Below are 54,928 nucleotides of genomic sequence, written 5' to 3' on the forward strand. Positions count from 1 at the left end.
CAGGGAAACGTTGCACACACCCGTTTCCGGTAATGATAACTTGACCTGCTTCGCACGTGCCTCGTCTCCGACAAGAAAAGCAACGACTGATCGAACTTGTTCATAACCGGTCGCAAGCAGGAAGGTCGGAGCACGACCGTAACTCTTCGCACCGACCAGATAAAGTCCGTGATCTGGATGACGTAACTCTGCTTCCCCATGTGGACGGACAGTTCCACAGCTATGAAGGTTCGGATCAATCAGAGGAGCAAGTATTCGACTACTCTCGGTCGCAGGATCGATATCAAGCCGTACTTCTTCAAGGAACGAGAAGTCGGGTCGACTTCCTGCGTTGACGATCAGCTGATCGATATAATGGAGAGATCGACCATCTTGAGCAGTGATGTCAAACGACTTCCCTTTCGATTCAATGGATCGGGTCTTGAAGCTGGAGTGAACCCTAATCTGATCTCGTTCAACGAGCTGACGGATACGCGAACCGAGTGCCCCGCGACCTTCAAGTGCATCTTTATCTTCTCCTCCATAGGCTAGAACGGGGTCCGATTTGCGAAGAATCCAATGAATCTCCGTTTCAGGGTGTTGCTCTTTAATGGAAACGAGTTCAAGGAGCGAGTTCAAAGCCGAGTGCCCGCTACCGATGACAGCGACGGATTGATTAGCGAAAACAACAGTATCACGTTTCGCATCTACGATCGAATACCGGACAGGTAAGTTCTGCTCGATTTCGACTCGATGACCAGAACTGATTGCAGGGTTTGGTCGCCCGAGGACTCCAGACGCATCGATGACCGCGCGAGCGAGAATATGCTTACGACCATTCGGCGTATCTATGACTAATTCGAACGGCGTTACTTCACGTGAGGCATTTGTCATCTTGTCTAGACCTGCCCGTGAGATTGAGAGAATCTCATGTTGGAAATGTAGAGAGGGAGCAATTTCTGGTAATGCAGCAAGTGGGGCAAGGTATTGTTTGATCAATTCAGTTCCGGTCGGCACAGTATCGTTTGCTGGTGCAATCCAGTCCGTCAGCTCGAGCAAGTGACGTGCTGCGTCACTAATATTGTATTGCCACGTCGAAAACATCCGAACGTGTTCCCATTGTTTGATATGGTGGGCAATCGAAGGACCTTTCTCAAATAGTAAAAACGATTGACCTTCCACTACAAGTTGAGCTGCAGCTGCAAGACCGATCGGACCGGCACCGATGATGACGATGGGGTGGGAAGAAGCGTATGACATGAATAAAACCTCCTTTTTATTTGTAAGTTGCAAGTATTAGAGACATGGTTTACAGCAGACGTCACTCTCGCCCATCTTCGTGTTCAGCAAGTCGATTGCCTGGAGGACATGTGCTTTTTCGAACGAAGTCATTGATGAGAAGATGGAATCAAGATACGTGTTCATCTCTTCGTCAATGGCTTGAACAACACGCAATCCTTTCTCGGACAGGCGAAGTAGGTGAATTCGCCGATCGTTGATCGCGGGACGCTTTACGAGTAGATCCCGCTTAATCAATGTTTGCACTTGTCGGCTGAACGTAGTGATATCAAGAGCGAGTTGGTCCGCAATTTCTTGCATTGCGGAGTCAGGGTGTTTGGCAACCTGATACAGCAGATGGCTTTGAACGAGAGAAATTTCTTCTTCTAGGACGGCGCAACAATTCTTATTCAATAATCCGAAGCGCCGGGTGAACGTTTGAAATAGTTCACGAGTTTCATTCATGTATAGCTCTCCCTTCGTTATTTTGCTTATGAATCAGTTATACGATATAAACTTGCAAATTGCAAATAATAAATATATGATTTTCTCATATTCAGTCGTTAATAAGGAAAGGGGAATTCGATGCTTGTTCGTTCGATGGAAGAGAAAGATCGTAGTACTGTGTTAGCCATCTATCGTCAAGGAGTAGAAGAAGGGAACGCGACGTTCGAAACGATGATTCATGAGCAAGAGTGGTGGAAAACGCTGATGCAATCTGAACGATTCGTTCTAGCGCAAGGTGGAAAAGTGATTGGCTGGGCTAAACTGGGATGTGTTTCTGAACGTCATGTCTACCGTGGCGTACGAGAAGTCAGTATATATCTAGAGCGTTCCGCTCGAGGACTCGGCGGTGGACGATTCTTACTAGAGGCATTGATCACCTATGCGGACGTCAATGGGATTTGGACGCTTCAATCACACATGTTCCCAGAAAACATCGCAAGCAGACGGCTGCATGAGCGACTTGGATTCGAACTAGTCGGTCGACGACGTGCCATCGCACAGCATCATGGTGTCTGGCGAGACACGTTGTTATTGGAGCGACGAAATGACCTCAGGTAATGAAGTGATGTTTACACGCTTGATTGTTCATTTCAAATCTTCTAGCATGACCCACCTTCGCTGAAGCGAGGGTTTTTTAGTTTATCCGTCGATGGAAGAAGGAAAGTACTAAAGACGAATGATGTTACTTAAAATGACGGAGGAGGATGGATGGATGTTGCACGCCTTATTTTTAAACTGCACCTTAAAAGCATCACGTGAACCATCGAATACGGAGGCGCTGATCCGTGACGTGATTGCATATTGGAAACAAGAGGACGTCACTTCAGAAATTGTCCGCATCGTCGATCACCAAGTGGCGTTCGGCGTCACGGAAGACGAAGGCAACGGGGATGAATGGCCCGTGATTTTCGAAAAGGTGAAACGAGCCGACATCGTTGTCATCGGAACACCGCTCTGGCTGGGTGAAAAAAGTAGTGTTGCGACGCAAGTCATTGAACGATTGTACGGAGGGAGCGGCATGACGAACGATCTTGGACAAGCCATCTACTACAACAAGGTCGGTGGCGTCATTGTCACAGGGAATGAAGATGGAGCTAAACATGCGTCTGCCTCCATCTTGTACGGTCTGTCGCATATCGGCTTTACGATTCCGCCGAACGTCGATGCTTACTGGGTCGGTGAAGCGGGACCAGGACCGTCTTACATCGAAGCAGGACGGAACAACGACTTTACGAAACGACACGCACAGTTTTTAGCTGCTAACCTATATCATTTTGCGAAGATGTTAAAGGAACATCCGATTCCAGCAGAAGGGAATGTGATGGAATGAAAAAACAACGTTTAACAGGATACGGTGTCGCAACGTTGTTCGCGATGAGTTTAATGCTTGCGGGTTGCGGAAACGACCAAACGTCGACGGACAAGGTCGAAGAAGGATCAACGAATTCGAACACGACCGACGATACGATGCAAGACAAAGATACGGTAACAAAAAATGCCGACACGGATTATGGCTTCAACAGTCTGTCGATTGAAGCGGACGTTGAAGGGGATAACGATGCCATTGATATTAGTTATGACCGGGATAATGACGGAACGGAAGCGGAATATCGCTATAAAGGGGAGCAAAAGCAAGGAGACGACGCGATGGCGGAACTCGACGCGAAGTTCAAGAACTTAAAGATTGATGCGGATACATCTGAAAATGAGGTCATCAGTGAGGTTGAACGTGTGTTTGCGATCCAGGATGCTTCTCGCTTAGAGGTTGAAATCGAATTCTCAGACGGAACCGAAAAAGAATATAAAAAATAAACAACAGGTCTGCGCCCGTAAGGGGTGTAGACCTGTTGTCTTAGTGTAGCGTCACATGAGCGAGGACACCGTAATGATCGCTCGGTACAAGGTGATGCGGCAGTCGATGATTTCCGATCAGCTGGACGTGCTGTAAGGTCACCTGTGAAAGCGAACGCTGACAGAGTAACCAATCATATCGAACGGGGCTTGTGATGCCGTCATTCTTCCTTGCGTACGGATTCATCACAGAATCAAGCGTCGCGGCGGCAATCTGTCCTGTACGAGCGGCAAAACTACCGGCGAGATCGACCCATTCCTTAAGCGCAGCTTGATGCAGAGCAGAGTTTGGAGCATCATTAAAGTCACCGCCTAAGAACTCGATCGTCGTGTCATCCGTCTGTGAGGCAATCCATTCGTTGACGAATCGAAGTTGATCGAGTCGAATGTCTGAAGCACGCCAATTGAAATGAATGTTCGTCACGGCAAAACGCACACCGTCAATCGAAAACGGGATCCGAATCGCACAGTGGTGGTTGATGTTTGCTGTCGCAGCGGCACTCGAATCCGTTCGTTCAAACGGCAATTTCGTCAGGATAGCAAGTCCTTCATCTGGTGAATCCATGTAAGGATCCATCATCATATACGGATAACCGGTCGCCTCTGCGAGGTGCTCAGCAATCGAGACGAATGGTTCATCCGGATGAAACGTCGACATGACTTCTTGCAGGAGGAGAATGTCCGGTTGGTGTTGCTTGATCTCCGCGCATAACGCCTCGAACCGTTCTTGTCGTTTGTGCGGGTGATGCCAGATGTTATATGTCGCAATCGATAATGAAAGACTCATAGCTGTAAGCCCATCAACACTGTATCGTAAAAGCAACCGTCCGATAATAACCGGTCATGACGCAGTCGTCCTTCTTCTTGAAATCCATGTCGCTGATAGAGGCGAATGGCGCCGAGGTTCGTCTCGACGACTTCGAGCTGAATTTTTTGCAGGGATTGCGCTTTTGCCCAAGCAATCATTCGTTCCAGCAGTTGGGTACCGATTCCTTGCCCCCAGTCGGATTGAAGTACACCGAGTCCAAATGATGCCTTGTGCGCGAAACGTTTTAAATGAAAACCACGACATCGGGCGTAGGCGATGAGGCGTCCATCGCGCTCGACGACGAGGATGCGGTCCGGAACCGAGGAATCGTGTAACTGATCTGCGAAATCCGTCGCGGTCATCACGTCCTCACCAGGCATTCGGTCGAAGTATTCCGTTTCCGCATCGAGTGTTTGGCGGAGTTCAGCGAGGGCTTCAGCGTCACTGAGTCGAGCCGGTCGAATCTGGTACCGTTGTGTATCGAACGAGTGGTGCATCGTCTGCATATGTAATCCTCCGTTCTAGATGGAATATGCTATCATTATGGCAGGAATGGTATCATTTGTAAATTTAAGGAGAGAAGAAATGAAAATTCAAACTGGAACGAAGGAAGATAGGACATTCATCCGCGAGCAATTGATTGCCTACAATCGGCAACATGTTCCTGAAGCCTTATATGAACAATCGGAAGAACTTTGTTTTACAGCATCTAATGAGAAGGGCGAATGCATCGGAGGGATTACCGCTTCTTACGGTTGGCAACACATTCATGTCCAGTTTCTTTGGGTGAGCGATACAGCACGACAGGCAGGTGTCGGAACCCGCCTGCTGCAAGCAATCGAAGAATATGCGAAGGAAGCAACGTGTACGAAAATCCTTTTGGATACGTTTGATTTTCAAGCACCAGACTTTTACCGCAAACATGGTTATGAAGAGTATGGACGACTGACCGATCATCCATCGAATGGACAATCTCAATACTTCTTCGTCAAGCGACTTTAACGCCGGACGTGCACGATCCAAGCCGACATGTACGTAAGTGTTCCGATCGATAAGACAAGAGCAATCGCATAGAACGGAAACGCTGGATACAGTTGAAGTAACGGTTGCTCGAACAAAAAGGCAATCATTAGGACGGGAAGGCTGATCATAAAAGCAACATACGCTGCACGAGTTGCTTTACCGGTGATCAGTGCCTCACGTTCATCGGAGTCGGAAAATTCTGCTGTTGCAAACGAACTTGTACGGCCTTCTCGTAAGAAATAGCTGACGATCGAAAGGACAATCGCAATCACTAGCACTGGAAGGACACTCATTAGATTCAATTCCAGCGACAATCCCGTACCGGATACCGGATCATCTTGAAATAGTTGTAGGTTCGCATGAATGGCACTAATGAGATAAGCAGCTAAAAAGTAGAGACAACAATTAAGTAAAGAGTGAGTGACGACACGTTTCATCAGGATTCCTCCTCTAATTGAAATAGTTCCTCGATCGGGCAATCAAAGACGCGGGCAATCTGCATCGCGAGTAAGAGCGACGGCGTATAGCTTCCTTTTTCAAGTGAGATGACAGTTTGTCGTGTCACACCGATTCGTTCAGCGAACTGCTCTTGTGTCCACTTGTGCTGTTGACGATAGAGGCGGACATGGTTCGTCAGTTTCATCTGACGACCTCCTTTCCAGTTGTTTACATTGTAAAGTCAGGTTTACATTTTGTAAAGTAGACTTTACGTCATATATGTAAAAAATGGAGCTGACTCAAAAGTCAACTCCTCAGACTAAAGACAAAGCGTAATTTTTCTTTTAACGAAAAGGATTGCGCTTTTTTGTTCATCTCGAATCGTTTTCCTGGGACAAGCATCGCGCCGCTTCGCTTCGCTGCAGAGTCGCTCCTGCTTGTTTTTCCCTAGGAAGCGATGTCGAGTGAACAAAACGCTTCTCTGATCCTTCTTCCGGATATAAAAAAATGACGCATTACACGCCACTCCTACAGGAAAAAGCGCGATTTTGCGCTGTCAGAGACAAACAAGACCCGTTTTCCTGCTCGAACGGAGCGGGAAAACGGGCTTGTGTCTCGCCTGAGGAAAGGGCGTGAAAAGACGCGTCATTTTTTTGGATCAGTCATTTGAAGCCTACGTGAACATTAAAATACGTAAGGTGTCAAAATGACAGCCATGAGACAGACGAACGTCGTCAATCCCTGATGATGACGTAAGGATAAGAAAAGCGTGACCAGCCCAGTGATCGTCATATCGGATAAAATCCATCCTAGCCAAAACTCCGTGCTATTCGAAGCAATCGGGATGCTTAATATGTAAGCTGTCGCGTGTGGAAAGAAGCCGATGGCATCTAAAAGGATACCGCCAAAGACACCAATCAGCAGCAAGCCGATCGACAGACGAAATAGTGCTTGACGTTTAATCATTATGCATACTCCTATTCTGTTTGGTTGACGCAAGAAATCCTATTGTTGCGCCTATTCAATATGTTTCTACAAAAAGCGATGAATTCCTTTCTGTTATCTATCCCTGAACTTTATCAAAAATTCTCGCTTCTGCACATCAATCGGAATATTCAGATAGTTATCGGGTATTCTGTTGAAAACGCCATCGCCGATTCAGTGGAAAGGAGAAGAGAAGATGATGCCTGAACTGATACCGGATAACCGGGAGCTCGAACGAAGGATTCGGATCGTCCATCTGTTGCGAAAACTGGGGAAGACGGACGAAGCGATTGCCCGATCCTTGTATGTTCCGATCGAATGGGTTCAATCAATTGGTGAAGAAGACGACTGGCAGCAAATGCAATCATCCTAAGGCAAGGACGTCACGTCCTTGTTTTTTCGCGTGTTCCGGTATACTAAAACAAGCATCTCAAATCGAGAGGATGAAGTGAAATGAACGTTGCCATCATTGGAGCAGGAATCAGTGGTTTATATCTCGCGACGCGTATGCAGGAGCTTGGACACGACGTGACGATCTATGAAGCACGCGACCGAATCGGTGGGAGAATTGAGACGGTCGATTTCGACCTAGCCGGACAAGCATATGCGTTTGATCTTGGACCGACTTGGTTTTGGCCGGACAGTGAACCACTGATGGTTGATTTGATCCATCGATTCGATTTACCGACACTGGAACAATACACGACGGGTGCGCTTCGACTCGAACGGGCTGACGGAATCGAGTCGCATGTGGTTGCGAATCAACCGACGGCGCTTCGCCTTCGTGACGGAATCCGCTCCGTTGCTACGGCACTTGCTGCACGACTCACACCGGGAACGATTCGACTCAAGTCTCCCATCAGCCAGATTGATGTCATGAATCGGATTATCGTCAGTTCAGGAAGGAAGAGTCAACCGTTCGATGAGATCGTTCTCGCACTACCACCGCGTCTAGCGGCAACACTATCATTTGTACCATCTTTACCTGAAGCAGTTCTGGGTGAACTTGAAGCATTACCGACTTGGATGGCGCAGCAAGCGAAATGTCTGATTTTTTACGAGAAACCGTTTTGGCGTGATTCGGGCTGGTCCGGTCAGGCAATCAGCTGGACTGGGATGGTGCAAGAGATTCATGACGCTTCCCCACAAGATGGACCGGGAGCGTTGTTCGGTTTTTTCCGGACACCGGCACGTGAACGACTATTATTGACCGAGGCGGAAATCAAGGAAACGGTACTCGCGCAGCTGGTTCGTCTGTTTGGTGAACAAGCGCGTCAGCCGATTGGTTGGGCATATAAAGACTGGTCGACAGATAGTTGGACAGCAACACGAGCCGATGCAGCCCCACTCGTGGATTTCCCGGCATATCATGCTATCAATCTCGGAGTGGAGCATGCAGCGATTTCATTGATTGGGACAGAGACCTATCCGAGTCATGGTGGACACTTAGAAGGCGCATTACGATCCGTTGAACGTTATTTAGAAAAGAGAGGAAGAGAAAAATGATCGAGACGCTACATTATGATGTGTTCACAACGATGCCAGGAAGCGGTAATCCAGCTGGGGTCGTCTTAGACGCCGATCAATTAACTGAGCCGGAAATGCAACGAATCGCTCAGATGAACGGCTTTACCGAGACGACGTTCGTCTTGTCATCCGAGCAAGCGGACTACCGCATGCGCTACTTTGCACCGGAACGGGAAATGGACTTATGCGGACATGGTACGATTGCCGCATTGACGGCACTTGATTCAAAGATCCGTTTATCTACGGCATGTCAGATCGAGACAAAGTCAGGCATCTTGCCCGTGATGCGTTTAGCGAACGGAATGTTTCGCTTGCAACAGGGACAACCACAATTACATCAGTTTGACGGTGACATAAAGCACGTTCTAGCCGCGATTGGTCTCGAATTGACACATCTCGATGACCGATGGCCAATCGTATACGGCAGTACTGGGAACTGGACACTGCTCCTCCCGATTCGTCGACTTGAGGACTTTCACCGGATGGTGCCGGATAACCAACGCTTTACCACCGTGTTGACCGATCTCCCACAAGCCTCGATTCATCCGATTTGTCTCGATACATATGACCGACAAGCGACGATGCATGGACGTCACTTCTCAGCAACGGGGGCAGGTAGCGTCGAAGATCCGGTTACGGGAACGGCGAGTGGTGTGATGGGTGTCTATTATCGAAAATTCATCCAGCCACTTGAAACGGAAACAGCGATCATCGTCGAACAAGGACACGAGATGGGTCGTCCCGGGCAGGTCGGAATCCGTATTTCTGGCGAAGGTCTTGATCATAGCAAATGGAAAGTCGAGATGGACGGGCAAGCCGTCTTTGTCGGCGTCAAGAGAGTGGGAGAGGAAGAGGCAGATGTTGAAACATTTCATTTGGGATTTTGACGGCACCTTGTTTGATACGTATCCGGTGTTAGTCGACGTGTTCGTGGAATTACTCGAGCGTGAGGGGCGAACGGTCGAACGCGAGCAAGTAGCAGAGCTGATGGCGATTTCAGCAAAAACGACGTATGATACGTTTGATGTGTCTGAAGCGTTCATTGCGAACTACAAACAACAAAAGATGAACATCGAACAAAAACAGTCTGTACCGTTTCCCGGAATCCGTGAACTGTTAGAGGCGTTATCGACGAGAGGTGCGACGCATCATATCGTCACCCATCGCGGAACATCGATTCATGCGTTGCTTGCAAAACATGAGTTGACGCATCATTTTCAAGATGTGTTGACGGCACCGGATGGATTCGCCCGAAAACCGGATCCGGAAGCTGTCACGTATTTAGTCAATCGGCATCAGATGGCACGAGACGAGACGATCATGATTGGAGACCGGGAACTCGATGTCTTAGCCGGACATCGTGCCGGTATCAAGACGTGTTTGATAAGCAACCGACCAAATGAGACCGTTGCGACGTATACCGTAACGTCGCCCGGTCGATTAAAGGAATTGTTACTGACATAACGACAGCCCCGCTTCCAGTGATGGAAACGGGGCTTTTTTTTAAGAAGACAATCGATCTGCTTCGGTTGCTTCAGCGCGTGGTGCACGCCAGAAATACGTCAGTAAAATGCCGACTGCGAGCATGACTGTCGCGAAATAGAACGGATAGTTCAAATTGACGTCAAAGAGTAGTCCACCAACGATCGGTCCGAGAATGTTGCCGATGCTCGTAAACATCGAGTTCATTCCGCCGACGAATCCCTGTTCATTTCCGGCAATCTTCGAAAGATAGGTCGTGACAGCAGGTCGCATCAAGTCGAAACCGACGAAGACGACCATCGTCACGAGAATGATCGAGAGATAGTTCGTCACGAACGTCATCAAGACGACGAGCAGTGTCGAACCGATCAAGCTGTATCGGATCAAGCGAATCTCACCGAACCAGCGCGTCAAACGATCGAACAGTCCAACTTGGATGATGACGCCGACGATCGCACCGAGAGAAATCGCAAGCGCAATGTCCTTCGCCGTGAAGCCGAACTTCCGGTCGACGAACAAGGCGAACAACGACTCAAACGAGGCGAGACCGAACGATGAGATCAATAGGACAAGAAAAGCGATGAAATAGAGCGGACTGAAGATTTTCCGGAAACCGGTCTGTTGTTTGACAGTCGTTGTCTCGTAATGACGTTCCGGTTCCTTAAGCGTAAAGACGGATAACACCATCGCTGTTAAACCGAACGCAGCAGCAAAGAAGAACGGTGTCCGCGAGCCGAGGTCAGCGAGGAACCCACCAATCCCTGGTCCGATGATGAAACCGGTCGAGATGGCAGCAGACATATATCCGAGCGCTTTCGGACGAGTTTCGTTCGTCGTGATATCAGCGATGAATGCCGTGACGGCTGGCATGATGAAAGCAGCGCTGACACCACCGAGAATCCGTGACGCGAACAGGACTTCGACGCTTTGACCGAGACCGAATAAGAGCTCGGACATGCTGAAGATGAATAAACCGATGATGATCATCGGTTTACGTCCGTACTTGTCAACGGCACGTCCCGCGAGTGGTGAAAGAATTAGTTGCGCAAAGGCGAAGGCGGAAACCATGTAACCGACTGTCGCCCCGGAGATGTTCAACTCGTTCATGATTGTTGGTGTGACGGGAATGACGAGTCCGATACCTAAAAAGGCGATGAATAAGTTGAGCAGGAGTGTACTTAAAATCAATGTATTGTTTTGCATAGTTCACCTCAATAGAATTAAATCATTTTTGACATACCGCGCCAGACGATCGGCCAGACAGCTTGCTGTCGAGCGTGAAACGCGTCGACACCGTTGTAGACGAGTTCCGTCAGCGTACCTTCCGCAACCGTCAGATAGGCGAGAGCGGCACTTTTGTAATCCGTCGAATAGAGAATCTGTTCCGTTCGGTCTCGTTCGCGTAGTAATCGCGTTAATAGATCGTGCAGTGAATCGAAAAACGGATTGAAGCGGTCCGTCATTTCTTGTTCGAGCTTCTCCGGTGGAAAATAGGCAGCCCGAAGGATGAATCGCATCAGGATATCGTCTTGCTGTTCCGAAATGAACCAATCGAAGAAGCCGTGCAGCGATTGCTCGAGCGGCTGCTGCCGCGTACTCGTGAAATACGTCGCAAAGCGGCGCTTTTGTTCTTGCAAGGCGTACGTCGTCGCTTGCAGGAACAGGTCGTCCTTCCCTTTATAGTGCGCATAGATCGATGGCTTTTTTATGCCAACCTCTGTCGCGATCTCTTGCAACGATGCCCCTTCATAGCCGTGCGCAGCAAAATGATGGATGCTCGTCTGTAACAATTGTTGGGCTTTCAGATGAATCACCTTCCTAACGGTCGTTAGGTAACACTGTAACAGTAAATTTCAAATGCAGTCAATCAGATTGTCTTACCGCACAAAAAAACTGACTCCGCGAAGGCGGAATCAGTTAAGGAAGAATCATTATTTATTCATGACACGACCGCGTGTTGCGACGCGTGAGCCGACGATTCCTGCGAATGACGTAAAGATAAGAGTCAGAAGCAGTCCGACGAACGCCCAGATTGAAACTTTTGACGCCGTTTGTGTCGCTTGTTCTGTTTGCTCGCGGACATCTTGGACCGTTTTCTTGAGGTCAGCGGATGTTTCATCAAGCGTTTGTTTAGCAGTCTCAATTTGTTGCGTCGTTTCTTTTGTTGCCGTGTTAAGACCATCAACGATATTTTGCGTCGCTTCTTCCGCTTCAGCACCTGTTAAATCGGTGTTTTTCGCGACTGCATCAGCGATTTTGTCTTCATCGACTGATTTCTCGATTTTTTCAGCTCGTGCTGTCAACGAATCACCAAGATCCTGGACGATCGTATCGAAGTTTTCTGGTTTCGTGATCGCTTCCTTACCAGCAGCCGTGACGTCTTCTTGAACAGCGTCAAGTTCGTTCTGCAAGTAACCTGGTTGCAATTCTTTGATGTCCGTATCTTTTAAGATTTCGTCGACGTTCCCTTCAAGTTCTTTCGTATCAACTTGTGACACGTTTTTCGTAATCGAATCAAATCCTTTCGTCGCAGCGTCTTGCGCCGTCGAAGCAACAGATCCGATACCGTTGCCAGCCGCACCACCGACCGTACCGAGTAGTGAGCCGACCGATTGTAACGTATTGACCGTCGTGAACGTCAAGAGAGCGAACAGTAAGATGACGCTCGTCGACCATGTCAAGAAACCGTGGACGAGACCGGCACGTGCCGACGTCACACCGGAGACGAATCCGGCAACGAACAGCGAGATGAGCAATGAAAGGATTGCCCAGATGATTAAGCCCGTTCCAACACCATCGAATGGGTTATTTGACGTGACGTCTGTGACGCCGAGTCCGATCGCTGAACCGATTAAACTAAATAAGATCAATAAAGATAGAAATGATACCACACCTGCAAAAATCGAGCTCCATGAGATGTTACGACCTGCTCCGTCCGCTTCCGCTCGGAAATGCGACGAAAAGCCTTTGTTTGTCTTTTCCATAATAAGCACTACCTCTCCCCAAATTGGTCTTTCAAGTTCGAGATGTTCATGAATGTAAAAGCTTCATCTCAAGTTTCTTACGCGCATAGCTCTTATATAACCGGTAACTAAATAAGAGAAACCTAGTATTACAGGTACATGATTAATGGTCGTCTGAACTTCAACGAAGTGATATTGGTTGCGTTTGGAGAAAAAGCATCGTACACTCTTATCAAGTGTCACGTTATACTGTACAGTTTAATATCAAAAGGAGGTGATCCCCCGCTTTTAGGGGGATACAAGTTGGACATCGTCTTAACACTGAATTTGTTGTTGCTCGTCGTATTGATTGGTTTGACCGCGTTTTTCGTCGGTTCGGAATTTGCTGTCGTCAAAGTCCGGATGTCACGTCTCGACCAGATGGTGCAAGAAGGAAAAAAGGGAGCAGTACTTGCGAAGAAGGTCGCAGGAGATCTCGATTATTACTTGTCGGCCTGTCAGCTTGGTATTACGATCACTGCACTTGGTCTTGGTGCACTCGGAAAACCGACCGTCGAGAAATTGTTGACACCGGTCTTTGATGAACTCGGTGTCGCCGTTGCGCTCTCAACGCTTCTCTCATACAGTATCGCTTTCATCTTCGTCACGTTTCTCCACGTCGTCATCGGAGAACTCGCACCGAAGACGCTCGCGATCCAGTATGCGGAACGGATGACGTTATTACTTGCGCCGTCACTCTATGTATTCGGAAAAGTCATGTATCCATTCATCTGGATCATGAACGGTTCGGCCCGTGTCCTCTTGCGGATGTTCGGTGTGAAACCAGCCGGTCACGAACAAGCCCATTCCGAAGAAGAGTTGAAGATCATCATGGCTCAAAGTTTTCAAAGTGGTGAGATCAATCAATCGGAACTCGCCTTGATGCAAAACGTCTTTGCGTTTGATGAGCGTGTCACGCGCGACATCATGGTGCCACGGATGAACATGATGGTCATTTCGGACGAGATGAGTTGGGAAAATCTATTACAGACGATGTCTGACAATCCGTATACACGTTACCCGGTCAGTGAGGGAACGGATAAGGACCGGATCAGTGGTTATATCAACGTCAAGGAAGTGCTCGCCCATCACGCGGTACAAGACGAACGAGAACTTGCATCGTTCCTTAAACCGTTGCCGGTCGTCTCGGAATTGACACCGCTGCAAGAAACACTCTTGAAGATGAAGCAGACACGGTCACACATCGCTCTCGTCATCGATGAGTATGGTGGGACATCCGGTTTGATCACGATGGAGGACATTTTGGAGGAAATCGTCGGTGATATCCGCGATGAATTCGATGAAGCGGAGCAAGCCGAGATCGAACAGTTACCGGACGGCTCGTACCGCTTAGCGGGTACTGTCCTATTAGTTGAAATTGAAGAACGATTTGGTCTTCGGTTCACTGAAGCAGAGGCGGTCGACACGATCGGTGGATATATCCAATCACGGACGGCTGCTTTTGAAGAGGGAACGATCGTCACAGATGAGGCGTTTACGCTTGAAATCTTGCGTTCTGCCCAATATCAGATTCAGGATGTCAAGTTGACCTTGCCGTCAAGCTAACAGAAAGACCCGTTTTGCTTAGTAGTTCAATCTACTAAACAGGCGGGTCTTCTTTATTGAGCGGAGGGGAGATTGGATTCGGTTGACGGTAACTGTTCCTTCAAATACAGAGAAAAAGCTTCTTCCGATAAAGGACGCGCATAGTAATACCCCTGACCGATGTGACAGCCGACGGATTTAAGATACAAGTGCTGCGCCTCGTTTTCGACACCTTCTGCGATCATCGTCAGACCAATCGTTTGTCCCATTGCGATGATATGTGGGAGTAAAGCAGCTCCACCAGTTGTTTCCGGACAATCGTCGACGAATGATTTATCAATCTTCAGCGCATGAACTGGCAGTTGATGCAGGATGGATAAAGAAGAGAAACCGGTTCCGAAGTCATCGATGGCACAGTGAATTCCCTGATCGCGCAACGAATGTAACATCTTGCTGCTATCTGTGACGTCTTGTAAGACGCTCTCGGTAATTTCGAGTTCCAGATAAGCTGGAGATAAGTTCGTCTCAGACAAGGTCTCTTCAATCATGTTTAGGAAATGTTGATCCTTGAACTGGGGAACGGAGATGTTGACGGCGACGATTAGCGGATAGCCTTGCTCATGCCAGTCAAATGTCCTGCGGCATGCCGTCTTTAGAATCCAGCGTCCGAGAGCGATGATATGACCGCTCTCTTCAGCGATCGAGATGAATTCGACGGGAGAAATCAAACCAAAGACTGGATGATGCCAGCGAACGAGTGCTTCCATACCGATCGGACGGTTCGTCATCAGATCGACTTTTGGCTGATAGACCAGTTGGAATTGATCGTTCTCGATCGCTGCCGGCATATCCATTTCTAGCTGGATCTTCCGATTGAACCATTGGTGGAGTCGTTCATCATACCGGACGCAGTGCATCGGTCCTTGTTGTTTCGCTTGAAGAAGTGCCGTATCAAGACAAGGAAGAATGTCCTGGTGCAAGGAAGTGTCTTCGACGAGACAACTACCAGCATGGATGGTGACTTGAATCGAATATCCGCGAATTCGGAACGGGCGCTCGAATTGGTGTAATAAAGCCTGTTCAAGAGCGGTCAACGAATCATTTGTCGCGTATGGAAGGATGAGCGCGAACTCATCCCCACCGATTCGGTAGATTTCCAGGTCATCGTGACGCAACAGCCGAAGTCGATTCGCGGTCTCGACCAACACACGATCTCCCGTCGCATGCCCCATCGTATCATTGACGATCGTCAAACGATGTAAATCAAGCGAGACGGCCGCAAAAGAACGCGGTAAGTCGTTCGTAAGCCGTTCGATGAAGTGTTGCCGATTCGCGAGCTGTGTCAGCGAATCGTGGTAAGCGATGAATGAGACTTCGTTTAGCAATCGATTGTTGCTACGTAACGTAAAGATTTGCCGACCGAGAACAAGAAAGAATAAGAGCAGCCAACCGCTCGATAGAATATTGAGGTACCAGTCATAAGTCGATAAGACGAACCCTGTTAGTAAACCGATGCTGACATAAGGCAAGATGAAATCGCGTTCCGTTACCGTTCGCTGAGAACGAAAGAGTCGTTCTTGTTGCGGATGCTGTCTTCCTTCTAAATGACCACTCCATCCGATGGACAGAAGCGCGATGACCCAGAAAACATCGACGAGATGTTCAAGAAACGGACTGTTGTTAAACGTAAAGACGGTAAGCATGACATCACCGCACACTTGAAACAAAAAACCAACGACGAGAAAACGGTGATGCGGTTTTCCTTGGTTATAACGAACATGGTAATACAAAATCGCACTGAAAAAGAGGAGTAACACATCAGCAATGAGAAATCCGAAGGTGGAGATCGTTCGCTCGAGCGAGGGATTCAGGATCTCAAAATAGGGTTGCAATAAATAATAGTCGCTCATGACGAAAGCCGTCGTCATGAACACGACTAAATTGAAGATGTAGTTCTTATTCGTGAAGTTCAATCCGATGCTACGCATCTTCGTGATTAGCGCTAAGACATAGCTGAAATAAGACGAACACCAAAGAATGGTCGAGGCAATCGGTGCATCGACCCGTCCGTCTGTCAATTGAAGGAACAGCCATAGACCATTCCCGAGGACGTGTAATAGAAGACCCGCGAACAAGAAACTTAGAAAACGGAGGTGTGGATTGCGCTGTTCAATGCGTGCGCGAATCATCCAATAGGCGGCAATCAGACCCGCCATCATATGAAAGACGTTGATTCCAATCAAGTGTGCCCACTCTTCAGCAGGTCCAAAACGAATCCAACCATAGAAAACCAGGAATACAGGAAAGACGATGAAAGAGAAGTAACGCCACATGAGTTGAACGGACCTCCTTAAGTTAAAAAGCGAGAAGTGTTATATAGATATCGGTCAAATTTTCCATTTTTTGAAGGGTACTTACCTAGAATGCTTGAGGAAATGGGCGAGTGTCGCACATTAAAAGTACCAATCATGACGGGAAATTCCATATGAAAATTTTGGATTTTCGAATGATAGACATTCAAATGTCAATTATAGGTGACGATAAAGAAAATGAAGTCCATCTATGAATGAGGGAGAGAAGCATATGAAATGGTTCGCGAAATCAGCATCACCGTCCTTCGATGCGCGCATCGAAGGCGAACGCGCTCATGTCGTGTTGAACGTTCCGACATCCTTACATGAACAATTACGTTTAATCGGTCTAGAAGCAGTCGATTTACAAATTGTCCGGGTCATCCGCGAAGATGTATCCCGTTGGATGCCGAGCATGGTCGACGCGTTCTACGAGGAGCTGGTTCGTGTTCCGTCTCTCCGGCATTTGATTGAACAGCATTCGACGCTCGAACGATTGAAAGGTACTCTCGCCCGGCACATCCTACAAATGTTCGATGGTCAGGTGACGATGGACTACATCGAAGCTCGGCGCCGAATCGCTGAGCGGCATGTTCAAATCGGTTTGCATAATAAATGGTATATCGCCGCCTTCCAAAAAGTCTGGAACGTCCTCAGTGAGAAGATTGACGGCAGTGATTGGCCAGAAGTCGAACGTGTCCGGATCATGCGGGCAGCGGGGAAACTCTTCAACCTCGAGCAACAAATCGTCATGACGATGTATGAGGATCAAATCGATGAGGAACGCCAAGCGATCGCGACAGCTAAACGTCACGTCGGAGATGGCGTTCAAAAATCGACCGAAGAGCTTGCCGCGATGAGTGAGGAGTCGTCAGCGAACTTCCAGGAGATTGAACGTCACGCCAAACACGTCTCGACGACGACAGACGCGATTTCGATTCAGTTGACGGAAGCGGTCAGTGAAGCAGAAGCGGGTGTCGTCCTCGTCGAAGAGGAGACACGTCGCTTTGAGCATGTCGTCGCGGATTTATCACGGACGACTGAACAAGTCGCTGAACTGTCTCGTCTGTCGCAGGAAATCGAGCGGATCGCCGGGATGGTGACGACGATTTCCGATCAGACGAACCTACTCAGCTTGAACGCCTCGATCGAAGCGGCGCGTGCCGGGGAGATGGGGCGCGGATTTACCGTCGTGGCGCAAGAAATTCGGAAACTCGCTGAAGAGAGTAAACAGTCGGCAGCTGAGACGTCGCGGATCGCTCAAGAGATCACGCAAAAGATGCTCGTTGTCTCAGAACGGATGGGAACGACGGAGACAGCGGTCGTCCGGACGACGACGGAGATGCAACAAGTCGTCCGTGCCTTCTCACGGATTTCGGAACAGACGGATGCGGTCTCGCGGCAAATTCATGAACTATCGACCGATACGAAGGATGTCGCCGGAACGATCGAAGGCATGCGTAAGATTGCAGAAGCGATTGCTGAGACAGCGGATGACTTACAAGAAGTCGCAGCAACTCTATAAGTGATCCCTCCTTTCTACGTGAAAGGAGGATTTTTTGTCGCTTTATGGAAAAATGAAAGTGGAGGTGTGAATGGTTTATGGTTCAGAGTATACTACTGATTGTTTTATGCTTTTTCGCTTTGATTGGACATTATTTGATGACAGGGGAACTCGCTCCACGTGAGTTGTACGGATTACTCGGTTTAACGGGCGTCGCTCTCGTGATCGGTGGAGTCGAATGGTGGCAAATCCGTTGCGATTTACGTTATCGAGGAGTAGAAGAGGGAGTATCCGTTCGCTTAGCGGACCGGGCGAGCCGAAAGATGAATACGGTCTTTCTCGCGCATGAACGATGGCTAACGTTCTCACGACGTTACGCCACATGGTGGCAGGCAATCCTTGCGCGCTTCGAAAAGTTTGAATCATTTTTCCTCGACGTGACGTTCGAAGGAGACGGGGAACAATTACAAATTAAAGAGACGAAGACGGAGTGGCTTCGCAATACGACACATTTTGTGATTCGTAAAGACGGACGCGATGTCGGAACGATTCGCACGGATGCGGCACTTCGTCAGCAACTGCAGCTGAAAGAAGTCTTACTCGTCTCGTATGCCGGTCAGGAGTATCAGATTCGGTCCTCGACAGTCACGAGAAAAATCGGTGTTTATCAAAACGGCGATTGCATCGCAACAGGGTCACGGCACGGGGCGCAACTCGTCTTTGACTGTGACACGAAGGAACGTCTCTTAGCCGTCGCCAGTATGATCGTCTTTCGACTTGTTTATTCGAAGTGAATTTATTTCACTGACCGTATATATGATTTTAATGTTTACAGACCAAAAATCACTAAGACAGGTCATTTGCCTATTAGATTCTATGGCTACATACAAAAAGCGCGTTGATTCTCTTTTATAGAGATCCAGCGCGCTTTTTCGTTAACCGGTCTTTCGGATCGATTCGAATAATCGTCCCTTATAGACGTCGGCAATCGTATTGAGGAACGTCTCGCTCAACTTTTTCGGGAAGAACGGTTTTGCATACACATAATGATACGCCTTTTTCAAATCATCCCATTGTGTACACGGTTCCGTTTGACGGAACCGAGCGACGTCGATGATCCGTGTTCCGTTAGCGGTCAAAAGGATATTGCGTAAATGGATGTCTGATGGGTTCAAACCGACGGATCGTGCTTTTGCTAAAGCCGTATCGACTGTCGTTAAGACGGATTCTGGGATGAACGTCCCGCTGACGAGACATTCAAATAACGTTTGACCTTCAATGTATTCAAGCACGATATAATCGGCACCGTATTCGTAGACTTGCGCATACGTCGGAAAATCAGTCAACTGTGCATAGATGCTCCCTTCGAGATCAGCAAGCGTTCGAAACGACGGGTAAAATTTCTTGATGACGCGATCTGTTCCGCGGATGCGAAAGACGAACGCACTTCGTCCTGTCCCGATTAAGTCAAGTTCACTCGGAAGATGCTCGATCGTACAAACGAAGCCTGTTTCTTTCAATTGGATCAATTGCGCTAACTCAGCGTCAGTTTTCAATGGTGTCACTTCCTTTCCTCCTTCATTTCTTATACCCATTATACGCTCATCTGACAGGAAAAGTTTCAAAAATCACTTGTGTGTGAAAGTTTTGAACATTATGTGATATGCTAAAAATGTTACACTGTTACATACTTCAAGGGGGTTTTTAATCATGTCAACGACACAACAATGGCGCGACCATTTCGATGGTCTTCGCGCATACGAAGAAGCCGTCGCATTACTTTACTGGGACATGCGGACATACATGCCGGATCAAGGCGCAGCAAACCGTTCCGCGTCGATCGGATTCCTCTCGACAGAGAGCTTCCGTCGCCGGACAGGCGAAACATACCAACAATTACTAGCAGCAATGGAGCAAGAGACGCTGACGGGCATCGAAGCGATCTCGTTCGCAAAAGCAAAAGAGGCATTCGATCGCGACTCGAAGATTCCAGAAGCCGAGTACCAAACGTTCATCACGTTGATCTCTGAGGCAGAGAGCGTCTGGGAAAAGGCGAAGGACGCAAACGATTGGTCGATGTTCGAACCATACCTCGAGAAAATCGTCGCGATGGAGCGCCAGTTCGTCGAGTACTGGGGCTATGACGCGCACCCATATGACGCATTGCTCCATGATTATGAGCCGGGGATGACGGTCGCGACACTCGATCCGTTGTTCGCAGAACTTCGTCAAGCAATCATTGGTTTGCTCGGTCAGCTCGAAGGAAAAGACTTCCCGACGCTTGATTGGTCAGCGGACCGCGAGACACAGATCGCCTTGAACCAAGAGTGGCTCCGCGATATCGGCTATGATTTCACGTCTGGTCGCTTGGATGAGACGGTCCATCCGTTCCAGACGACGATCAACCGGAAGGACGCACGCATCACGACGAAATACGATGAGAACGACTACCGGAACTCTGTCTTCGGCACGATGCATGAAGCCGGACACGCGACGTATGAGCAAGGGATCGAACCGGAACTCGATTCACTCGGTCTTGGTGACGGGGCTTCGATGGGGATTCACGAATCACAATCACTTTTCTTTGAGAACTTCATCGGACGCAACCAAGGATTCCTCGACGCACGTTATCATGGCTTACAACAAGCGATTCCGTCACTGGCTGACGTTCCGTTCGAACGCTTCTATGCCGCGGTCAATGAAGTCAAACCGTCACTGATTCGGATCGAAGCCGATGAATTGACGTATGCGCTTCATATCATCATCCGCTATGAGCTGGAAAAACGCTTGATGACGAAAGAGCTCGAAGTCAAGGATCTTCCGCAAGAATGGAACCGCCTCTATAAAGAGTATCTCGGTGTGGATGTGCCGAGTGACGCAAAAGGCGTCTTACAGGACGTCCATTGGTCAGGTGGCTCGTTCGGTTACTTCCCAAGTTACGCGCTCGGTCTCGTTTATGCGGCACAGCTGAACGAAGCGCTTCGTCGTGACGTCGATAACGTCGATGGTCTAATCGCGGCGGGAACACTCGCTCCAATTAAAGGCTGGTTGAAAGAAAACATCCACCGTCACGGGAAATCGAAGACACCGGCTGAACTGATCGAAGCAGCAACGGGGCAATCGATCTCTGTCGCACCACTCGTCAACTACTTGACGAAGAAATACACGCGTGTCGTCGAGGCACTCTGATGTTGTGGTTTGCACACCGCGGCGTCAGTGACCGTTTTCCGGAGAACACGCTCGAAGCCATCGCTGCTGCGATTGAAGACGACGTCGATGGGGTCGAATTCGATGTCCATTTCTCAAAGGACGGTGTCGGTGTCATCATTCACGATGAGACCGTCAACCGGACGACGAATGGGACAGGACGTGTCATCGACATGACGGTTGCCGAACTGCAGGCGCTGGATGCTGGAGCACGATTCAAAGGGGAACCGATCAAGACGAAGATTCCAACGCTTGACGAAGTCCTCGCAATCCTTGCACCAGCAACTCTGCGGCTCAACATCGAGCTGAAGACGGATACGATCCGCTATGACGGGCTTGAAGCGTATGTCCTTGAACGCTGTGCCGCACACGGCATCGCGACCGAACGGCTGTTATTTAGTTCGTTCAACCATTATTCGGTTGCCTTGATCCAAAAGCTCGACCCACGCGTTGAGACAGCGATTCTCTATCCGTATCCGATCTATCATCCGGAAGAACAAGCCCTCCGGATTGGTGCGACCGGAATCCATCCCGATTACCGACGGGTGACGGAGGCGGATGTTGCGTTCGCTCACGCGCAAGATGTCACGGTCCGGGTATACACTCCGAAGACGGTCGACGATGTCCGGGAGATGCAGCGGATCGGCGTCGACGCCGTCATCGTTAATGATCCAAAAGGGATGCGCGATACACTCGAAGGATGAGGAGGAGGAAGGGATGCGCAAGGAATACGTATTCGTCATCAGTTTGTCGCTCGTCGCTTTATTCGTCGGACTTCAGCTTGGCTTTGCCCGCTTGCCAGAACCAAAACCGAAGCAAGTGACGACGACACCGATGCGCCCTGCCGATTATCAGGCAGGACTTGCGTCAGCGAAACGGGAACTGAAGCAGATTCAGCGCTTCACCTTGAAAAGCACCCTTCCTGCGGATGGAACGACGGTGACCTGGATTTATGAGACCCCATCCGATGAACGAATTGCGGTCGATTGGTATTACGTCGAGAGTTATCCGGAAGAACAAGTCCAGATGACACGAAACGAGACATCCCGAATCATCTCGTATGAACGCTATTTAATCGTCATTCGACCGATTTACGGAACGGTCGTCGATAGTGAACTCGAACAGTTCGCTCTTCGCTTTACAGGTTACTTCACGACACAACAACAGGGGGAAAACGATGTCAGGTAAAATCATTCTCTTGATTGGTGGATCGGGCAGCGGAAAGTCCTCCCTGATCAAACGTCTGCGAACGGAATACGCGCACGTCCGGTTCATCCCGTCGGTGACGACCCGACCGAAACGACCGACAGAGATTGATGGAGCAAGCTATCATTTCGTCGACGTCAAGACGTTCCAACAATTGATCCAAGACGACGGCTTCATCGAATACGCCCACGTCCACCGGGCGTGGTACGGGACACCGCGTCAAGCGTATGTCGATGTCCTCGAACAGGATCAAATCGTCATCAAGGACATTGATCCGAAAGGGGCGGCGAACTTCAAGCGTTTGTTTGGCGACCAAGTGATCACGATTTTCGTCTCGGTCCCACCCGACTTGATGAAGGAACGACTGTTGATGCGCGGGGATACACCGGAGTTTGAAGCGCGACTCGTCGATTACGAGGAAGCGTGGAAAGAACGCGATCATTATGATTATATGATTGAAAACATCGATTTTGAGACAGCGTATGCCGATCTGCTTGAGATCATTGCTGGCTACATTCCACAGGCATGACGATGAGGACGCAAGATGCGTCCTCTTTTTAATGTCAGAAAGGAGTCTTCATGTTACCTTTGCATCCCTTACTCACGCACGTTGTAAGCAAAAGACAGTTATCTGGTCGATCGCGCCAAGCCGTCTGGTCCGTCAAGACGGCAACAGCGCACTACATCGTCAAGGTCGTGACGGATCCGTCTAGTCGTCAATTTGAACGAGAAGCAGCTGTCGCGATCCCAAAACAAGAGGGAATCTCTCATGCCTTACCGCTAGCGACCGGACGGACCGCAACGACCGCTTACGGTATCTATCCGTACCTTCCCGGACAAACCGTTCGAAGCGTACTCAAGGAGACACCGGAATTAGCACCCCGACTCGGTCAGGAGACAGGGCAAGCGTTGAGACGCATTCATGACGTCACTGCACCGAGCGAAATGACGTCTTGGAGCGAACGTTGCCAGACGAAACATGACCGCTACCGCGCAGCGATTGACGGGTTGCTTGAGCCAACGTGGATCGAGCGTCTTGATCGATTCATTAGCGAGCGGATTCCGTTACTTCAGACACGTCCGAACCAGTTGCAACATGATGACGTTCATCTCGATAATCTCCTTGTCGAGGATGGGCATCTTTCCGCATTCCTTGATTACGGGAATCATGATTATGGCGATCCGTGGCATGATTTCGTCAAATGTGGTCTGTTTCAGGTCGAGACGAGTCCGGTATTTGCCCGTCACTTGATCGAGGGGTATTTCGAGACCGAAGTACCATCCGACTTTTGGCGAATGTATAGTCTTTACATGGCGATGGTCGTCTTTTCAGCACTCGTCTGGACGAAGCGGTTCGATGCAGACGGAATGCAAGCAATGCAAAAACGCGTTCAGCGAATCATTCAGGATCATGCTGGTTTTCAGCGAGACATCCCGCTTTGGTATGAGACTTGAACAGCAAGGACAATAAAAACATGATGCGTTCGTCTCTCTTGAATGAGAAACGAACGCATCATGTTTGGTCTGAATCATATATTCGAAGCGATACTTACCACTCGAAGCCTTCTTCACTATACTTGCCGTTCGAATTGAAGAATCGTTCTTCTGTTTTACCGTTTACCGTACTCGTATAAATGACGTAGACGTCGAGATGATCATTCTGATCCGCCATCTTTTTAGCAGCTTTCTTAGCATCGGCTTCATTCGTATATGTCTCTGACTTGCTTGCCTTGCCGTGTTTTTCTTGCCCTTGTTCTTCATAACCTTCTACTGTCCATACTTTTTTTGATGACATCCTTAACTTCCTTTCCTGCCAAAAGCGAGTCCGCTTGGCTGTTACATTATGCTGTGCAAAACGAGCACTCGTCAACCGTTGCCGTTCATTCTTTGACGATCTCGTCCAAATGATCGGCATAATAACGGATTGCTCGGTCAAATGTCTGGATCGAGGCGTCCGACGACGTCGTAGCAAGACTCTTCAGCAACCGACCGACTGCCTGATCGGCTTGACCGAGATTGTACTCCGTCATTGCGAGGAAGGCTTGCAGGGCATGGGCGTCCGGAAACTCACGGAGCGCACGATGGAACACGTCTGACGCAACTTCGAACTGACCGATGACACGATATGTACTGCCGAGCCCGATATATGCCTGCAGACGGTCCTCACCTGTAAGACCGAGCGCTAGTGCTTGTTCATAATAGGGAACTGCAGCCTGTTCCTCACCGAGACTATCATGACACCACGCCATCTGATAGAGGACGGTCGGGTCGTTAGGTGCCGTCTCGACATACTGACGGACGACTGCCTTCGCTTTTTCATATTGTCCCGTCTGTCGTAACTGTTGCACCGATTCGAAATCAAACATCGCGTTTCCTCCTCCTGAATTTACTAAAAAACGGATCCGGTCGTCCTGACCGGATCCGTTCGATTGAACAGCTTAGATTGTTTTTTCAAGCTTCGTCAAGAGCGTCCGGAACAGTTCGAGTTCCTGATCCGAGAAGTCCTCGAAGACGTCTGCGAGGTAATCCATCTTCATCGATTCGAGTTTTTCATAGAGCTCGATGCCTTTTGGAGTGGCGCGAAGTTCGACGACACGACGATCGAGTTCGCTTCGTTCACGCGAGATCAACTCTTTTTTCGTCAATTCGTCTGCTAATGCCGTGATCATGCTCGCTGAGAATTGGAACTCCTGCGAGAGGGCAGAGGCGATTTGCGGACTGTTCGCACAAAGGGACTTCAAGATGAAGAATTCATTGCGTGTCAAGTAAGTCGTGAACATGCTACGCACGTCCTTCTTGATCGCGCGGTAGTTCATCCGTAATCCTTTTTCTGTATCAACGATCAACTGATCGCGTTGTGCTACTTCTAGTGTAGTTGCCATGTATCGTTCACTCTTTCTATACCGTAGTTTCTTTCACTCGTGATTTAGTATAGTGAAAAATTTTAGTTTAATCAATATTTTTCTCTTGAATCATCTGTTTCGACGACGCGGGCGACTTGGGCGACGATCTCTTCGACGTTGCGCAGTTCTGGATAGAAGCGGCGGAAGAAGTAGTCGATCCGGTGTGTATCTTCGCCAGCAATCGTCAGCGCCATGCAGATATAGGCGATGCCGATTCCTTGACGAGGCAGGAACGGATTCGGCATGACCTTCGCACAGCGTAAGGCGAGCGGACTGTGCGTCGTCACGGCTTCAATCAACTCTCCGTACGTCCGGATATCGACATAATGGAACATCCGAATCAGTTCGTTGATCAGTTGTTGATCGGAATCGAGCATCATTTGCGATGTAACGAGTCGTTTATCGAGCTCGTTGATGACCGGGGAGTGATCGATGAAGTAGTTCAAGTTATCTGCCGTGATCCGGACTTGATGGGGGTCAGACAAGATTTGTTGAACGGTCTCGTCTTCAAATTGTTTCAACTGTTTCTTGATGTTGACGAACTCCTGATCGGCGATTTCGAGTAATCCTGCCACCCGACTGAAGCTGCGCCGGACTTCTGCTGGGACACTGTTCGGATTTTTATATCCGAGATCATGTTCGATCTCCGCCCACGCGTGTTGCAGGATCGAGCGAATCTGGATCTCAGCCGTGTAATCCTTGAAACGACCATACTCGCTCAGGGCAAGCCGCTGATCGCTCAGTGAAGCGACGAAGTGGACCGAAAGATAACCGAATTCCGTCGTATCGAGCAAGGTCGACTTATCGACCGATTGATCTCGGTCGATCGCGAACTCATTCTCGATGATGCGTGCCGCTTCCCGGACGTCGTCATGGAAATAAGTGACGATCCGAATCCCAGTCAAGTCATGGACGTCCTTGAGTGAACGGTATTTGTTCGGTTGCCGTAAGACTTTTTGATACAGACTCTCGGAGTCCTTCGTCCGGGCGACGATCGAGTGGTATTTGATGCCTGCCGCGTCGAGCAACTCGGACAAGAGCATCTTCAACTTGTCGGCGTAGGCATCGTATTCTTCCTTATCGTTGACATATTCGAGCATCATCGTATTTAAATCTTGTGATTGCACCGTTTCGCACCTTCCTCATCCTGTAGTCATCTAGCCATATTGTAGCACTCTGCTTCGTTAAACGCACAGCAAGACCCTGTTTGAAGCAGTACGATTCGTGGGAAAAAGACAAGTAGTACGTGTCCGGGAGGAGATTAATCATGGAAATAGTGGATGCCCGTGCTTTACCCGCCGATCATATGGATGTCTTGCATGTCACACCATCGTCGATCTATTTTCGACGTCGTCTTGATGACGCCCGTTACCACATCAGCCGATATGATCTTGAAGATCAGGAACAGGTCGATCTAACGCCAGAAGCCTTGACGGATCACGGACCAACCCGACCGTTCGTGCGGCACGGAAGAGTCTATTGTTTGAATGAACATACGCAAGAGCAGGGCGGGGAGACGGAAGTGCTCGTCATCGATCTCTTGTCCGGTAAACGGGAGCAGATTGCGTCGTTTTATGTCGAAGGAGATTTGACGCTCTACTGGGTGCTCAATGAGAACTATCTCGTATTCTTACAAACGACCGATACGACGTCTGCGTTTTTGTATGACGTCAAGGATGAATCGCGGCAGACGATTCGCGATCCACGGCTCTACGGGATGACGGAGAATTACCGGGAACTCTATTTCTTTCTCGTCACGCTCGAAGAGAAGGAGTACATCGTCTGTAATGCTCGGCTCGATGAGTTCTCGTTCTATGATGCCCTTGAAAGTGGTGTCATCTCACCAGAAGATCCGATCGACCACTCGGAAAGTCTGTTGATTGCCCCACTACCGACCTTGATCGAGGAGATCGAACGTGGTGTTGAGCACTTATCGTTCGCAACCTTGTTGAAGTTAGAAGGGGAAGGGGATACCGTTCAGTATCTCGGAGAACAGGAAGGGCATCTGATCTTCAGTGCCTATACCGATCGTTTGAACGAAGAAATCTTTTACCGGATTGATACGGAAGCGAGTGTCGAAGAGGTTGCCCGGATTCAGTGGAGTGACTATGAACCGCTCGACTTCACGTACGATGACGTCGAGTCGACGATCTTCATCGTCAATGACCGGTCCGAGCACCATCATGAAGTGATCAACTTACGCAACGGTGCCCGATTCCTCGATAAGGAGCCGTTCGAACGTGTCTTACGTGGACGCTTTTATCTACACGAAGCGATCGGAGACGACGCGGAACCAATGGTCACGGTCTATGACGCAGAACACAATGAACGCTATCGGTTCGAGGATGCCTATTATGTCACCGTATCCGGGGAACTCGTCATCTTATCGGTCCATCAACTATGAAAAAAGAGCGGTTGTTCTTTTCGTGAGAGCAACCGTTCATCATCAAGAATGCAATTATTTCAACTACCGAATTCATTATAAAAACAAAAAACCAGCCGAGAGTGAACCTCGGACTGGCTAGAAATGCTACACTTATTCTGCGTCAGTCGTACGTGTGTAGACGTCGACTTGGATGTTTCCAGCAGTTGCACGTGAGTAAGGGCAGACCGTATGCGCGACTTTCGCAAGTTCAGCCGCCGCTTCTTCCGAGATCCCACGGACGAGAACATCGAGTTCGACGGAAAGCATGAATCCGTCAGCTGCTTCGTTTAATGTCACGTGTGCTGTGACTTCACTGCCATCGTGTTTGATCCCTTGTTTGCGAGCGACCATGTTCAAGGCAGAGTCGAAGCAAGCAGAATATCCTGCAGCAAAGAGTTGTTCTGGGTTCGTTGCTTGTTTTTTCGATCCTGGTACCGGCATTGCGAGGGCGACGTCAAGAATACCGTCCTCCGATACGACGCGTCCGTCGCGACCTCCGACAGCTGTTGCAGATGATGTGAACATTGGTTTCATGTGTGTAACTCCCTTTCGTTGTTAGATTCAAATAAGTAGCTTACAATTAGATTGTATACAATTTAAATCGAAATGCAACTCGTTTGCTCACGATAGGAGGAATTTTTTATGAACCCGTTAGCTTTAGATGAACAACTCTGTTTTCCGTTTTATGCGATTTCGCGTGAGATCACGCGTCGTTATCGTCCGTTACTTGAACCACTTGGTCTGACGTATCCGCAATATCTCGTCATGCTCGTCGTCTGGGAAGAGGAGGGACAATCACTCAAAGCCATCGGTGAACGGCTCCATCTTGATTCGGGAACGTTGACGCCGTTACTGAAGAAACTCGAAGCGGCAGATTTGTTGCGACGCGTCCGTAAGCCGGAAGACGAACGGCACATCCAGATCTTTTTAACGGATGCTGGTCGTGCGTTACGGAAACAAGCAGAGACTGTTCCGCTTGATCTCGTCCAGACACTCGACGTCGACGAAGAAGACTTACGCGTCGTCAAAGCGGCACTGAATCGTCTCGTCATGAAAATGAGCGACCCGGATTAACCGGATCGCTCATTGTCTTATTTACGGCGGAAACCTTCTTCTTCAAGATAGTTCGCTGCTTCCTTATACGAGTTGAATGCACCGTCTAAAAGATCACCAGCGTAGACGAGCCACGTGTCGATGTCTTCATTGAGCAACGTCAATTCGAACTGGTTATCGTTGACCCATGTTTCTTCGAGTGTTTCGACCGATTGGACCGTCGAGAGTGCTTTGATTGCATCTTCTAATAAGAGAATTAAAGCAGGCTCTGAAAATTCACGGATATTAACGAATCCTTTTTCGTCCGTTTCATAACCTGGTAGACCAGCGGCATAGACGAAGCCGTTCCCGTTCGGATGCAAATGATAGACAAGATTCTTCTTCTCATACTGACTGTCCGGGAATTGGAAATTGACGCGTTTCAGCGAGACATCTTTGCGGACGAGCTGTGGGAAAGTCTCGATAATTCGTAATTTTTCTTCAAAAGTTAACATGGTTCCTCCTTGGTGTTACAGTTCTTCACTTCTATATATGCGATGAAATCATACAAAATGTCAACCGCTGTCTGAAACCAAGCGACGTTTTTAACCGTAAATGGAAACGAAAGGAAGTGTTTTTTTGATGTCTACTGTACAATGGCATACGCTGCCAGAACGATCGATTCGAGCAGAACGGCTCGGATTGTTGCCGTTACACGGCTTGATCGCCGTCATTTTGATCGGAACGACGATTACCCAAGTCATGTGGCTCGACCTGACACCTTGGTGGATGGGCATCGCCGGTCTGCTTTGGCTGATCTATTTCATTCCCCGTATCGTCTACATACCCGTTCTTCGCTTGAAGTATATGCGTTATCGCATCGATGAGGAATTTCTCGTCGTCCGCAACGGCATCTTCTTCCGCCGCGAAGTCACCGTGCCGCTCGTCAAGGTGCAATTGATCGATAGCCAAACGGGACCGATTCTGCGTCGCTATGATTTGATCACACTGGATATTCGAACGGCATCCGGCTTCGTCACGTTGTCACGACTCGATCGTGCGCAAGGAGACGTGCTACGCATACAAGTCGAACGCTTCGCGAAACTCGAGGAGCGGGAGGAGGAATCGTTATGACCCGGCGTGTCCACCCGCTGTTCATCGTGATGTCGAGTATCTCGATCATCCGCTCGCTCCTGATTCCGTTCGCCGCCTTGATTTTAAATGCGATCCGCAAAGGCGAGATCAACACCTATACGTGGATCGGGGTCAGTGTTGGGATTGTGTTCGTCCTCTTATACGGGATCGCCTCCTGGTATTTCTATACGTTCACGATTGATGCCGAGACGATTCGGGTCCGCAAAGGAATTTTTCAAAAAAGTGAACGGACGACGCAACGTAAACGGATCGAGTCGATCGGCATTCAGCAAAACGTCATCGAACGACTGTTGCGTCTTGCGACGTTGACCGTCGAGACGTCGTCTGAGAGCGGAACACCAGAAGTCGAACTAAAAGGGATCCGTCTTGATTTTGCGAAAGAACTAAAGTCTTCGATCAAAAACGAGGGGCAACTCGTCGTCGAAGAACAGCAGGCGGAAGTCGCCTATACGATCCCTGTCCGCGATTTGGCATTAGCTGGTGCCTTGTCGGGACGCGTCGGACTAGCGCTCGTCGGGATCGGGACCGCCTATCAATTCATCGATCAGTTCATTGAACGTTATGTCGATCGACTGTTCTCGGAACTCGCTCATTTATCGTTGTTCGTCTTGACGGGACTTGGCGTCCTCGTCTTACTCGTCATCTATATCGGCTCGATCATCGTCTATATCTTGAAATACGGTTCGTACCGTGCCGTCTTGCAACACAACCGATTATTGATCGGGTACGGAATGTTGAACCGGACCGAGGTCGCGTTTCATGCTGATAAGATTCAAGCCCTCGTCATTCAGGAAAGCTGGATTCAGCGGTTGATTGGACGGGCTAGCCTGTCCTTGCACATCATCTCGGCGACTGGAGAAAAGGAGCGACTGTTGCTCCATCCATTCATCCGGACGAACGAGATTGATCCGTTCCTAGCGACATATCTGCCGCGCTTTCGTCAGTTCAGTCCGCAGCATGAAGTCGCACCGATTGGCTTTCGCTACCGGGTTCGTTGGCCGTTACTCGGTTATGCGCTGTTGTTTACGGCACTAAGCAGTGTCGTCATCATCGTCCTTGATTCCTCATGGCGCTTCTTGATCTTGCTTCTGTTCATCTGGTTACCGTTCTATTACTTCGCTGTGCGCAGCGGTTACCGAAAGACCCGTTTCGGAACCGGTCACGATCTCTTGATGTTACGCAAACAATGGGTCCAAAAAGAGACCGTCTATACGCCACGACTGAAAATTGAGGAATTGACCTGGTCCGTTTCTCGCTGGCTCGAAGCAAAGGAGATTGCCCGGATTGAGATTCAACTACGGGGCAATACTGCTTTTAACGCGCTTTATTTTGAACGAACGGATATCGATACCTTACAGCGCTGGTATAAACAATCGTTCCTTTCGACCCCGTTAGCAGGGGAAGTGAAAACCGACGACGAATAAGGAAAGACTCACTGTCGGAAAGGAAGCGAAGCACATGCGCAAATGGGGAATCGGCATCGTGTTGCTCGTCACGTGTCTGCTACTGTTCATCGTCTATGATGGATACCGGATGCAAAAAACATTGATCGGTCAGTCGGACGCTTCTCCGATTCTGAAGACGACGAGAAACGGACAGGTGACGAAAGACGAGACATGGTTCAAACAAACGAGCGAGACACAGCAATGGTCGAAGGACGGGCTCGTCCGCTTCGGTCGTTATCTACCGGTTGACGGTAGCAAACAGACGGTCCTCCTCGTTCCGGATGAGATGATGTTTTCACAGACCGGTGTTTATGCGCTTGCCCGTTATTACCATGAGGCTAATTTCAATGTCTTACTCATCGAACGGCGTGGGCAGGATCGAAGCGGTGGCGTCCGGAATTACGGTTGGCTCGATCGACTGGATGTCTTGGAATGGACGAAACGCCTGCTTGCTGAAAACGGAGACGATACACGAATCGTCTATCACGGACTCGGTGTCGGCGCAGCGACCGTCTTACTCGCTTCTGGCGAGACCGTACCAACCCAAGTCCGGGCGATCGTCGCTGAAGGAGCTTACGCCCGACTCGACGACTGGCTCAGTCTACTTGCGGACGAACAGATCCGTTACCCGGCACTTCCGTCTCTGACGATCGCGAGCATGTGGAACAAGGGCGAGCAAGATTTCTTTTATGGTGACGTCTCGGTGACCCGTCAAGCAACGAAGAGTCGGGTTCCGACGATGTTCATTCATGGAATGAAGGACGAACTCGTTCCGGTTCGGATGATGTACGAACTGTATCAAGCAAAAACGGGATTAAAACAATTGTATCCAGTTCGCGATGCCGGTCATGACGAGACGTACACGATGGACCCGGATAACTACGAAAAACGATTACGCTTATTCTTGCAACCGTACTTGCGGGAGATGTAAAGAAGGGAAGACTGATGCATGCAGACGACACATCCATCCTACTTCTGGGTCGGATCCGACGAACCATTCGTCGACACGAAGCAGATTGACCAGATTGGTCGAGTGACGCTCGGACGATTCGGAGGCTGCTCAAGAAGCGGTCAATATAAAAACGAAGACGGGGCTGCCATCTTAATCGGCGACGATTGGGAGATGACCGTCGTCTTAGACGCTCATAAGACAGCGGATAGTGCGGCACTTGTCTTACAGCAGTTAGCACAACACGAGTCACGCATTCGGACTGATCTTGAGGCCCCACTTACGGACGCATTCCAACGAATCGAGACGACCGTGCTGGATTTCTTTCAAGATCCGGACTTTTTAGCGGCGTGTGCGACGTTGCAAGGGGAGACAGCGTGTCTGATTACCGTCCGGAAAGGGCGCTTCATCTGGTGGTTCTCGATCGGTGACGTCGTCTTGTATCTGTTTCACCCGGAGTTGATGAAGATGGGACAAGCTGCCTTGAACCAGCGGCAATTCTATGAATGGATTGGACGCGCGAACACGTTTGCGTTACCGGTGCCGAGTTATACAAGAGGCGTCCGCGAATTGCGCCAAGGCGAGAATCAGTTGTTCGTGACGACGGATGGTTTGCTTGAGTGCCCGGGAACCCCATATGCTAACGCGATGCAGATCGAGGAAACTTTACGATCAGGTGGTGTCAAAGAACTTCTCTCGACGATCGAGGCACAGGGTGTTCGTGACAGTACGACGGTCGTTACATGGACCGTCACGATTGACGAACGCGTCACCCAACCTAGTGATACATGAAATAACCCGCGCTCCTGCTTGAGCGCGGGTTATTATTATTCTGTTTCAGGCGTTTGTTCCTGTTGCTGATCGAGTTCGACCGGTTCTTGGTCCACAGGTGGCTTCGCTTCAGCCAACGGGAAGGCGATGCCCGCACTTGTCAGCAAGGTGATCAAGGCGGCGCTCGTCAATGTTTGACGCATGGTCCGACACGTCCTTTCTGTCTGATTCCGACACTATATTTTAATAATTCTGAACATTCTTCATCGTTTCGTCAAGCAATCTTTTACTTCCACTACGTATTTTTCCCAAAAACCCAGTATACTTAAACATGAAAAAGGGGGAAATCGATTGAAATTAACGAAAGCCAACACACGTCTATTAGAAACCGTTTTACCACGCTTGAATCTGAATGTCGCAGAACCGGACCGGACGGAGATTGAAGACCGTCTGCGGGCAGATATCTATGAAGCCCAGCGCAAGCAGCGTCCATTCGAAGAGATTCACGGACTATCGGTCGAAGCACGCCTCGATCAGATGATCGCTGAATTACCACAGCGACACCGGATGGAGACACAAAAGCGTTGGACACGAAACTATGTCTCGTCGATCCTGATGTTCATCTTCATCGAAGGGATCGATGGATTGTTCCAATTCGCTTTGATTGATTACTTATTCTTCTCGATCATCGCTCTGTTCTTGATCGACGCGATGTCACAAGTCATCACGGCACCGAAGCTTAAACAAGTCAAACCGCGGGTGTGGATTCAATTCGTCATCAGCTTCATTTTATTTTCAACCTACAAGGCACTGCTCGTGACGGTCTTCCCGGCACCAGACGTCTTAATTCAAGTCAGCGGAACGCCGTCTTATCTCATCGGCATCGCGGGACTCGTTGGTCTCTACATCTACTGGTCAAAGAATCCGTTACGAAAGCGCGGCGCATAATTCGCGAGAGGAGAGGATTGCGTGGAGTTCACACATTGGAAACGACGGCTGCAAGATCATTTCGAACGAATGGGCTTTTCCCTACTGACGGAACGATTAGCATCGCAGGACATGGTCAAGCTCGAAGCGACACATGGTGCCTTCCTGTTCTTTCCGGTGACGATCCATCTGTATGAGCGGTCCGGCTGGAAGATGGTCGCCTTCGAGGCAAAGACGGAGGAGGAGCCACAACTCGTCGAGCAGCAGATTGCGTCGTTGTTCCAACTCTTGATGGTGACCTTTCAGGAAGAAGAGCGCGAGTTCCTACTCGGATTTCATGCGAATACCGGTCGTTACCTGACGGACCGTAATGCACCCGTCGGACGGCTCGTCCGTCTGATCGAAGAGTGTTGGTATGACGGTGACGTCCTGCGAGTCGACACATTCGATCCGTTTCCGGGACTGTTCGTCGCACCACCTTTTGCCCATCAAAGTTATGCCTTCATGCCGGAAGAACGAACGTGGCGCTTATCCGTCGGGCGCACTGGACGTCCGGCGAACGATTATCGATTCGACGGAACGATTTTATCCCCACACCGCTTACCGGAATCGGAATTATTCACCGTGACACCAAAGACGGTCCCGTTAGAAGACGATAACGCGATCCGGACTTTACTGGAAACAGAACGACAGACGATCGCTAAGTTCCATGATCGCGCCATGGCGACGATTCGGGCGTACGATCCATCATTTGGTTTTGCTTGGCGCGGGACGCAGACATTTTTCCACGGTGTTCCGGTCAATCCATTCGCACAGCGCTTGTGGCTCGAGAACGGCGTGACGCGATACCGGATTCTACAACAAGGATCGACGCGATTGCTTGCTTCCGGTGAGACGTGTGACGCTGTCATCGAAATGCTCGATGATGCCGTCAGCAGTGAAGAACCGGATGGTCAATCCGTCAGTCCGATTGGTCAACTGATCCTCGGGATTTGGCAACAGATCGAGTCGGACGAAGCGACGTATATCACGAACGTCGATTGCCGCGGCATCTCGCGTACACAAGCCGATAACCGGATCCGCCACGCGCTAGCACGACAAGAGACGATCGAGTGGGTGCACCGGGCACCGAACGAAGATGATATTTGTCGCTTTGCCGGTCTGACGTTGACCTTCCCGCATCGTCCACCGGGTGTCATCACGATTGAACGAACGGAAGCAGAATAACACGAACAGGCACGTCCGCGAGTAAGCAGACGTGCCTGTTCGTTTTTTTAGTGCGCGTGCTGTGACAATCGATTAAAGACGACGGACAGACTGTAATAGATCATTGCTGTCAGAGTAGCGATCGTAAAAGAAAGCGGCAGGTCAAATTCGTCCTTCGTCGTCAAGAGAATCAGGAGACTCGCAATCACGATGCCGTACATCCCATAACCAACGACTGTCGGCACATACGCTAGTGTCGTTGAAGAACGATTAATGATCATGCCGATGATAAAGTCGAGTAAAAAGCCGGACAGCAAGATGATTGGCAAGGCGAATAAGACGTATGACAAAAATGTTGAACCGAATGAATCATACATCGTATTCGCTTCCCTCTCTGTAATCGGTGTATAGGATATGTACGTCAGCACAGTGCAAACGAGACCGGTTGTCATAATAACGGCAAGCAATCGCTTCAACATGAATTTTCCTCCTTTATTTTCCTTATTGAGTATACCAATCCACACCAAAAAACACACCCTACTGGAGGATGTGTAAAGAACGACCTATAACCCGAGCGACACGATTAGCCGTCGAACATCCTGATCCGCTTGTTTAGGTGTCAAAATCAACAGTTGATCGTCTACGAGGACACGTGTCTGACCACGCGGCGTCAGAATTTCATCTTCACGAATGATTGCAACGACGAGCACATCCTGGGGCATCTCGATATCCTGTAGCGTTTTTCCGGCAATCACACTGTTTGTCGAGACCCTGACCTCGATGATCTCCGCTTGTGGATGGGTGACGGTCATGAATTTCAGGAACGGTTCGACCGTCGTGTCGTGCTGTGTCTCAAGCCCCATTCGCCGGACGATCCACGGCAAGGCCGTTCCTTGCAAGAGAGCAGACGTCATGACGGTGAAGAAAACGATATTGAAAAGAAGCGGCGCTTCCGCGAGACCGCTTGAAAGCGGATAGGTCGCGAGAATGATTGGAACGGCGCCCCGTAATCCGGCTGCCGTGATGACACTCTGTTCTTTGACCGTGTATCGAAACGGCAGCAACGACAAGACGACGGCAAGTGGACGAGCGAGCAGGATCAACGTCAGGACGATGACGGCCGAGACGAACAAGGTCCGAGGATCGAGTAATTGTTTTGGAAAGACGAGCAGTCCGAGCATGATGAACATGCCGATCTCTGCTAAATGCGACAAGCTGCCACTGAATCGTTTGAGCGTCTCGCGGTAGATCATGTCATGATTGTTGATCCAAATCCCGGTCAAATAGACGGCGAGAAACCCACTGGCGTGCAAAATCGTCGCGAGACCATACGAGAAGAGCGCCCCACTGAACAGAAGCGTCGGATAAAGGGCGGACGATGGCAACTCGATCCGGTTCAGCAGTTGCGTGACGAGATACCCGATCGCTAGACCAACTAGTGTCCCGAGTCCCATCTCGTAGATGAAGGACAGAATACCCGCACCGATCGAGAACGATTCCGGCGCTAACGCAAACGATGTGAACAAGATCGTCAGGAAGACGGCCATCGGATCATTCGTTCCGGACTCCGCTTCAAGCGTATGTTTGACTTTGGCATCGACCGGTCTTCCACTGAGCAGGGAAAAGACAGCGGCCGCATCAGTCGAGCCGACGAGCGCGCCGATCAATAACGCGACCGGCCAAGAAAAATCAAGTAATAGATATGCAACGACGGCAATGATCCCGGTCGTTGCCAGGACACCGACGGTCGCGAGCGACAGGGCAGCGGGGAGAATTTTCCGGAAGTGTGTCCACTTCGTATGCAAGCCACCATCAAACAGAATCAGAACGAGCGCCATCGTCCCAAAGAGACGAGCTTGTTCAAAATCACCAAAGTTGATCCACCCGGTGACATCGGAACCAGCGACGATCCCGACGACAACGAACAGGATCAACGTCGGTACATTTAACCGGACGGCAAACTTCGTCGTGATGATCGCAATCAATAGTAACGTTCCTGCGACGAATAAAATCGTCCCTTCCTCCATCCGACCACCTCTTTCGTGATAACATATTCTCCTTTTAGTATACGTTACTTTTTGAAAATTTCGAAAAATAACGTCAAAACGAGGTGTACAAACGAAAAGAAAAAGGAAAACTAGAAACAGAACTATTGGCGTTCAAAATGGAACACAAGGAGGAAAAAGGATGAACATCTGTATCGTCACAGGTGCCAACTCCGGTATGGGGATGGTCACGATTCAAGAATTATTGGAGCGGGGAGATCGGGTCATCGCGACCGTCCGTTCGCAGAAGAAAGCGACGGCACTCGTGCAACTACTACGGGAGCACGGTGTATCGCATACGCAACTCGAAATCGAGATCGTCCAACTTGATCAACTGGATTCCGTCCGTCGCTTCGCGGATCGTCTATTTGATTTAGTCGGTCGGATCGACCGCTTGATTTTAAACGCCGGTGTCATGGTACCGCCGTATCATATTACAAAGGATGGATTTGAATCACAATTTCAAGTCAACTACTTGAGTCATTTCTACTTGATCGAGCGCTTATTGCCGTTACTTGAGAAAGGAAACGACCCTCGCGTCATCTCGATTTCGTCGCTCGCTGGTGAAGGCGGCTTGATTCGGACCGACGTCGAACTCGAAGCGATCGCCCACGTCAAAAAAGAACACTATAGCCCGATGCGTTCTTACCGCGAATCCAAGCTCCTGCAAATGATTCATATGCGTGAACTGGCTGAAAAACACGGTGACCGGATCACGTTCGTCAGTGTCCACCCGGGGATCGTCAATACAGATCTGTTCTATCGCGGCAAGTACGGGAAAGTGATGAAGACGTTACTCAAACCGGTCGCGCAAGTCGGATACTGGACCGGAAAACTCTATACACCAGAATACGGCGCGAAGACGGCACTCTATCTCGCAACGACCGACGATCCGCTCGACAACGGTGGCTACTATGCGGACTCCGCTCCACGACTCAGTAATCCGATCGTCGAAGACGACGAGTACCGGGCGCAAGCACGGAATTTGTCGCGTCGCTGGGTTGAACTCGCCTGAACGACAAAAAACGACCGGCTCGTGGGAAGCCGGTCGTTTACCGTTGTGACGACTGGGGGTCAGATCACTCCTAAAGGATACGTTACATTGAAATAAAATTGTGGAATATGAAAAAAATCACAAAATAATGGGGAACGATGAAATCTTGAAGCAAAAAGGTTTTCTTCTCGCTGTACATTCGTTAGGATAGAGAAGAATTTTTTTGTAACAGGAGGAATAACATGATACGACAAGCTACATCAAAAGACGTTCGAAACATCGCAACCCTACTTGAGCAAAAAGCGCTCTCCCTCAAAGCCAGTGGCAGTAGCCAGTGGTCTGCTTATCTGGAGCAAGACATCGAACAACTCGTCGCGCGAGATTTAGAAGCCGGCCGCCTGTATGTCTTTGAGGATCAGAACGAGCTGCTTGGTTCCGTTGCCCTGCTTCCTTCGCTCGAATGGGATCAATCCTTGTGGGATGATGTAGAAGGTCTGTATATCCATCGAATCGTCGTCAGCGACCGCGCAAAAGGACGTGGTGTCGGTCGAAAACTACTGGAACACGCGATTGCAGTGACAGAGGATGAAGGAGAAATCCTACGACTCGACTGTGTCGCTTCAAACGAGTTTCTCAACGCGTATTACACGTCTTTCGGATTCGTCCATCAAGGAACACGGGACGGCTTCTCGATTTATGAGTATGAACGCATCGAAGCGACGGCTTGAAGCGGTTCAATCAAGACAACGGTCGTTTCGTTTGGTATGGTAATAGAAAAAGAACGGTTCAAGGAGTGATCGGATGCGATTGAATATCGGCTTCATCGGCTTTGGCAAAAGTACGACCCGTTACCATTTACCGTACGTGATGATCGAGGACAACTATCATGTCACCTGGATTTACAATCGGAAGGAAAAACCGGAGCTGTTCGCCTCCTATCAGGATCGACTGCCGGATGCCCGTTTTACGACGGATCTATCCGAAATGCTCGCTGACCCGGCACTTGATGTCGTCGTCATCAATACACCACCGGCGACACATTTCGAATACGCGTTGCTCGCGTTGCAACATCAAAAGCACGTGCTCGTCGAAAAGCCATTTACGGTGACGGAAGAGGAGACGAAGCGTCTATTTGCAGAAGCACATGCGCAAGGCGTCAAGATTCTCGCCTATCAAAACCGACGTTACGACAGCGACTTCCAAGTCGTTGCGCAAATCATCCGTTCCGGGAAACTTGGTCGTCTCGTCGAGGTCGTCTCGCAATTTGATCTATTCCGCCCGGAAGCGGCTTCAGCTGACGCGCGTCACGAAAACGGTGCGCTTTACGGACTCGGCGTCCATACGCTCGATCAAATCATCGCTTTGTTCGGAAAACCGGACAAGGTCGCCTTTGACGTGCGCAGTGTTCGACTGCCGCATAATCCAGACGACGCGTTTGCGATTGATCTCTATTATCCGGAGCTTAAGGTCAGCGTTCGGACGAGTCATGTCGCACTTGCCCCGGCACCCCGGTGGATGTTACACGGCACGAACGGCACGTTCATCAAACAACACGTCGACCGGCAAGAGCTCGACCTGAAAGCGAACTACTTCCCGGGAGAAGAGGGGTTCGGTGAGGATTCAGAAGACGATTATGGGCGTTTGATTTATCATGATGAACACGGTCATCTGCAAGACGTCCGGATTCCAAGTCCTGTTGGCGATTACGGTAAAATGTATCGCGCCTTTTACCGTAGTATCGTCGAGGACGCGCCGCTACCAGTCAAGGAAGAGGATACCTTGTTCGTCGCTCATCTGCTCGAACAAGCATTTGCGCAATCATCACCATATATTTTAACGATTAAAAATTAAATTTTATTTTGATTTCAGAAAGATGACAACTCGACTGTGCCCGTAGGCATGATCGAGTTTTTTTGATATAACGAACAAGGACGTTCCTCATTTTTCAGATTTTTCTAAAGAAATGTTGATTATTTTTTCAAAAAGTTGGGAAAAGGGGAACGAGTCACCAAATTACACCATAGGGGGTCTATCATGAAACGTTTTTTCTCCGTACTGCTGATTGCAGTCATCTTCGTTGGCGTACTCAGTCCTTCGCTCATTGCTGAAGCAGCAACGAAATTAACCGTGACGACGGATGTTTTGCGCGTTCGCGAAAAACCGTCGACATCGAGTAAGATTCTCGGAAAGATTTACAAAGGAAACGTCTACAGTTCAAAAGGCACGTCTGGCAGCTGGTACAAAATCAGCTTTAAATCCCGCACCGGCTACATACACAAGGATTTCGTCAAATCGTCTTCGTCGAAGTACACATCGACCGGGACGAAGTATACGACGGTCGGCACACTTAACGTCCGGACGGGTGCTGGAACGAAGTATAAGGTCGTAGGGCAGCTGAATAAAGGGGTTGCCGTCGCGACATACGGCACGTCAGGGAGCTGGACACGGATTCTCTACAAGGGAAGCTACCGCTATATCTCGACGCAATACGTCTCGAAGTCGAAACCATCGACGACGACGAAGAAGCTAAACGTCCCGTACTACAACCAATATTCACTCGGGTATCCATCTGGCTGTGAGTTCATCTCGTTGAAGATGGCACTCGAATACAAGAAAAAAGCCGTCTCTGCTGCGTCACTCTATAAGCAAATGCCAAAAAGTATGAAGAACGCGACGTATAAGAACGGAAAGTATTACTGGGCAGATCCAGAAAAAATGTTCACGGGGAATCCAGCCGGTACGCTCGACTACTACAAGAACTGGGGCATCTACCCGAAAGGGATCCTACCACTTGCGAAAAAATACCGCAGTGGTGCCGTTGATATCTCGAAACAAGGCGTCTCGAAAATTGAGAGTGAAATCCGTAGCGGTAACCCAGTCATCGTCTGGGCAACGGTCGATTTCAAGAATCCATATGGCTACTTTTCTTGGATCAAACCGGACGGTAAAACATTCACAGGCTACCGGAACTATCACGTCATGCTCGTGACAGGTGTCTCAAGTGGTTCGTTCTACGTCTCGGACCCATACCGCGGCAAGTACAGTGTCAGTCGCTCGCAGTTCACATCCGTTTTCAATCAAACGGGACAATATGCGTTATCTGTTCGTTAAACCCTCATCCGGTCGCTCCGACGCGACCGGATTTTTGTCATTTTCAGGCATATCGATACGAAATCTACTGTAAAATGAAGGAGTTCACCTGCTAGGTGTGTAAAAGAATGACAATGTATTCATGAAAGGAAGTGAAGAGATGGAAGATCCACGGATCACGCGTCTCGAGCAGGAGGTCGCGGCGTTACGACAACGAGTAGCTGCCCTTGAAGGACAGCACAATTCGCCTGTCGCACCTGAACCGAGCGAACCAGAAGTAAGTACAGTCGCTCGCCCAGCTCCGCGCCCTGCTTATACGAAACGAAAACCGGTTGTTCCTCCACCAACATTTAAGGAAAAACGCTCCCGCGAAGAATGGGAACAGGTCATCGCGACCGTCTGGTTACCCCGGATTGGAGCGATATTCGCTGCGCTCGGGGCTTTATTCCTTTTCTCCTACGCCTCGGTTGCCGGTCTGATCAGTCCACCTGTCCGCATCGGAAGTGGGGTCTTAATTGGTTTACTCGTCATCGCTCTCGGAGAATACCAGTATGAGAAGAAACGACGTGAGCTCGGGGTCGGACTTGTCGCGACCGGTACGATCGTCGCGTTGGCGGCACTGTTCGCCGGGATGGCCTTATATCAATTCTATCCACCGTCTTTAGCTTTCTTACTTGAGCTCGTCGTCGTCTTCATCGCGTACGGTTTGATGCTCTGGATGCGGTCGCAAGCCTTGCTCGTCCTCGTATCCATCACCGGTTTCTTATTACCGTATCTACAATTATCGGACGAGCCGAACTTACCGCTCTTCTTATTGTACGAAGTCGTCTTGTTCGCAGCGATCTTCTTTGCCGTTGACCGACTGAAGGCAAAAAAAGCGTTCGTCTTCGCTTGGGTGATCTTTACGATTGCACTCGCGTTCGGTCTACTCTCGTTAGAGCTCTACTGGCTTGATGAACAGGTACCACGACTTGATGAGTGGTCGGTCTTACTTGCAGCACTCTTTGGTTACGGTGCGACGTCGTTCGTCGGTCGACGCATCCAGTTTCAGCCAAACGTCCCAAGCTGGCTTGCCGGAATTGTCGTCTTACTGACGTTACTGATCCTTGATTGGTCGTTCGGAATGCTAGTAGCGATTCTGTTCGCCGGAATTGCCTACGTGCTTGCGGAACGATTGAAGGATCACGCTCAAAACGGCGTCGGTCACGTTGCCTTACTCGTCGCCGTCCTCTTGATTCCGGCAGATGCCCTCAGCTGGATGTATCAACTACGCTACTTCTTGATTGCCGGATTGATCGCCGCATTTTGGTTCGTTCCGCGGGCGCGCATGCCACATCAACGGTTGTTTAACGTCGGCTTGTATGTCGTCTTTATCTTTTCAGCCGTCATTGATTATGAATCCTATCAAAACATAGGTTTGTCCTACGCTTTGACTGTTCTCGCGATGGTCGTCGCTTCAACGGCATTCGTCTTGCTCCTCGTTCAGACACATCGTGATCCGCTCTGGAAAGGGTCATGGCAACTTGTCCTCGTTTTAGCCGCAATCGGGGTTTTTACGACCTACACGTTGATCATCATGGAGTTACCATTCTACCGCGGTCTTGAAGAGACGGCGCGTAGTACGACGTTGTCCGCTGCCTATATTGTCCTCGCACTCGTCCTTGTCGCGATTGGTCGGATGCGGACGTCGTCGACGTGGCGATTGTCCGGATTGTTGCTACTGACCATCAGTGCCGTCAAGCTCTTACTGTTCGATTTGTCGTTCCTGAGCTTATTCCAAAAAGCGTTCGTCTTCATTGGCTTCGGGATCGTCACGTTCATCATTTCACGGACGTACTTCAAAAAACGCAAAGAACAAGCCTGATAGAGCGCTTGAATCGGTTGAAATAAACCGGTTCAAGCTTTTTTTTATTGCAAAAAATTTTTATTGATAACGATTATCATTGTCGTCTATACTATTTAAGGAACTGACTTAATTAGTAACAGGGGGAACCATACATGAAACAAGCATTATTGATGACAGGGGCGCTCGCCGTCGTTTTAGCAGGTTGCAGTGAAGCGAAACAGGCGGAGACACCAGCACCGAAAAAAGAGAATTTTGACCAGGTCGTTGAGGATTACCGGACGTATGCGATTAACGAAATCGATACGTTCGTCCGCGAGACGGAAAAATTCACCGATGCCGTACAGGCTGGCAAGCTTGAAGAAGCGAAAGCATTGTACGCACCAACACGGATGTATTACGAACGCGCAGAACCAATCGCGGAAGTGTTCGGTGACCTTGATCCGAAGATCGATGCGCGAGCAGGCGACGTGAAAGCGTCGGAATGGGGTGGTTACCACCGGATCGAGCAAGGGTTATTTGAAAAGGGAACGACAAAAGGTTATGAAGCGTACGCGAAACAATTGATGAAGGACGTCCACTTACTTCGGGCAAAGGTCGAGACGGTCGAGGTGACACCAGAATTACTCGTCACGGGGGCGACCGATCTGTTAAACGAGGTCTCGACGTCAAAAGTGACAGGGGAAGAAGACCGTTATTCGCATACTGATTTATATGACTTCGCGGCAAACGTCGAAGGGGCTGAAAAAATTTACGAACTATTGAACCCGGCGCTGAAAAAACAAGATGCGGCGTTATCAAAAGAGATTGCGGCTCGCTTCAAGGATGTCCATGCGTTACTCGACGCGAAGAAAAAGGGCGATGGCTATGTCCTTTATACGAGTCTCTCGAAACAAGATGTCAAACAGATGAGTGTCGCCATCAATGAACTCGCGGAACCGCTCTCGAAGATGGGCATCGTACTGGAGGGATAAGCATGAAACCAATCCAAGAAGGTGTCACGCGGCGTGACGTTCTTAAGGTCGCGGGCTTGACGAGTCTCGGTGCTGCCCTGTATGCCAGTGGTCTTGAAAAGTTTCTTCCGCGGACATTGACTGTTGAAGCCAGTGATCAAGAGCCGTTCTACGGTACGTATCAAGCGGGAATTCTGACTCCACCACAAAATCACGTCCAAGTCGTAGCGTTTGATATCAAGACGGACCGACGCGACGAACTCGTTGATTTACTAAAGCGTTGGACGCGATTATGCGCCAGACTTGCGGCCGGGTTACCATATGGCGACTCTGAGTCCCGTTATGTTCCACCGGAAGATACGGGGGAAGCGGATGGATTATCTGCCGGACACTTGACGTTTACGTTCGGGTGCGGTCCAAGTCTGTTTGACGGTCGCTTCGGCATCCGTCATAAACGACCGGATGCCCTTAAACCGTTGCCGACGTTCGATCTCGATCGTCTGGACGAAAAATGGAGCGGTGGCGACCTCGTCGTCCAAGTGTGTGGTGATGATGCCCAAGTCGTCTTCCATGCGATCCGTAACCTCGTCCGTGTCGGGCGTGGGACGGTCGCGATGCGTTGGTCGCAAGCTGGTTTCCAGCGCAGTAAAGCAGCAGATGCCTCTGGTGGGACGCCGCGTAATCTGTTCGGCTTCAAGGACGGCACGGGGAATCCTGACGTCTCGAAGAAGCAGGTCCGGAAAGACTCTCTCTTTTGTCAGTGGCAAGACGGGACACCATGGTTGACGAACGGCTCGTTCCTTGTCGTCCGTCGCATCCAGATGCATCTTGAAGTCTGGGACCGGACGATTCTAAAAGAGCAAGAACGGACCTTCGGACGCGAACGTGCTTCCGGGGCTCCGCTTGGCTCAACAGACGAGTTCGCTTCCGTCACACCAGCGAAACGACAAGCTCGTGGCGAAGCCGCCTTACCGGTTGACTCGCATACCGCTGTCGCACACGGGGACGGGAAGACAGCGATCTTACGCCGTTCCTACTCGTATCAAGACGGCATCGATGAAAAGACGGGTGCCCTTGATGCCGGACTGCTGTTTTTATCGTATCAGCGTTCACCGAAACAATTCATCGAGATTCAGCGTCGTCTTGCCGCACAGGACCGATTGAATGAATACATCACGCACCGTGGAAGTGCCATCTTCGCTTGCTTCGGTGGAATCTCGAAAGGAGGCTACATCGGTGATGCGTTATTTGCGTAATCTCGTCCTTGTATTTGTACTCCTTATAGCCGGTCAACACGCGGTGCCCGTCCATGCTGCATCGACGGATGATCTCTATGTCGCAATCGGACAAGCCCTGTCTGCCGTCGCAAGTGAAGATCGCGCGGCACTGAATCAAGCGATTGATGAACTGAATCAAGCATCCAAAGACTTACCTGATCAACAAGCGGCAATCACGAAAGCCGTCAAACAGGTCGATGCGAAACGATCGGCAGCGTTTCCGGAAGTCCGCGAGCAACTGACAGCTCTCTCTGCTGCCGTCCGGAAGCAGGAAGAAGCAACGAAACCGAAGACAGACCCAGTTGCGAAGTCAAAAGTAAAACAATTACTTTTGTTGACGAAAGAGATGCGGCAGGTCAAGGCGAGCGACCGTCCGGCAGCGGAGCAACGATTGTTGACCGCATGGGCGACGCACGAGAGTCTTGTTCGCAATGACAGTGTCGGTCACTATGGCAACATCGAGATGGCGCTCGCGTCGATCCGGATCGCGGCTGCGCGTGATTCCGCGGATACGAAGGAATGGCAAGCCGCACTTGATCAGTTCGATACGGCCGTTCAGTCTTTCCTCGACGGAGAGAAAGTCCAGGCGAAGAAAACGGGACTGCAGTCGCTGCTGACGCCACTCGAGGAGGCGCAAACCGCACTAGCTGCAAATGATTTACCGAAAGCGAAACAAGCACTTGAATCGTTTCTGAAGACTTGGCCACGTGCGGAAGGCGAGGTCCGGACACGTAATGAAGGTCTCTATTCCCAGCTTGAATCAGATGTACCACTGTTACTTGCCCGCCTGACGCCGGAAACGCGGGAAAAGACGGCACAAGAACTCCAGTCGTTTGAGAATGCTATCGCACAATTACAAACGAAGACGCATTATACGTTTGTTGATGCAATGCTCGTCATGCTGCGGGAAGGTCTCGAAGCGTTACTGATCGTCAGTGCGCTCGTTGCTTTCGCACGGAAAAGTCGTTCAAAACAAGAAGGGAAGGTCTGGGCAGGCGCTGGGCTTGGTCTGATCGCAAGCGGTCTGTTAGCGCTCATCCTCCAGACGGTCTTTCAGGCCTCGTTCGCGGCGACGGGTCGGGAACAAATCGAAGGCTATACAGGAATCGTCGCGGTCGTTGTCATGTTGTTCGTCGGCTATTGGTTGCACTCGAAAAGCGCCGTTGCGAAACGAAAACACTTTTTATCAACGCTTTCGACGACGTCCTTGTTCTTCGTCAGCTTCTTGACGATCTTCCGAGAAGGCGCTGAGACGTTGTTATTTTATATCGGAATGGCACCAGCGATGACGAAAACTGCCTTATTATCCGGAATCGGTCTCGCGATCATCATCATCGGTCTCGTCTCGTATGCGGTCATCCAGATTGGTGTCCGTTTACCGATCCATCGTCTGTTCCAAGTCGCGTCGTGGTTAATCTATCTAATGGCGTTCAAGATTCTTGGTACGAGTCTGCACGCGTTGCAGCTGACGAACGTCTTACCGATTCATCCGATCAATGGACTCGGAACTGCCGGGTGGATTGGTTTCTACCCAACGCTCGAGACGCTTATCCCACAAGTCGTCCTGATGATTCTGATTGCCTTGTTTACGATCTGGCAAAAGCGGCGTGCGTCTTCAATCCAGACTGCAGCTTGATCCATTTTTCAATTTCAGGTTTCAACTATTATGTTCCGGGTATAACTTCTTATCAGCAGCTTGCTGCATGAAAGAGAGGGATTTTTATGCTTGAAACACGCATCGTACGAAACATGACCGCTGTCGACGCAGAAGTGACGAGCCTCAAATCAAGTGGCTATTCGAATAAACAGATTTACATCTTTGCCAAAGACGAAGAACTCGCGGAACGGATCGCGAATGACACACAGACGTTACCATACCGCGTGACGAAGAAGTCGTTCTTTGAGACGTTATTATCAGCCGTCCGGAGTAACCGAAATGACCGGATTGCTCAGTTGTCCGAGCTTGGCATGACGAAGGATGTCGCTGAGGATCTAGAAGATGAAGTCCGACACGGGCGGATCGTCATCGTCGGTTCGAAGTCCGATTTACTGAATCCAGCGTTCGCGGCGTCTTACGTGACGGATGAAACAACCGATTATGGTGCTGGAGTTCCGAAACTTGAAGACGAGGAAACGACGACGACGTTACCAGCCGATCAAAACGTCAAGTTAAAAGATGAATGATACAAAAGCCTCCTGTTTCTCAGCGTAGAGACAGGAGGCTTTTGTTTAGCCTTCTCATGGAAGGGAATGGGAAAATTGAGAGGAGGAAAGACAATGCAATTCTTATATGTTGGTTATTATGATGCAGATCGAATGGATGTTTTATCGAAGGAAGAGATCGATGCTTTGATGTCGCGTTGTGATGCGTTGATGAACACCTTCAATGAACAAGTCGATGTCCTATCAGACTGGCACCCGGGTCTTACGACACAAGCATTTTACTGGCAAGATGGGGTCGTACAGAAGAAAGTAGAGCCGGATCGAGCGCATGGAGAGCAGATTGGCAGTTTGATTGTCTTTGAAGCACGTGATTTGGATCATGCGATGGAACTGGCTTCCCTTCATCCGACGACTCAAGTCGCAGAAGGGGAATCTTACGGTTGGCGCGCAGAAGTCCGTCCATTATCAGGTACCTCTTGATGTATGGATTATGGACGACATTTACGACTCAAACCGGACAACGCGACCACGTCATCGCCCTGTTACTTGAAGCTGCGGCTTCTTTAGAGACTCATCCGAGTTGTCTGCACTACATCATCAGTATTTCTGACGAACCGGATGTGCTACATGTCCGTGAAATCTGGACGGATGCCGCTGCACACCTCGCGTCTTTAGAGTTACCGGTGACGCGGCGTTTGATTACGCAAGCGCGTCCATTGCTCGAGCATGTTGAACGCGTGCTCGAAGACCACCCGCTCGGTGGCAAAGGACTCATGTAAACCAAAAACCCCTCCTCTAGTCGAGAAGGGGTTACATGCTGTTAGGTTGTCGTCCACTGGATATCGATGACATCCGACGATCGCACCATCCGGCGCATACCTGTCGATGTGACGAGTTCAATCGTTCCGCGGTCATGAAAAATCGCTTGGATCGAACCGGATACCGTATCGAGTTGTTTTAATCGGACGTGGACCGTCTGTCCGGTCCGGACTGCACGTTCCATGATGTGTTGTAAGGAGAGGCGATCACGAACGATCGTCTCTTCGCGTGATTGATACAGATGTTCAAGATGAAGGATATGCTGGCGTGAAGTCAGTTGTTTCCACTTGCGATTCGATCGTTTTTTAGATGCGAACATGGCTGACCACCTCCTGAATTGAGTCGTACGCTAGATAGTCGTGCGCTCTGCTTCAGTTATTTCCCTTCACGAACAGTGCTTAAACACGTGCTCCTGACATTTTTTCACGAAACGCCTCGATTGCGGCAATCGCTTCTTGATCGTGCTCGACCTCACCTGGTGCATTCCCTTCGGCAAGAATCGCTGTCTCAAGCGTTGCGCCAAGGAACGATGCGATATGCTCGAACTGCGTGACGAGTGCTTGTCCTTTGACGCGTGGATTATCTCCTCCGACCGCAATCAAGTGGAATCGTTTCCCTGCCATCCGACGTTTGAATTCAAGTTCTTCATCGCGCAGTGACTCGCTGAATCGGTCAATGAATAATTTCATCTTCGTCGACATCGAGTACCAGTAAATCGGAGTGATGAACAGGATGTCATCGTGTTCAAGCATCTCTTCGACGATCCGGCGATAGTCATCGCCAATCGGCAAAAAGCCTCCGTGATGACGGCGGTCTTCAATCGGCTGAATCGAGACGTTCGCCAAATCGACAGCAACATGAGGGATTCCTTTCAATGCTTGTTCCCCGAGCCATTCACTGTTTCCTTTACGTGAGCTACCAAAAATCGTATACATATCGTGCATCTCCTTTTGAATTCGATTGTTCTATTCTATTCCAAACTGCACTGTCAATACACCGATATGCTCACAATTGGTTTTGAATAAGGGTTTTGCGGAAAAAGACAAGAAGACGAAAAACAAATAGGGGAGGAACAGTCGAATGGAGAGAAGCACGCTCATTGCGCTAGAAAAACACTTATATGCCATCCACCTCGAGATGGATGGACTGGCGCGCCTCATTACGAAACAATTAATTCATTTGAGCCAAGTGGCTGCATCCGTCGAACATTTTCGACGGATGAGCTTTGATATCTATAAAAATCGGACGTCACTCGAGCAGATTCCGTCACAAGTCTTGTATGAGACGGCACTCGACTACGAAGACTGGCTCGAGGAAGAGTTTGATGAGATTCCTGCTAGCTGGCAGCTGGCAACGAAAGAAGAAGAGGCACTCGAGCAGCTTTGGTGGTTCGAATTCTCACGAATTCAAGCGGAGCTTGAAGAATGGCTCAGTCTCTATCTGATTCGCCGGATTCGAGAAGACGTTCGTTACATGCCACCGGTGATCGAGAAAAATGCCTATGCTTTATCAGAGGATGCCCGCCATGTCTTTTGGCGCCTCTTACAACGCTCTGTCGCGAAGCCTTCATCAAAGATTAAGGCGAACCAACTGTCATGTCGGATGGGCATCGCTGAGATTGCCCGCTGTGCCCGACTTAATCAAGACCGGACGCGTCGTGCGATTGGTGAACTGACGCGTCGTGGTCTGATTGCGATCGAGGAAGATGATGAGAAGCTAAAAATGCGGCTCCGCCTTCAAGTCATCTGATTGAAGGCGATGAATCGTTCGATCATCCGTTCATCTCGACGTGCGGATGGACCAATCCAAATCAGGTGACCAGGACTTTTCGATTCAATGAACTGCGCGTGAGGAATGCTCCGTCGTGCGTGTTCCGAATGCTCGAACGGAACAGCGCGGTCTGACTTCGAATGGACGATCAAGACGGGACACGTGACGGCTTCAAGCCGTTCTCGTTCGATGTCTTGTGTGATATCAAACAAGACACCTCGCCCAGGACCATTTTGAAGACCAACTTCATATAATAACGACGCATCCGTCTCACTAATGTGGGTACGGATCGTTTCGCGTGGTAACAGACTCGTCATCTCGACCATCCGAACTGCTGCTTCTTCAGGAAACTTGCGTATCTTATCCTTCACATACGTCCAAAGCCCCCACTGGATGAACTGTAAAGGACGTTGTAAGACCGGTTGGATCAGAAGACGATGGTACGGCAGGGAAATCCGGTGCGTCATCGCACACGCTAAGACAAGGGCATGGACGCCTGGATCCATTCCAGCAAGCGCGATTGCCGTCGGTCCGCCGGCAGAGATGCCATAAACGGTGTACTGTTTAATCTGACGGGAAGCAAGCCACTTAGAATAGAATGTTGCGAGCGCCTCTGGACTATCAGCGAGCTGAAGTGGGGTTTGTCCGTACCCGGGGCGTGACGGTACGATGACGCGATATCCTGCCGCGATTAACTTCTCGACATGGTAGACTTCTCGGTAATCCGATTGTGTACCATGAATTAATAAAATGACGGGACCACTCCCGCTATCCCGGTATTCAAAACGCTGACCGTTCCATTCTGCGATATAATGCATCCCAATTCTCCTATCTCTTAATTTTTACCATTTTATTGTTAATCTCGTGTTTATTTTCATGTATACTGTAAAGTATAACCAAACCATTGTGACTTAGGAAATGAGGATGCGTAGTGTCTAACGAAAAATTAACGAACCGTGACCGCTTACTTGCTGTACGAGAAATCTTCGAACGTCAGTCGGATGAAGACCATACGTTGACGCTTGAGCAATTGAGCACGGAACTCTCGAAACGAGGACTGATCGAGAAGCTATCCCGAAAATCGTTGAAGGATGATATTGCGGCACTTGCCAAATCAGGTTTTGACGTCGTGGCGGAAGAGACGAAGAATGGACTTGCCATTCCGTATCATCTCGTCAGTCGTCCCTTTGAGCATCATCAACTCCGATTGCTGGTCGATGCCATCGCCAGTGCGAAGTTTATCTCGGAAAGTGAGACGACGTCGCTCGTTCAGACGATTCAGTCGTTGACGAGTGATAAGATGGCGGAGTCTCTCCAGCCGGTACTACATACTGTCAAAAAACCAAAAGGAATGACGTCGCGCTCGATCGATACGATCCAGAAAGCTATCAGTGATGAGTTCGTCATCAGTTTCCAGTACCAAGGAAAGTTTAACGAACGGACGCGAAAGTTCGAGTTACGGAAAGATGGCGAGCATTACCTCGTTTCTCCGGCTCACCTGTTGATGGATAACGGAAATTACTATTTGATTGGACGTGATGAGCGGATCAAAGAGATTCGGACGTACCGGGTCGACCGAATCGTCAATTGTAAAGCGTTTGAACCGATGGAAGAACCGGTCCATGTCGAGCCGAGTTACTTAAGTAACATGTTCAACATGTATGGGGGAGAGAACGAGCAATTGACGCTTAAATTTCAGGAAAGTCTAATGCCGACCGTCGTCGACCGGTTCGGAACGGATATCCGCTGCCGTCGTCTCGATGACCTCTGGTTCGAAGTCAAGGTCGATGCGCTCTTTTCCGACGGGTTCATGATGTGGCTGATTCAATTCGGCAATCAGGCGGAAATCATTGCACCTGTCGAACGCCGGGAGACATTCAAGAACAAGGTGGCAGGTCTTGCGACGATGTATCAAGTCGAAACACCTGCTCTTTAAGAGTTGAAGCAAGGTTCACTTGACCGTGGATCTTGCTTTTTTTAATTATCGAGAAAAAAACTTTTTGTCGTTTTTTGTCGGATATTCATATTTGAATATTTTAAGCGAATAGTTCCAGTTACTATTAAGGATATCTGATACTTATGTAGGAGGAACGACATGCAACAGATGGAAAAAAGCCAATCAAACGGGATGCGGAAACTAGCTACTTTCCTCTTCTTCGTTTGTCTATCCTATACATCGTGGTACTTATTCTCACTTTTTGTCTTTCATCTCGTGTTTCCAGAAGATGTCGTGACATCCTTAGATATCGTCGTATTCGGATTCAGTCCGGTCGTCGCTCTTGTCGTCACCATCGGCTCGTTACGCTTGATCGAACGACGCATGAAACCTAAATTCACACCGCTTTTATTGATCGGATACATCCTTTCGACAAGTGTGCTGATTTATTACTCACTTGCTAACGAACTTCTGCCCCGACTGTGACTTGCAACTCCCTAACAATTGGCATATGCTACGCTTATAGCTTGCTAGGTAAGGGGGGATACGATGAACGCACAGTATATCCTCGACTGGATGCCGCTCGTGATTCCTGTCGGTGCCATCGTCTTTATTGTCGTCATTGCGCGTAAGGCTTCAAAAATCGATGCTGAAAAGTAAGGAGACTCCATTCAGGGAGTCTTTTTTTATTGGATCCTGTTGTTACTTTATTCGCACGATTTCCCTATTGTGAAAAAACATAATGTCATCCATTTCTATGGTATAAAGGAACTAGGCGAAAGACCTAATATTAGGAAATCATGGAGGGACAGATGAGACAAAGAACCGTCATGACTTTACTTGCACTCAGTTTACTGCTTACCGTATGTATGATGAAAAAAACAACGTTGACGCCAAAGGCCAGTACCATCGATCTCACCATCGCTGTCGTCGGAAAGGCTCCAGTACTTACGCAATCCCCGGACTTCCACTCGATTGATCTGCAGGATATCAAAAGGGATTTACGACGTTACGATGCCGTCATGATCATGCCGGAGTACTTACATCAGGCATCGGGACGTGACTATGCCACCGTCTACCGGAAAGCACAGATTCCGTTTTTCTTCATCGGCTCTCAAAAATCCGTCGAACCGTTTCTTGATCCGAGTCTCTCCTATGAGGAAAGCATCTCGGTGCCGAATCCGACGTTTGCGGCTGGTATGCTCTATGACGATACACAAGAGACGACCTGGTTGTTCGGTGAGGGGATCGAACGACCGAATCGTTCAGAGCAACTGAAGATCTATCAATCAATCTTTCAAACGATTGAACAGAGTCACCTAATAAAGTAACGCTTACATGAAAACAGACCGAAGCGCTCGGAAGTACATCCATTTCCGAGCGCTTCGGTCTATTATTCGTCAATCGACTTGTTTCGTCGGGGCTAAGACGATTTCTCGAATATTGACGTGTTGTGGTTGCTCGAAGGCGAATAAGACGGTGTCCGCGACGACTTGCGGATCGAGACCACCGTCAATCGACTGTTTCCATTCGTTGTAGCCGTCCTTGATCGCGTCACTTGTCGTATGACCGAGTAATTCCGTCTCGACGACTCCTGGTGCGATCGTCATGACGCGGACACCGTGAGAGGCGACTTCACCCCGGACGTTCTCACTCATCGCGTGGACGGCGAATTTCGTGCCGACGTATGCGGCGTGGTCGGCGAACGTCTTTTTACCGGCAATCGAACTGATATTGATGATCGTACCGGTCTTCCGCTCTACCATCGAGGGAAGGACGGCTTGCATCCCGTGTAAGACACCGAGCGCATTGACGTCAAACATCTCTTCCCATTCTTCCGCTCCTTGCGTCTCGATTTGACCGAGTAACATCCGTCCTGCATTGTTGATGATCGCTTCGACCGGTCCGAACGCTTCCGTCGCGTCTGCTAAAGCAGCATCGAGGGCAACTCGGTCGGTGGCTGCGACTTGGCGAATCAAGACATCGTCTGAAGCAAGGCTCGCCAGACGGTCAATCCGTCGTCCGAGCAATAAGACGCGGTACCCTTTCTGAATGAACGTTCGCGCAATCGCATGCCCGATTCCTGACGTGGCACCTGTGATGGCAATGAATCCTGTTTTCATGATATCGTCTCCTTATTTGATATGATAGATTGAAGATAACAGAGGGAAACCAATCCGAGAAGTACGCACTTTTAGGTCAGTCGGTTACCTTTTGGTAAGGGAGGGGACGGTATGCCGTATCTAAATGAGTTCGATGCGACGATGCGTCAGATTCAAGGCAAGTGGAAAGTGATGATCTTGTACGAGCTGCACGAAGAAGGGACAGTACGTTTTAATACACTGGAGCGTTATATCCAGGACGTCTCACCAAAGACGCTGACGCAACAGTTGAAACAACTCGAACAAGATGGCTTGATTACACGGACCGTTTACCCGGAGATTCCACCCCGCGTCGAATATGCCTTGAGCGAAAAAGGAATCTCTTTGATTCCCTTACTTGATGCGATTTGCGACTGGGGTCTTGCGACGAC

65 protein-coding genes (2 of these 65 cut by a window edge) are annotated in these 54,928 nt (G+C 49.5%); 40 read left to right on the forward strand and 25 right to left on the reverse strand.

The window, feature by feature from the left end:
* Both EXW93_RS07725 and EXW93_RS07730 read right to left on the reverse strand, forming a co-directional pair.
* A protein-coding gene (locus tag EXW93_RS07725) for an NAD(P)-binding domain-containing protein (RefSeq protein WP_174316299.1) crosses the window boundary here: on the reverse strand, positions 1–1,239 show its 5' portion. It extends 30 nt beyond the left edge of the window; 1,239 of the gene's 1,269 nt are visible here — the first part of the coding sequence; its start codon is at positions 1,237–1,239; its stop codon lies off the left edge, out of view.
* Between the two features lie 36 nt (positions 1,240–1,275).
* Positions 1,276–1,722, reverse strand: a complete 447-nt coding sequence (locus EXW93_RS07730; protein ID WP_174316300.1) for a MarR family winged helix-turn-helix transcriptional regulator — start codon at positions 1,720–1,722, stop codon at positions 1,276–1,278.
* Positions 1,723–1,842: 120 nt separating this feature from the next.
* Here EXW93_RS07730 and EXW93_RS07735 point away from each other — a divergent pair, with 120 nt between their 5' ends.
* The 3 genes from EXW93_RS07735 to EXW93_RS07745 all read left to right on the forward strand — a co-directional run bounded on the left by EXW93_RS07735 (position 1,843) and on the right by EXW93_RS07745 (position 3,576).
* On the forward strand, positions 1,843–2,322 hold the full coding sequence (locus EXW93_RS07735; RefSeq protein WP_174316301.1) for a GNAT family N-acetyltransferase: 480 nt from the start codon (positions 1,843–1,845) through the stop codon (positions 2,320–2,322).
* A gap of 154 nt (positions 2,323–2,476) precedes the next feature.
* Positions 2,477–3,094 carry a flavodoxin family protein gene (locus EXW93_RS07740; protein WP_305798079.1) on the forward strand — a complete coding sequence of 206 codons (618 nt, stop codon included), beginning with the start codon at positions 2,477–2,479 and terminating at the stop codon, positions 3,092–3,094.
* Entirely contained in the window at positions 3,091–3,576 is a 486-nt protein-coding gene (locus tag EXW93_RS07745) for a YusW family protein (protein WP_254606194.1), read from the forward strand. Before EXW93_RS07740 ends, EXW93_RS07745 begins: the two co-directional genes overlap by 4 nt.
* Positions 3,577–3,616: 40 nt before the next feature.
* Here EXW93_RS07745 and EXW93_RS07750 read toward each other — a convergent pair whose 3' ends face one another.
* Complete coding sequence (locus tag EXW93_RS07750) at positions 3,617–4,402, reverse strand: endonuclease/exonuclease/phosphatase family protein (protein ID WP_174316302.1); 786 nt, start codon at positions 4,400–4,402, stop codon at positions 3,617–3,619.
* Entirely contained in the window at positions 4,399–4,929 is a 531-nt protein-coding gene (locus tag EXW93_RS07755) for a GNAT family N-acetyltransferase (RefSeq protein ID WP_055968034.1), read from the reverse strand. Before EXW93_RS07755 ends, EXW93_RS07750 begins: the two co-directional genes overlap by 4 nt.
* 79 nt (positions 4,930–5,008) lie before the next feature.
* Between EXW93_RS07755 and EXW93_RS07760 the strand changes: the two genes are divergently transcribed.
* On the forward strand, positions 5,009–5,425 hold the full coding sequence (locus EXW93_RS07760; protein WP_055968037.1) for a GNAT family N-acetyltransferase: 417 nt from the start codon (positions 5,009–5,011) through the stop codon (positions 5,423–5,425).
* On the opposite strand, the gene EXW93_RS07765 is transcribed toward EXW93_RS07760, so the two are convergent.
* From EXW93_RS07765 to EXW93_RS07775, 3 genes are all read right to left on the reverse strand, one after another.
* Positions 5,422–5,883, reverse strand: a complete 462-nt coding sequence (locus tag EXW93_RS07765) for a DUF2178 domain-containing protein (protein ID WP_174316303.1) — start codon at positions 5,881–5,883, stop codon at positions 5,422–5,424. The genes EXW93_RS07760 and EXW93_RS07765 overlap by 4 nt on opposite strands.
* Positions 5,883–6,089 carry a helix-turn-helix transcriptional regulator gene (locus tag EXW93_RS07770; protein WP_023468270.1) on the reverse strand — a complete coding sequence of 69 codons (207 nt, stop codon included), beginning with the start codon at positions 6,087–6,089 and terminating at the stop codon, positions 5,883–5,885. Before EXW93_RS07770 ends, EXW93_RS07765 begins: the two co-directional genes overlap by 1 nt.
* 479 nt (positions 6,090–6,568) lie before the next feature.
* Positions 6,569–6,850, reverse strand: a complete 282-nt coding sequence (locus EXW93_RS07775; protein WP_055968043.1) for a hypothetical protein — start codon at positions 6,848–6,850, stop codon at positions 6,569–6,571.
* 214 nt (positions 6,851–7,064) lie between these two features.
* On the opposite strand from EXW93_RS07775, the gene EXW93_RS07780 reads away from it, so the two are divergent.
* The 4 genes from EXW93_RS07780 to EXW93_RS07795 all read left to right on the forward strand — a co-directional run bounded on the left by EXW93_RS07780 (position 7,065) and on the right by EXW93_RS07795 (position 9,859).
* On the forward strand, positions 7,065–7,241 hold the full coding sequence (locus EXW93_RS07780; protein ID WP_174316304.1) for a hypothetical protein: 177 nt from the start codon (positions 7,065–7,067) through the stop codon (positions 7,239–7,241).
* An 80-nt stretch (positions 7,242–7,321) separates the two neighbouring features.
* On the forward strand, positions 7,322–8,374 hold the full coding sequence (locus tag EXW93_RS07785; protein ID WP_174316305.1) for a flavin monoamine oxidase family protein: 1,053 nt from the start codon (positions 7,322–7,324) through the stop codon (positions 8,372–8,374).
* Positions 8,371–9,282, forward strand: a complete 912-nt coding sequence (locus EXW93_RS07790; protein ID WP_174316306.1) for a PhzF family phenazine biosynthesis protein — start codon at positions 8,371–8,373, stop codon at positions 9,280–9,282. The genes EXW93_RS07785 and EXW93_RS07790 overlap by 4 nt, the downstream gene beginning before the upstream one ends.
* A complete protein-coding gene (locus tag EXW93_RS07795) occupies positions 9,254–9,859 on the forward strand; it encodes an HAD-IA family hydrolase (RefSeq protein WP_174316307.1) in 606 nt (201 codons plus the stop codon). Before EXW93_RS07790 ends, EXW93_RS07795 begins: the two co-directional genes overlap by 29 nt.
* Before the next feature lie 39 nt (positions 9,860–9,898).
* On the opposite strand, the gene EXW93_RS07800 is transcribed toward EXW93_RS07795, so the two are convergent.
* From EXW93_RS07800 to EXW93_RS07810, 3 genes are all read right to left on the reverse strand, one after another.
* Entirely contained in the window at positions 9,899–11,080 is a 1,182-nt protein-coding gene (locus EXW93_RS07800; RefSeq protein ID WP_174316308.1) for an MFS transporter, read from the reverse strand.
* Between the two features lie 17 nt (positions 11,081–11,097).
* Positions 11,098–11,691 (reverse strand): TetR/AcrR family transcriptional regulator, encoded by a 594-nt coding sequence (locus EXW93_RS07805; RefSeq protein WP_235515878.1) that lies wholly within the window; start codon positions 11,689–11,691, stop codon positions 11,098–11,100.
* A gap of 117 nt (positions 11,692–11,808) precedes the next feature.
* On the reverse strand, positions 11,809–12,861 hold the full coding sequence (locus EXW93_RS07810) for a YrzE family protein (RefSeq protein ID WP_074668472.1): 1,053 nt from the start codon (positions 12,859–12,861) through the stop codon (positions 11,809–11,811).
* A 282-nt stretch (positions 12,862–13,143) separates the two neighbouring features.
* Between EXW93_RS07810 and EXW93_RS07815 the strand changes: the two genes are divergently transcribed.
* Positions 13,144–14,445: a hemolysin family protein gene (locus EXW93_RS07815; protein WP_047395248.1), complete on the forward strand. Its 1,302-nt coding sequence runs from the start codon at positions 13,144–13,146 to the stop codon at positions 14,443–14,445.
* 53 nt (positions 14,446–14,498) lie between these two features.
* Here the strand turns inward: EXW93_RS07815 and EXW93_RS07820 are convergent, their stop codons facing one another.
* Positions 14,499–16,757, reverse strand: coding sequence for a putative bifunctional diguanylate cyclase/phosphodiesterase (locus EXW93_RS07820; RefSeq protein WP_174316309.1), 2,259 nt, complete (start codon positions 16,755–16,757; stop codon positions 14,499–14,501).
* A 250-nt stretch (positions 16,758–17,007) separates the two neighbouring features.
* On the opposite strand from EXW93_RS07820, the gene EXW93_RS07825 reads away from it, so the two are divergent.
* Entirely contained in the window at positions 17,008–18,300 is a 1,293-nt protein-coding gene (locus EXW93_RS07825; protein ID WP_058265933.1) for a globin-coupled sensor protein, read from the forward strand.
* Between the two features lie 77 nt (positions 18,301–18,377).
* The gene (locus EXW93_RS07830) at positions 18,378–19,073 is read left to right on the forward strand and encodes a hypothetical protein (RefSeq protein WP_058265934.1); all 696 of its coding nucleotides are present in this window, start codon (positions 18,378–18,380) and stop codon (positions 19,071–19,073) included.
* 141 nt (positions 19,074–19,214) lie between these two features.
* Here EXW93_RS07830 and EXW93_RS07835 read toward each other — a convergent pair whose 3' ends face one another.
* Positions 19,215–19,844 carry a lipopolysaccharide core heptose(II) kinase RfaY gene (locus EXW93_RS07835; RefSeq protein WP_371811133.1) on the reverse strand — a complete coding sequence of 210 codons (630 nt, stop codon included), beginning with the start codon at positions 19,842–19,844 and terminating at the stop codon, positions 19,215–19,217.
* 145 nt (positions 19,845–19,989) lie between these two features.
* Between EXW93_RS07835 and EXW93_RS07840 the strand changes: the two genes are divergently transcribed.
* From EXW93_RS07840 to EXW93_RS07860, 5 genes are read left to right on the forward strand one after another with little or no spacing between them, the layout of a single operon-like run.
* On the forward strand, positions 19,990–21,468 hold the full coding sequence (locus tag EXW93_RS07840) for a carboxypeptidase M32 (protein WP_023468283.1): 1,479 nt from the start codon (positions 19,990–19,992) through the stop codon (positions 21,466–21,468).
* Positions 21,468–22,190, forward strand: a complete 723-nt coding sequence (locus EXW93_RS07845; RefSeq protein WP_254606195.1) for a glycerophosphodiester phosphodiesterase — start codon at positions 21,468–21,470, stop codon at positions 22,188–22,190. Before EXW93_RS07840 ends, EXW93_RS07845 begins: the two co-directional genes overlap by 1 nt.
* A gap of 13 nt (positions 22,191–22,203) precedes the next feature.
* Entirely contained in the window at positions 22,204–22,674 is a 471-nt protein-coding gene (locus EXW93_RS07850; RefSeq protein ID WP_023468285.1) for a hypothetical protein, read from the forward strand.
* Positions 22,664–23,221: a guanylate kinase gene (locus tag EXW93_RS07855; protein WP_023468286.1), complete on the forward strand. Its 558-nt coding sequence runs from the start codon at positions 22,664–22,666 to the stop codon at positions 23,219–23,221. Before EXW93_RS07850 ends, EXW93_RS07855 begins: the two co-directional genes overlap by 11 nt.
* A gap of 50 nt (positions 23,222–23,271) precedes the next feature.
* Positions 23,272–24,147 (forward strand): aminoglycoside phosphotransferase family protein, encoded by an 876-nt coding sequence (locus EXW93_RS07860; RefSeq protein WP_023468287.1) that lies wholly within the window; start codon positions 23,272–23,274, stop codon positions 24,145–24,147.
* Positions 24,148–24,241: 94 nt separating this feature from the next.
* Here EXW93_RS07860 and EXW93_RS07865 read toward each other — a convergent pair whose 3' ends face one another.
* The 4 genes from EXW93_RS07865 to EXW93_RS07880 form a co-directional block, all read right to left on the reverse strand.
* A complete protein-coding gene (locus tag EXW93_RS07865; protein ID WP_023468288.1) occupies positions 24,242–24,487 on the reverse strand; it encodes a hypothetical protein in 246 nt (81 codons plus the stop codon).
* Between the two features lie 85 nt (positions 24,488–24,572).
* Complete coding sequence (locus EXW93_RS07870) at positions 24,573–25,058, reverse strand: tetratricopeptide repeat protein (protein WP_174316310.1); 486 nt, start codon at positions 25,056–25,058, stop codon at positions 24,573–24,575.
* A 72-nt stretch (positions 25,059–25,130) separates the two neighbouring features.
* Entirely contained in the window at positions 25,131–25,574 is a 444-nt protein-coding gene (locus tag EXW93_RS07875) for a MarR family winged helix-turn-helix transcriptional regulator (RefSeq protein ID WP_023468290.1), read from the reverse strand.
* A 71-nt stretch (positions 25,575–25,645) separates the two neighbouring features.
* Positions 25,646–26,722 carry a GTP pyrophosphokinase gene (locus EXW93_RS07880; RefSeq protein WP_231681756.1) on the reverse strand — a complete coding sequence of 359 codons (1,077 nt, stop codon included), beginning with the start codon at positions 26,720–26,722 and terminating at the stop codon, positions 25,646–25,648.
* 140 nt (positions 26,723–26,862) lie between these two features.
* Between EXW93_RS07880 and EXW93_RS07885 the strand changes: the two genes are divergently transcribed.
* A complete protein-coding gene (locus EXW93_RS07885) occupies positions 26,863–27,999 on the forward strand; it encodes a hypothetical protein (protein WP_058713078.1) in 1,137 nt (378 codons plus the stop codon).
* A 132-nt stretch (positions 28,000–28,131) separates the two neighbouring features.
* Here the strand turns inward: EXW93_RS07885 and EXW93_RS07890 are convergent, their stop codons facing one another.
* On the reverse strand, positions 28,132–28,554 hold the full coding sequence (locus EXW93_RS07890; protein WP_023468292.1) for an organic hydroperoxide resistance protein: 423 nt from the start codon (positions 28,552–28,554) through the stop codon (positions 28,132–28,134).
* 108 nt (positions 28,555–28,662) lie between these two features.
* Here EXW93_RS07890 and EXW93_RS07895 point away from each other — a divergent pair, with 108 nt between their 5' ends.
* Positions 28,663–29,094 (forward strand): MarR family winged helix-turn-helix transcriptional regulator, encoded by a 432-nt coding sequence (locus tag EXW93_RS07895; RefSeq protein ID WP_023468293.1) that lies wholly within the window; start codon positions 28,663–28,665, stop codon positions 29,092–29,094.
* A gap of 17 nt (positions 29,095–29,111) precedes the next feature.
* Here the strand turns inward: EXW93_RS07895 and EXW93_RS07900 are convergent, their stop codons facing one another.
* The gene (locus tag EXW93_RS07900; protein WP_023468294.1) at positions 29,112–29,567 is read right to left on the reverse strand and encodes a hypothetical protein; all 456 of its coding nucleotides are present in this window, start codon (positions 29,565–29,567) and stop codon (positions 29,112–29,114) included.
* 127 nt (positions 29,568–29,694) lie between these two features.
* Between EXW93_RS07900 and EXW93_RS07905 the strand changes: the two genes are divergently transcribed.
* The 4 genes from EXW93_RS07905 to EXW93_RS07920 are packed head-to-tail and all read left to right on the forward strand — an operon-like array spanning position 29,695 to position 33,393.
* Positions 29,695–30,186 (forward strand): PH domain-containing protein, encoded by a 492-nt coding sequence (locus EXW93_RS07905; RefSeq protein ID WP_035397397.1) that lies wholly within the window; start codon positions 29,695–29,697, stop codon positions 30,184–30,186.
* Positions 30,183–31,631, forward strand: coding sequence for a PH domain-containing protein (locus EXW93_RS07910; protein ID WP_174316311.1), 1,449 nt, complete (start codon positions 30,183–30,185; stop codon positions 31,629–31,631). The genes EXW93_RS07905 and EXW93_RS07910 overlap by 4 nt, the downstream gene beginning before the upstream one ends.
* Positions 31,632–31,665: 34 nt before the next feature.
* The gene (locus EXW93_RS07915; protein WP_174316312.1) at positions 31,666–32,583 is read left to right on the forward strand and encodes an alpha/beta hydrolase; all 918 of its coding nucleotides are present in this window, start codon (positions 31,666–31,668) and stop codon (positions 32,581–32,583) included.
* 18 nt (positions 32,584–32,601) lie between these two features.
* Positions 32,602–33,393 carry a PP2C family serine/threonine-protein phosphatase gene (locus tag EXW93_RS07920; RefSeq protein WP_174316313.1) on the forward strand — a complete coding sequence of 264 codons (792 nt, stop codon included), beginning with the start codon at positions 32,602–32,604 and terminating at the stop codon, positions 33,391–33,393.
* A gap of 35 nt (positions 33,394–33,428) precedes the next feature.
* On the opposite strand, the gene EXW93_RS07925 is transcribed toward EXW93_RS07920, so the two are convergent.
* Positions 33,429–33,575: a hypothetical protein gene (locus EXW93_RS07925; RefSeq protein ID WP_023468299.1), complete on the reverse strand. Its 147-nt coding sequence runs from the start codon at positions 33,573–33,575 to the stop codon at positions 33,429–33,431.
* A gap of 148 nt (positions 33,576–33,723) precedes the next feature.
* Here EXW93_RS07925 and EXW93_RS07930 point away from each other — a divergent pair, with 148 nt between their 5' ends.
* Both EXW93_RS07930 and EXW93_RS07935 read left to right on the forward strand, forming a co-directional pair.
* Positions 33,724–34,320 (forward strand): hypothetical protein, encoded by a 597-nt coding sequence (locus EXW93_RS07930; protein ID WP_023468300.1) that lies wholly within the window; start codon positions 33,724–33,726, stop codon positions 34,318–34,320.
* 21 nt (positions 34,321–34,341) lie between these two features.
* Positions 34,342–35,526, forward strand: a complete 1,185-nt coding sequence (locus tag EXW93_RS07935; RefSeq protein ID WP_174316314.1) for a hypothetical protein — start codon at positions 34,342–34,344, stop codon at positions 35,524–35,526.
* A gap of 47 nt (positions 35,527–35,573) precedes the next feature.
* On the opposite strand, the gene EXW93_RS07940 is transcribed toward EXW93_RS07935, so the two are convergent.
* The gene (locus tag EXW93_RS07940; protein WP_023468302.1) at positions 35,574–35,984 is read right to left on the reverse strand and encodes a hypothetical protein; all 411 of its coding nucleotides are present in this window, start codon (positions 35,982–35,984) and stop codon (positions 35,574–35,576) included.
* Between the two features lie 84 nt (positions 35,985–36,068).
* Positions 36,069–37,532, reverse strand: a complete 1,464-nt coding sequence (locus tag EXW93_RS07945; protein WP_174316315.1) for a potassium/proton antiporter — start codon at positions 37,530–37,532, stop codon at positions 36,069–36,071.
* Positions 37,533–37,692: 160 nt separating this feature from the next.
* Here EXW93_RS07945 and EXW93_RS07950 point away from each other — a divergent pair, with 160 nt between their 5' ends.
* The 11 genes from EXW93_RS07950 to EXW93_RS08000 all read left to right on the forward strand — a co-directional run bounded on the left by EXW93_RS07950 (position 37,693) and on the right by EXW93_RS08000 (position 48,649).
* Complete coding sequence (locus EXW93_RS07950) at positions 37,693–38,565, forward strand: SDR family NAD(P)-dependent oxidoreductase (RefSeq protein ID WP_174316316.1); 873 nt, start codon at positions 37,693–37,695, stop codon at positions 38,563–38,565.
* 221 nt (positions 38,566–38,786) lie between these two features.
* A complete protein-coding gene (locus tag EXW93_RS07955; protein WP_023468305.1) occupies positions 38,787–39,272 on the forward strand; it encodes a GNAT family N-acetyltransferase in 486 nt (161 codons plus the stop codon).
* 73 nt (positions 39,273–39,345) lie between these two features.
* The gene (locus EXW93_RS07960) at positions 39,346–40,395 is read left to right on the forward strand and encodes an oxidoreductase (RefSeq protein WP_055968107.1); all 1,050 of its coding nucleotides are present in this window, start codon (positions 39,346–39,348) and stop codon (positions 40,393–40,395) included.
* Positions 40,396–40,578: 183 nt separating this feature from the next.
* On the forward strand, positions 40,579–41,655 hold the full coding sequence (locus EXW93_RS07965) for a C39 family peptidase (protein ID WP_174316317.1): 1,077 nt from the start codon (positions 40,579–40,581) through the stop codon (positions 41,653–41,655).
* A gap of 139 nt (positions 41,656–41,794) precedes the next feature.
* Entirely contained in the window at positions 41,795–43,498 is a 1,704-nt protein-coding gene (locus tag EXW93_RS07970; RefSeq protein WP_174316318.1) for a DUF2339 domain-containing protein, read from the forward strand.
* Positions 43,499–43,632: 134 nt separating this feature from the next.
* A complete protein-coding gene (efeO, locus tag EXW93_RS07975; protein ID WP_023468309.1) occupies positions 43,633–44,451 on the forward strand; it encodes an iron uptake system protein EfeO in 819 nt (272 codons plus the stop codon).
* 2 nt (positions 44,452–44,453) lie between these two features.
* Entirely contained in the window at positions 44,454–45,686 is a 1,233-nt protein-coding gene (efeB, locus tag EXW93_RS07980; RefSeq protein WP_023468310.1) for an iron uptake transporter deferrochelatase/peroxidase subunit, read from the forward strand.
* Positions 45,670–47,343, forward strand: a complete 1,674-nt coding sequence (locus EXW93_RS07985; RefSeq protein ID WP_174316761.1) for an FTR1 family protein — start codon at positions 45,670–45,672, stop codon at positions 47,341–47,343. Before efeB ends, EXW93_RS07985 begins: the two co-directional genes overlap by 17 nt.
* A gap of 86 nt (positions 47,344–47,429) precedes the next feature.
* Positions 47,430–47,891 (forward strand): YflT domain-containing protein, encoded by a 462-nt coding sequence (locus tag EXW93_RS07990; RefSeq protein WP_075642336.1) that lies wholly within the window; start codon positions 47,430–47,432, stop codon positions 47,889–47,891.
* Positions 47,892–47,984: 93 nt separating this feature from the next.
* Positions 47,985–48,350 (forward strand): YciI family protein, encoded by a 366-nt coding sequence (locus EXW93_RS07995; RefSeq protein WP_023468313.1) that lies wholly within the window; start codon positions 47,985–47,987, stop codon positions 48,348–48,350.
* The gene (locus tag EXW93_RS08000) at positions 48,350–48,649 is read left to right on the forward strand and encodes a putative quinol monooxygenase (RefSeq protein WP_041255111.1); all 300 of its coding nucleotides are present in this window, start codon (positions 48,350–48,352) and stop codon (positions 48,647–48,649) included. The genes EXW93_RS07995 and EXW93_RS08000 overlap by 1 nt, the downstream gene beginning before the upstream one ends.
* A 41-nt stretch (positions 48,650–48,690) precedes the next feature.
* Here the strand turns inward: EXW93_RS08000 and EXW93_RS08005 are convergent, their stop codons facing one another.
* On the reverse strand, positions 48,691–49,008 hold the full coding sequence (locus EXW93_RS08005) for a hypothetical protein (protein WP_023468315.1): 318 nt from the start codon (positions 49,006–49,008) through the stop codon (positions 48,691–48,693).
* A gap of 79 nt (positions 49,009–49,087) precedes the next feature.
* Positions 49,088–49,624 (reverse strand): flavodoxin family protein, encoded by a 537-nt coding sequence (locus EXW93_RS08010; protein WP_035397365.1) that lies wholly within the window; start codon positions 49,622–49,624, stop codon positions 49,088–49,090.
* Between the two features lie 145 nt (positions 49,625–49,769).
* Between EXW93_RS08010 and EXW93_RS08015 the strand changes: the two genes are divergently transcribed.
* Positions 49,770–50,438 carry a hypothetical protein gene (locus tag EXW93_RS08015; RefSeq protein ID WP_023468317.1) on the forward strand — a complete coding sequence of 223 codons (669 nt, stop codon included), beginning with the start codon at positions 49,770–49,772 and terminating at the stop codon, positions 50,436–50,438.
* Here EXW93_RS08015 and EXW93_RS08020 read toward each other — a convergent pair.
* Positions 50,426–51,277, reverse strand: coding sequence for an alpha/beta fold hydrolase (locus EXW93_RS08020; RefSeq protein ID WP_055968118.1), 852 nt, complete (start codon positions 51,275–51,277; stop codon positions 50,426–50,428). The genes EXW93_RS08015 and EXW93_RS08020 overlap by 13 nt on opposite strands.
* Before the next feature lie 113 nt (positions 51,278–51,390).
* Between EXW93_RS08020 and EXW93_RS16640 the strand changes: the two genes are divergently transcribed.
* The 3 genes from EXW93_RS16640 to EXW93_RS08035 all read left to right on the forward strand — a co-directional run bounded on the left by EXW93_RS16640 (position 51,391) and on the right by EXW93_RS08035 (position 53,726).
* A complete protein-coding gene (locus EXW93_RS16640) occupies positions 51,391–52,395 on the forward strand; it encodes a helix-turn-helix transcriptional regulator (protein WP_035397361.1) in 1,005 nt (334 codons plus the stop codon).
* A 159-nt stretch (positions 52,396–52,554) separates the two neighbouring features.
* Entirely contained in the window at positions 52,555–52,881 is a 327-nt protein-coding gene (locus EXW93_RS08030; protein ID WP_023468319.1) for a hypothetical protein, read from the forward strand.
* A gap of 326 nt (positions 52,882–53,207) precedes the next feature.
* The gene (locus EXW93_RS08035; protein ID WP_052017122.1) at positions 53,208–53,726 is read left to right on the forward strand and encodes a hypothetical protein; all 519 of its coding nucleotides are present in this window, start codon (positions 53,208–53,210) and stop codon (positions 53,724–53,726) included.
* A gap of 69 nt (positions 53,727–53,795) precedes the next feature.
* Here EXW93_RS08035 and EXW93_RS08040 read toward each other — a convergent pair whose 3' ends face one another.
* The gene (locus EXW93_RS08040) at positions 53,796–54,518 is read right to left on the reverse strand and encodes an SDR family oxidoreductase (protein ID WP_035397359.1); all 723 of its coding nucleotides are present in this window, start codon (positions 54,516–54,518) and stop codon (positions 53,796–53,798) included.
* 111 nt (positions 54,519–54,629) lie between these two features.
* On the opposite strand from EXW93_RS08040, the gene EXW93_RS08045 reads away from it, so the two are divergent.
* Positions 54,630–54,928, forward strand: partial view of a winged helix-turn-helix transcriptional regulator gene (locus EXW93_RS08045; protein ID WP_023468323.1) — the 5' portion only. 55 nt of this gene lie beyond the right edge of the window; the window shows 299 of its 354 coding nt (coding positions 1–299); it begins with the start codon at positions 54,630–54,632; its stop codon lies beyond the right edge, outside the window.

The sequence above is a fragment of the Exiguobacterium sp. JMULE1 genome (assembly GCF_013337175.1).
Taxonomy (GTDB): domain Bacteria; phylum Bacillota; class Bacilli; order Exiguobacteriales; family Exiguobacteriaceae; genus Exiguobacterium_A; species Exiguobacterium_A indicum.

Coding starts and splice junctions, on each gene's coding strand:
- EXW93_RS07945 (WP_174316315.1), bottom strand. CDS start 37,532: ATGGAGGAAGGGACGATTTTATTCGTCGCAGGAACGTTACTATTGATT.
- EXW93_RS08005 (WP_023468315.1), bottom strand. CDS start 49,008: ATGTTCGCATCTAAAAAACGATCGAATCGCAAGTGGAAACAACTGACT.
- EXW93_RS07970 (WP_174316318.1), top strand. CDS start 41,795: ATGGAAGATCCACGGATCACGCGTCTCGAGCAGGAGGTCGCGGCGTTA.
- EXW93_RS07810 (WP_074668472.1), bottom strand. CDS start 12,861: ATGGAAAAGACAAACAAAGGCTTTTCGTCGCATTTCCGAGCGGAAGCG.
- EXW93_RS07985 (WP_174316761.1), top strand. CDS start 45,670: ATGCGTTATTTGCGTAATCTCGTCCTTGTATTTGTACTCCTTATAGCC.
- EXW93_RS08000 (WP_041255111.1), top strand. CDS start 48,350: ATGTATGGATTATGGACGACATTTACGACTCAAACCGGACAACGCGAC.
- EXW93_RS07990 (WP_075642336.1), top strand. CDS start 47,430: ATGCTTGAAACACGCATCGTACGAAACATGACCGCTGTCGACGCAGAA.
- EXW93_RS08040 (WP_035397359.1), bottom strand. CDS start 54,518: ATGAAAACAGGATTCATTGCCATCACAGGTGCCACGTCAGGAATCGGG.
- EXW93_RS07890 (WP_023468292.1), bottom strand. CDS start 28,554: ATGAAACCAATGTTCACATCATCTGCAACAGCTGTCGGAGGTCGCGAC.
- EXW93_RS07965 (WP_174316317.1), top strand. CDS start 40,579: ATGAAACGTTTTTTCTCCGTACTGCTGATTGCAGTCATCTTCGTTGGC.
- EXW93_RS07865 (WP_023468288.1), bottom strand. CDS start 24,487: ATGTCATCAAAAAAAGTATGGACAGTAGAAGGTTATGAAGAACAAGGG.
- EXW93_RS07790 (WP_174316306.1), top strand. CDS start 8,371: ATGATCGAGACGCTACATTATGATGTGTTCACAACGATGCCAGGAAGC.
- EXW93_RS07995 (WP_023468313.1), top strand. CDS start 47,985: ATGCAATTCTTATATGTTGGTTATTATGATGCAGATCGAATGGATGTT.
- EXW93_RS07925 (WP_023468299.1), bottom strand. CDS start 33,575: ATGCGTCAAACATTGACGAGCGCCGCCTTGATCACCTTGCTGACAAGT.
- EXW93_RS07775 (WP_055968043.1), bottom strand. CDS start 6,850: ATGATTAAACGTCAAGCACTATTTCGTCTGTCGATCGGCTTGCTGCTG.
- EXW93_RS07760 (WP_055968037.1), top strand. CDS start 5,009: ATGAAAATTCAAACTGGAACGAAGGAAGATAGGACATTCATCCGCGAG.
- EXW93_RS07860 (WP_023468287.1), top strand. CDS start 23,272: ATGTTACCTTTGCATCCCTTACTCACGCACGTTGTAAGCAAAAGACAG.
- EXW93_RS07825 (WP_058265933.1), top strand. CDS start 17,008: ATGAAATGGTTCGCGAAATCAGCATCACCGTCCTTCGATGCGCGCATC.
- EXW93_RS07905 (WP_035397397.1), top strand. CDS start 29,695: ATGTCTACTGTACAATGGCATACGCTGCCAGAACGATCGATTCGAGCA.
- EXW93_RS07845 (WP_254606195.1), top strand. CDS start 21,468: ATGTTGTGGTTTGCACACCGCGGCGTCAGTGACCGTTTTCCGGAGAAC.
- EXW93_RS07950 (WP_174316316.1), top strand. CDS start 37,693: ATGAACATCTGTATCGTCACAGGTGCCAACTCCGGTATGGGGATGGTC.
- EXW93_RS08010 (WP_035397365.1), bottom strand. CDS start 49,624: ATGTATACGATTTTTGGTAGCTCACGTAAAGGAAACAGTGAATGGCTC.
- EXW93_RS07780 (WP_174316304.1), top strand. CDS start 7,065: ATGATGCCTGAACTGATACCGGATAACCGGGAGCTCGAACGAAGGATT.
- EXW93_RS07795 (WP_174316307.1), top strand. CDS start 9,254: ATGTTGAAACATTTCATTTGGGATTTTGACGGCACCTTGTTTGATACG.
- EXW93_RS07765 (WP_174316303.1), bottom strand. CDS start 5,883: ATGAAACGTGTCGTCACTCACTCTTTACTTAATTGTTGTCTCTACTTT.
- EXW93_RS07910 (WP_174316311.1), top strand. CDS start 30,183: ATGACCCGGCGTGTCCACCCGCTGTTCATCGTGATGTCGAGTATCTCG.
- EXW93_RS07870 (WP_174316310.1), bottom strand. CDS start 25,058: ATGTTTGATTTCGAATCGGTGCAACAGTTACGACAGACGGGACAATAT.
- EXW93_RS08020 (WP_055968118.1), bottom strand. CDS start 51,277: ATGCATTATATCGCAGAATGGAACGGTCAGCGTTTTGAATACCGGGAT.
- EXW93_RS07730 (WP_174316300.1), bottom strand. CDS start 1,722: ATGAATGAAACTCGTGAACTATTTCAAACGTTCACCCGGCGCTTCGGA.
- EXW93_RS08015 (WP_023468317.1), top strand. CDS start 49,770: ATGGAGAGAAGCACGCTCATTGCGCTAGAAAAACACTTATATGCCATC.
- EXW93_RS07735 (WP_174316301.1), top strand. CDS start 1,843: ATGCTTGTTCGTTCGATGGAAGAGAAAGATCGTAGTACTGTGTTAGCC.
- EXW93_RS07770 (WP_023468270.1), bottom strand. CDS start 6,089: ATGAAACTGACGAACCATGTCCGCCTCTATCGTCAACAGCACAAGTGG.
- EXW93_RS07830 (WP_058265934.1), top strand. CDS start 18,378: ATGGTTCAGAGTATACTACTGATTGTTTTATGCTTTTTCGCTTTGATT.
- EXW93_RS07820 (WP_174316309.1), bottom strand. CDS start 16,757: ATGTGGCGTTACTTCTCTTTCATCGTCTTTCCTGTATTCCTGGTTTTC.
- EXW93_RS07955 (WP_023468305.1), top strand. CDS start 38,787: ATGATACGACAAGCTACATCAAAAGACGTTCGAAACATCGCAACCCTA.
- EXW93_RS07800 (WP_174316308.1), bottom strand. CDS start 11,080: ATGCAAAACAATACATTGATTTTAAGTACACTCCTGCTCAACTTATTC.
- EXW93_RS07740 (WP_305798079.1), top strand. CDS start 2,477: ATGTTGCACGCCTTATTTTTAAACTGCACCTTAAAAGCATCACGTGAA.
- EXW93_RS07750 (WP_174316302.1), bottom strand. CDS start 4,402: ATGAGTCTTTCATTATCGATTGCGACATATAACATCTGGCATCACCCG.
- EXW93_RS07900 (WP_023468294.1), bottom strand. CDS start 29,567: ATGTTAACTTTTGAAGAAAAATTACGAATTATCGAGACTTTCCCACAG.
- EXW93_RS07895 (WP_023468293.1), top strand. CDS start 28,663: ATGAACCCGTTAGCTTTAGATGAACAACTCTGTTTTCCGTTTTATGCG.
- EXW93_RS07920 (WP_174316313.1), top strand. CDS start 32,602: ATGCAGACGACACATCCATCCTACTTCTGGGTCGGATCCGACGAACCA.
- efeB (WP_023468310.1), top strand. CDS start 44,454: ATGAAACCAATCCAAGAAGGTGTCACGCGGCGTGACGTTCTTAAGGTC.
- EXW93_RS07960 (WP_055968107.1), top strand. CDS start 39,346: ATGCGATTGAATATCGGCTTCATCGGCTTTGGCAAAAGTACGACCCGT.
- EXW93_RS07745 (WP_254606194.1), top strand. CDS start 3,091: ATGAAAAAACAACGTTTAACAGGATACGGTGTCGCAACGTTGTTCGCG.
- EXW93_RS07855 (WP_023468286.1), top strand. CDS start 22,664: ATGTCAGGTAAAATCATTCTCTTGATTGGTGGATCGGGCAGCGGAAAG.
- EXW93_RS08030 (WP_023468319.1), top strand. CDS start 52,555: ATGCAACAGATGGAAAAAAGCCAATCAAACGGGATGCGGAAACTAGCT.
- EXW93_RS07915 (WP_174316312.1), top strand. CDS start 31,666: ATGCGCAAATGGGGAATCGGCATCGTGTTGCTCGTCACGTGTCTGCTA.
- EXW93_RS07850 (WP_023468285.1), top strand. CDS start 22,204: ATGCGCAAGGAATACGTATTCGTCATCAGTTTGTCGCTCGTCGCTTTA.
- EXW93_RS08035 (WP_052017122.1), top strand. CDS start 53,208: ATGAGACAAAGAACCGTCATGACTTTACTTGCACTCAGTTTACTGCTT.
- EXW93_RS07940 (WP_023468302.1), bottom strand. CDS start 35,984: ATGTTGAAGCGATTGCTTGCCGTTATTATGACAACCGGTCTCGTTTGC.
- EXW93_RS07875 (WP_023468290.1), bottom strand. CDS start 25,574: ATGGCAACTACACTAGAAGTAGCACAACGCGATCAGTTGATCGTTGAT.
- EXW93_RS07755 (WP_055968034.1), bottom strand. CDS start 4,929: ATGCAGACGATGCACCACTCGTTCGATACACAACGGTACCAGATTCGA.
- EXW93_RS07785 (WP_174316305.1), top strand. CDS start 7,322: ATGAACGTTGCCATCATTGGAGCAGGAATCAGTGGTTTATATCTCGCG.
- EXW93_RS07885 (WP_058713078.1), top strand. CDS start 26,863: ATGGAAATAGTGGATGCCCGTGCTTTACCCGCCGATCATATGGATGTC.
- EXW93_RS07840 (WP_023468283.1), top strand. CDS start 19,990: ATGTCAACGACACAACAATGGCGCGACCATTTCGATGGTCTTCGCGCA.
- efeO (WP_023468309.1), top strand. CDS start 43,633: ATGAAACAAGCATTATTGATGACAGGGGCGCTCGCCGTCGTTTTAGCA.